Below are 50,875 nucleotides of genomic sequence, written 5' to 3'. Positions count from 1 at the left end.
CGCTGTGTTTTTCTTCAAAGGAACCTCGACCATCCGAAACCGGATGGACGGGGTATCAACATATCTGGCGTTGACTTTTGGCACGCTGTTGAGTTCTCAAGGAACGGACGCTTCCTTTGTACTCACCCTCTCGGGCTTTCCTCCGGGCTTCCCTTCGGTCTTGCGTTTCCGACTCTATCAGATCTTCCAGACCCGATTTCCTCGGTGCTTTCCAGGTTCACGCTTTCGCGCTTTTCCTTTCCGGCGGTTCCGACTTTATCAGAGGCTTCGGGGCGGACTGACCGGCCCTAGTTTTCCGATTTATCGGGAGGTGCTTCCGCGAAATCAACGTTTCGTCGAGAAGCGGAAGATGTTCACTGTAGCCTTCCGGGTTCAGACCCCGTCTCCAGGCAACTGTTCAAATCTACCTCCCCGCACATTCCGTGTCAACGGTCCCTGCGGGGCGAAGAGGAGACTAGCAGCTCAACGGACCGTTCCGCACATCAGGCGGCCGTGGGCACGTCGGCGCTGCGTTCCGACGCCTCGAGGTCACCCGTTCCGCCGGCGCGTGCTGCGCGTCCCCCCACGACATAGACGTAGACCAGGAAGGCCAGCTCGGCCACGACACCGATGGTGATGCGCGCCCAGGTGGGCAGGCCCGACGGGGTCACGAAGCCTTCGATGGCACCGGAGACGAAGAGGACCAGGGCGAGGCCGATCGCCATGGCGAGGGCCGCGCGGCCCTCTTCCGCGAGGGCCGTGCGCCGGGTGCGCGGGCCCGGGTCGATGACGGTCCAGCCGAGCCGGAGACCGGTCCCGGCGGCGACGAAGACGGCGGTGAGTTCCAGCAGGCCGTGCGGCAGCACGAGACCGAGGAAGGTGTCGAGCCGGCCGGCGGAGGACATCAGCCCGAAGCCGACACCGAGGTTGAGCATGTTCTGGAAGAGGATCCAGAGGACCGGCAGGCCCAGGAAGACCCCCAGGATCAGGCAGAGGGCCGCGGCCCAGGCGTTGTTCGTCCAGACCTGGGCGGCGAAGGACGCCGCGGGGTTGCTCGAGTAGTAGGTCTCGTACTGACCGCCGGGGCGGGTGAGCTCACGCAGCTCGCTGGGGGCCGCGATGGATGCCTGTACTTCGGGATGGGTGCTGATCCACCAGCCGAGCAGTGCCGCCACCGCTGTGGAGAGCAGTGCCGTGGGTACCCACCAGTGGCGTGCCCGGTAGACGGCGGCCGGGAAGCTGTGGGTCAGGAAGCGCGTGACGTCCCGCCAGGATGCCCGGCGTGCACCCGTCACCGCACTGCGCGCGCGTGCCACCAATTGGCTGAGCCTGCCGGTCAGCTGTGGATCGGGAGCGGCCGACTGGATCAGCGAGAGGTGGGTCGCCGTGCGCTGGTAGAGGAGGACGAGTTCGTCGGCCTCCGCGCCGGTGAGTCGGCGCTGGCGCCGGAGGAGGGCGTCGAGGCGGTCCCACTCCGCGCGGTGGGCGGAGACGAAGACGTCGAGGTCCATCGGTGTGCCTGCTCCTCGGCTGTGCGTCGACGGTCGGGTCATCAGCTTGGCAGACTGGCGGTGTTCGGGGCAGGCCAGGAAAGGGCGACGGACGTGAGTGAGCTGGTGACGGGCGAGGCGGTGGCGCTGGAGTTGCGCCCTGCGAGGCTTCCCAGCAGGGCGCTGGCGGTCCTGCTCGATCTGGCGGCCGCCGTGGCCGTGTACATCGCGGTGACCATCGGTCTTGTGGCCGCCACGGCCTCTCTGGACGAGGCGGCGCGGACGGCGATATCGATCTCCGCGTTCCTCCTGTTGTTGGTGGGCGGGCCGATCGCGGTGGAGACGCTCAGTCACGGGCGGTCGCTCGGGAAGATGGCGTGCGGGCTGCGGGTGGTGCGGGACGACGGGGGGCCGATCCGGTTCCGGCATGCGCTGGTGCGTGGCCTGATCGGTGTGATCGAGATCCTGATGACCCTCGGGGTGGTGGCCGTCGTCGCCTCGCTGGTCTCCGCGCGTGGCCGTCGGCTGGGGGATGTGTTCGCGGGGACCTTGGTGGTGCGGGAGCGGATACCGGCGGGGCACGCGGGTTTCGTGCCGCCGCCTCCGCCGTGGCTGGCGGGGCGTTTCTCCGGGCTCGATCTGTCGGCGGTGCCCGATGGTCTGTGGCTCGCCGTCCGTCAGTACCTGACACGGATGCGGCAGCTGGATCCGGCGGTCGGCTGGTCGATGGCGGAGCGGCTGGCGGCGGACCTGGCGGAGCGTACGGGGGCGCCGGTGCCGCCGGGGGTGCCGCCCGCGGCCTATCTGGCGGCGGTGCTGCAGGAGCGGCAGGTCCGCGAGGCGCGGCGGACGTTCGCGAACGGTGCCACGGCGGAGGGCGGCCAGGCCGGTACCGCCGGTCCGGCGGGGGTCGCGGGTGTCCATGCCCCGCCCGTGCAGCCCTCCGCGTCCCTCCCCGTGGCCGGGCCGCCGGGTGGGTGGCCCGGAGCCGGGTCCGGTGCGCGGCCCGTCGGAGGACCGCCGGCCGTTCCGCCGGTGGGCCAGGGGCCCGGGGTGACGCCGGACGGCGCGTCGGCCGATCGGCCCGCGACCGGGTTCGCACCGCCGGCGTAGACGCCTTCGGAGGTGCCGTCGGGCGGGTGCTGCCGTCAGGCGAGGGCCGACGGCGGTGATGCGAGCTCCTCGAGCTCGATGCCGGGAGCCGCGAGGACCACGTCGCCGGCGAGGTGCACGGTGTGCTGTTCGCCCGTGTCCAGAGCGGTGACCTGGTAGGCGTCCACGGTCAGGGGGCCACTGTCAGTGGCGTGTGTTTCTCTCTTCACCAACGCCCACGACTGGTCCAGGGTGCGCGGGGCGAGGACCGGGTCCGTGAGGGCGACGAGGCGTACGCGGGTGGCCGTGGAGGAGGGGGTGAGGCGCAGCAGACGGGCGGTGGCGACGAGGAACGCTGGGGACGAGCCGGTGAAGGCGTGGGCGCGCACGTTGCCTTCGGTGGCGTGGGCTCCGGTGGGGTCGGTGCGGACCCAGGTGACGCCGTCGATGGCGGCGCCGCGGACCTGCCAGCTCGCGGCGTGGAGTTCGAGGCGGATGGGGCGGCCGAGTTCGTCGAGGGCGAGGTCGACCGAGCCCAGGTGATCGCCGGAGGGGGTGGTGAGCCGGGAGACGTAGCGCCAGCCGGAAGGACCGGGGGCGCACTGGAAGTGCTCGTCCGCGAGGGGGGTGTGGTCGTGCGGATCGTGGAGCGCGTAGCGGCCGCGGGGCATGGGGGTCCTGGGTCGTGACGGGCTGGGCCGGTCTCCGGTCCGTCCATGGAGCAGGCCCCCGACACGGGGGTGCGGGGGCCTGCCTCGGTGGACCGGGTGCCGGGGAGCGCGTCCGTGCGCGGACGCGCTCCCCGCCGGGGTCCTCGGCTCAGTAGCGGTAGTGGTCCGACTTGTACGGGCCCTCGACCTCCACGCCGATGTACTCGGCCTGCTCGGGGCGGAGGGTGGTCAGCTTCACGCCGAGCGCGTCGAGGTGGAGGCGGGCGACCTTCTCGTCGAGGTGCTTGGGCAGCACGTAGACACCGGTCGGGTACTCGTCGGGCTTGGTGAACAGCTCGATCTGGGCCAGGGTCTGGTCCGCGAAGGAGTTGGACATCACGAACGACGGGTGGCCGGTCGCGTTGCCCAGGTTCAGCAGGCGGCCCTCGGAAAGGAGGATGATCTTCTTGCCGTCGGGGAAGGTCCAGGTGTGGACCTGCGGCTTGATCTCGTCCTTGACGATGCCGGGGACCTTGGCGAGGCCGGCCATGTCGATCTCGTTGTCGAAGTGGCCGATGTTGCCCACGATCGCCTGGTGCTTCATCTTGGCCATGTCCGAGGCCATGATGATGTCCTTGTTGCCGGTCGTGGTGACGAAGATGTCGGCCTGGCCGACGATCTCGTCGAGGGTCGTGACCTGGTACCCGTCCATCGCCGCCTGCAGGGCGCAGATCGGGTCGATCTCGGTGATGATCACGCGGGCGCCCTGGCCGCGCAGGGACTCCGCGCAGCCCTTGCCCACGTCGCCGTAGCCGAACACGACGGCGGTCTTGCCGCCGATCAGGGTGTCGGTGGCGCGGTTGATGCCGTCGATCAGGGAGTGGCGGCAGCCGTACTTGTTGTCGAACTTCGACTTGGTGACGGCGTCGTTCACGTTGATCGCCGGGAACAGGAGGATGCCGTCGCGCTGCATCTCGTACAGGCGGTGGACGCCGGTGGTGGTCTCCTCGGTGACACCGCGGATCTCGGAGGAGAGCTGGGTCCACTTCTGCGGGTTCTCGCCCAGGGTGCGGTTGAGCAGTTCGAGCACGACGCGGTGCTCGTCGGACTCGGCGGTGTCGGGCGAGGGGGCCTTGCCGTCCTTCTCGTACTCGACGCCCTTGTGCACGAGGAGGGTGGCGTCACCCCCGTCGTCGAGGATCATGTTGGGGCCGCCGGTGGGGCTGTCCGGCCAGGTCAGCGCCTGCTCGGTGCACCACCAGTACTCCTCGAGGGTCTCGCCCTTCCAGGCGAAGACGGGGATGCCCCGCGGGTCGTCGGGCGTGCCGTCCGGGCCGACGGCGATGGCGGCCGCGGCGTGGTCCTGGGTGGAGAAGATGTTGCAGGACGCCCAGCGGACCCGGGCGCCGAGGGCGACCAGGGTCTCGATGAGGACCGCGGTCTGCACGGTCATGTGGAGGGAGCCGGTGACCCGGGCGCCGGCCAGGGGCTGGGCCTCGGCGTACTCCTTGCGGATCGCCATCAGGCCGGGCATCTCGTGCTCGGCGAGGGTGATCTCCTTGCGGCCGAACTCGGCCAGGGAGAGGTCGGCGACCTTGAAGTCCTGTCGGTTGTCGACAGTCGTCATGAGGGGCTGCTCCTCGGGGTGTGGGTCGAGGTGGGTACGGCTGGTCTGCGCGGCGGCGGACACAGGGGTGCCCCGAAGAGGACACAGGCATGCCCGCGTGCGCGCAGCGCAGTCCGTCGGAGGCCCTCTCTCCCTCGGCCGGTCCCGGTGGGACCGCCCGACCGCCATCAGCAGCGACGTCTGGCTCCGTCCCAAGCTACACCGCCCGGCCCGGCGGCCCCCAGTCCGGCCGCGTACACATCCGGCCGATCTGGGGGCCGGCCGGACGCGTCGTGCGGAGGGCGGCCGGCCCGGCGCGCGTGATCAGTACCTCAGTGACCGGTCTCCGGCTGGGCGGGGCCGCCGGGGCTGGCCAGGGGGTCGGGGCCCTTGGAGGCTTCGGTCTCGCTGTAGATGTCCGGCTCCAGGTAGATCACCCGGGCGATCGGTACGGCCTGGCGGATGCGGGACTCGGCGGCGTCGATGGCGGAGGCCACCTCGGTGGCGGTGTTGTCGTGGCGGACGGCGATCTTCGCGGCGACCAGCAGTTCCTCCGGGCCGAGGTGGAGGGTGCGCATGTGGATGACGCGGGTGACGGTGTCACCGTCCACGGCGGCGGCCTCGATCTTCCGGGCCTCCTCGGGGCCCGCGGCCTCACCCAGCAGCAGGGACTTGGTCTCGACGGCGAGGATGAGGGCGATCAGGATGAGCAGGACGCCGATGCAGAGGGTGCCGATGCCGTCCCAGACGCTGTCGCCGGTGGCCAGGGCCATACCGACACCGCCGAGGGCGAGGACGAGACCGACGAGCGCGCCGAGGTCCTCCAGGAGGACGACCGGCAGCTCGGGCGCCTTGGAGTGGCGGACGAACTCCTTCCAGGAGCGGCCGCCGCGCACGGCGTTGGACTCCTGGATGGCGGTGCGGAAGGAGAAGCACTCCACGATGATCGCGAAGACGAGGACGCCGACCGGCCAGTACCAGTGCGTCAGCTCGTGCGGGTGCTTGATCTTCTCGTAGCCCTCGTAGAGGGCGAACATGCCACCGACGGAGAAGAGCACGATGGAGACGAGGAAGGCGTAGATGTAGCGCTCGCGGCCGTAGCCGAAGGGGTGCTGCGGGGTGGCCTGGCGCTGTGCCCTCTTGCCGCCGAGGAGCAGCAGGCCCTGGTTGCCGGAGTCGGCGAGCGAGTGCACGGACTCGGCGAGCATCGAAGAGGAACCACTGAAGACAAACGCCACGAACTTCGCTACCGCGATCGCGAGATTCGCGACGAGTGCCGCCACGATCGCCTTGGTGCCGCCTGACGCGCTCATGTGTTCGCGTTGTCCCTTCGTACGCCGTGTGGAGCCCTGGGCGGGCGTGTTCGTACGCCGTCGCCCGTGACTTGGCCCGCCTTGTGGCGGTGGGACATTGTTGCAGTCCGGTCCGGTGCCGGCGTGGCGGATCGTCGGCCGGGGGTGTTCAGACGACGACCGTGGCACGGAACAGCGTTCCGGTACCCGCCACTTCGGCCTTCTCACCTGCCGGGACGAACACGGAGGTGCCCGGGGACAGTTCGTGCTCGCCCACCCGGACGGAACCCGCGGTGCAGAGCAGGATCTGCGGGGTGGTGAGGGTGAGGTCGTGCGCGGTGCCGGCCTCGGGGAGGACGTAGCGGGAGAGGCGGAACTCGTCGACGGGGGTCTCGTAGACCTCCTCGCCGTCGGGGCCGGCCTCCGGGCGCAGGACGCCGGGGTCGCGGGCCTCGAAGCGGACGATGCGCAGGAGTTCGGGGACGTCGACGTGTTTGGGTGTCAGTCCGCAGCGCAGGACGTTGTCGGAGTTGGCCATGATCTCGACGGCGAGGCCGTCGAGGTAGGCGTGCGGGACTCCGGCGCCGAGGAAGAGCGCCTCACCCGGCTGCAGCCGGACGTGGTTGAGGAGCATCGCGGCGATGACCCCGGGGTCGCCCGGGTAGTGGTGGGCGATCCCGGCATACGGGGCGTAGTCGCCGCCGAGGCGGTCACAGGCGGCGGCGGTCTCGGCGACCGTCCGGGCCATCTCCTCGGGGTCGGCGGTGAGGATCGCGGTGAGGACCTCGCGCAGGGCGGCCTCTTCGGGGCGGGCGTGCAGCAGATCGGCGTACGGTTTGAGGGAGTCCACACCGAGGCCCTCAAGGAGCGCGGCGGCGCGCGACGGCTCGCGGAAACCGCACAGGCCGTCGAACTCGGTGAGGGCGCAGACCAGTTCCGGCTTGTGGTTGGCGTCCCGGTAGTTGCGGTGCGAGGCGGTCACGGGGACGCCGCGGCGCTCCTCGTCCGCGTAACCGTCCTTCGCCTGGGCCAGGTCGGGGTGGACCTGGAGGGAGAGCGGGGATCCGGCGGCGAGGAGTTTGAGGAGGAAGGGCAGCCGGGGGCCGAACCTGGCGACCGACTCGGGGCCGAGTTCCTTCTCCGGTGCCGCCTCGATGACCTCTGCGAGGGTGCCCCGGCCGGTGCGCGAGGGTGCGCCCTGGTGGGCGCCCATCCACATCTCCGCCTGCGGCTCACCGGTGGGCTCGGTGCCGAGCAGCCGCGGGATGGCGGTGGTGGAACCCCAGGCGTAGGGGCGGATGGTGTTGTCGAGGCGGTCCATGGGTTCTCCGCGTTCCTTCTGCCGGTTCTCGTGCGTGACGTCAGGGGTTCCCGGTCATGATCAGGCCTTCGAGGCGAGCGCCAGGTAAACGGCGGCGAAATCCGTGACGGCGATCAGTTCCGCGAGGGTCTCCAGTTCGCCTCCCGCCTGCGGTTCCAGCTCGCTGATCGGTGTGTCGTGGGTGAGGGCCAGTTCACGGGCGGCAGGAGCCGCGGTGAGGCCGCCGATGGGGCGGTCGCGGAGCAGCACCACGCGGGCGTGCAGGGCGGGCGCCTCCTCCACGCGGTCCCGGAAGAAGTCGTCCGGGTCCGCGCCGGCGGCGAGCCGTCCGGCGAGCAGGGCTTCGTGTGCGGCGAGCGCCTCGGGAAGTTCGGCCACGACGGCCGGCTTGCCGGACAGCTCGGCGAGCGCGGCGGTGAACCGGCGGCCGGCCGGACCGGCCGAGACTCCCTCGGTCCACACGACGGGCAGCGCGTCGGCCAGTTCCGCGGCCAGCGTCTTGGCGGGGTTGCTGTACGTCACGATGGCGGGCCCGCAGCGTTCGGCGATGCCGTCGAGACGGTCGGCGGTCTTCTGCAGCGCCTCGGGCGGGGCGGTGACCAGGCCGGTACGGTCCAGGAGCGCGAGCAGCGGGGTCAGCAGCGCCCACAGCACGCCGGAGGAGGCACCCGCGAGGGGTTCCTCGTGATCGTACGGAGCGGTGGCCATGGGGATGAACATGCCGTGGGAGCCGCTGACCGCTTCGGCGAGCGGGGAGCGTGCGGGGGCGACGGCGACGACGGTGCAGCCGCGGCGGTAGGCCTGCTCGGAGAGCAGGGCCAGGCCGGGTTCGGCGCCGTCCGGCGTGGCGATGAGCAGCAGATCGACGGAGCCGGCCCAGCCGGGCAGTTCCCAGCGCAGGGCGCCCGCGGCGGGTGCGACGCCGGTGGGGGCGAGCCGGGTGACGGGGCTGCCGGCGCCGGCCAGGGTGCCGAGGAGGTCGGCGGCCTGGGTGGCGGCGGCGCCGGGGCCGGCGATGAGCACCGCGCGGGGGCGGCCGTCGGGCTTGAGATCGTTGACGCCGGCTTCGGCGGCGTGCCGTACGGCGGTGCGGACGCGGGCGCCGGCTTCGGCGGCGCCGCGGAGCAGTGCGCGGCGGTCGGCCTCGGCGAGGCCCTCCGGTGAGTCGAGCAGCGATTCGTCGAGCATGTGCGACAGGCTCCGATCTCGGATCGGCGGGGCGCGGGTCCGCGGTTTCGCGCGGGTTTCCTTTGCGCGGGTTCCCTATGCGCGGGTTTCCTTTGCGCGGGTTCTCGGTTGTCCGGATACCCGGTTACCCGGGGCGGCGGGCCTCGTCGACGAGGAGTACGGGGATGCCGTCGCGGACCGGGTAGGCGAGGCCGCAGTCCTGGCCGGTGCAGGTCAGCTCGGTGTCCTGCTCCTCGAGGGGGGAGTGGCAGGCCGGGCAGGCGAGGATTTCCAGGAGGCCGGCTTCGAGTGGCATGAGGGTTCCTTCGCTGGGTGGATGTGCTGGTCAGGGTACCGCCGGTGGGGGGTGGATCGTGGGCTGGGTCGTGCGGTAGCCGGTGCCGGGGCTGGGCGGGGGTGGGTTGTTGCGTGGCCGGCGTGGGGTTCGGCGGGGGTGGGTTGCGCAGCCCGGCGCTTGCGGGGTGCCGTCGCGCCCACCCGTGCCGCCCAGCGGCACGACTGCCCGCGGGGAGCGCGGGCGCGGGAGCGCGAGGGCGGCATGACACGGCAGGACGCGGGAGCGGGGGCGCCAGCAGCCGCGGGAGCGGTACGACTGCCCGCGGGAGCGCGGGGCGCGGGCGCGGGGCTGTCGTCGGAGTGGTTGGGCGGGGCAGGGGGTTGGGCTAGGACCTGATGATTTTCAGGGCCTCGTCCCTGATTTTCGTCATCGTGGGTTCGTCGCGAGCCTCCGCGTTCAGGCGGAGGAGGGGTTCGGTGTTGGAGGGGCGGACGTTGAACCACCAGTCGGCGGAGGTGACGGTGAGGCCGTCCAGTTCGTCGAGGGTGATGCCCTCGCGGCCCTCGTAGGCGGCGCGGATCGCGGCGAGCCGGGCCGTCTGGTCGTCGACGGTGGAGTTGATCTCACCGGAGCCGGTGTACCGGTCGTACTGGGCGACCAGGCCGGAGAGCGGGCCCCCCTGCCCGCCGAGGGCGGCGAGGACGTGCAGGGCGGCCAGCATGCCCGTGTCGGCGTTCCAGAAGTCGCGGAAGTAGTAGTGCGCGGAGTGCTCCCCGCCGAAGATCGCGCCGGTTCTGGCCATCTCGGCCTTGATGAAGGAGTGGCCCACGCGGGTGCGTTCGGGGGTGCCGCCGTTCTCCCTCACGACCTCGGGGACCGACCAGGACGTGATCAGGTTGTGGATGATGCTGCCCTTGCCGCCGTTGCGGGCCAGCTCGCGGGCGGCGACCAGGGCGGTGATCGCGGACGGCGGGACCGGCTCACCCCGTTCGTCGACGACGAAGCAGCGGTCGGCGTCGCCGTCGAAGGCGAGGCCGATGTCGGCGTCCTCCTCGCGGACCCGCTTCCGCAGGTCGACGAGGTTGGCCGGGTCGAGGGGGTTGGCCTCGTGGTTGGGGAAGGTGCCGTCGAGCTGGAAGTACATCGGGACGAGCGTGAGCGGCAGACCGGCGAAGACCGTCGGCACGGTGTGCCCGCCCATGCCGTTGCCCGCGTCGACGACGACCTTCAGGGGGCGGATGGAGGTCAGCTCGACGAGTGAGCACAGGTATGCCGCGTAGTCGTCCAGCGTGTCGCGCCGGGTGATCTTCCCCGGGGTGCCCGCGGCCGGCGCCGGGGTGCCCGACTCGCTCCACCGCTCGACGAGCTCCCGGATCTCCGCCAGGCCCGTGTCCTGGCCGACCGGTGCGGCGCCCGCACGGCAGAGCTTGATGCCGTTGTAGCGCGCCGGGTTGTGCGAGGCGGTGAACATCGCGCCCGGGAGGTTCAGGCTGCCCGAGGCGTAGTAGAGCTGGTCGGTCGAGCAGAGGCCGATCTCGGTCACATCGACCCCGAGAGCCGCGGCACCCCGCGCGAACGCACCCGACAGGCCGGGCGACGACGCCCTCATGTCGTGGCCGGTGACGATGGCCGTCGCGCCGGTCACCCGGGCGAAGGCGGCACCGAAAAGCTCGGCGAGCGTCTCGTCCCACTGGTCGGGGACGACCCCGCGCACGTCGTACGCCTTCACGATCTGCGAGAGATCAGCAGCCACGGCCAGCCTTTCCGGAGGTTCTGTCGGTCATACAAACTACCCGCAGGGCGTGACGGCCCGGTCGCGGCCGCCCGACGTCCGTGCGCGTCCGGGGCAGCGTCCGGCCGGGTACCGCGCCATGCCCTGCCCCACCACGACGGCCGCACGGACGGCGGTATCCCTGGCTACGGGTGCTACGGACAGCAGGCGGACAGGGATCGCGCCCCGGTCAGTTGTCCGGTGAGCGCAGGACACGCAGGTGGCCGCGGCGTGCGACCTCCATGGGGTCGGCCCTGCGGGCGCCGGCGGCGCCTCCCGCCGCGCGCTCCTGGGGCCGGGCGGCCTCGCGCACCGCGTTCGCCAGCGCTTCCAGGTCGTCCCCGCTGGGCTGGGCCGGGGCCGAGCCGTCGAGCAGGCGGACGACTTCCCAGCCGCGCGGCGCGGTGAGACGCTCGGAGTGCTCGGCGCACAGGTCGTAGCAGTGCGGCTCGGCATAGGTGGCGAGGGGGCCGAGGACCGCGGTCGAGTCGGCGTAGACGTACGTCAGCGTCGCGACGGCGGGACGGCCGCAGGCGGTGCGCGAACAGCGACGTACAGGGCTCACGATGTTGGACGGTACCGCACTCTTGAGCGGGCCGCGACGACTCCCCACCCGGTCACTCCTCCGTGTCGTGGTGCGCAACGTCCGGCGTATCCCTTTGGCCATGCCTTGCTGACCTGGGTCGACGTACAGGGCCGGAACGCCGGACGGTACTGATTCCGGTCACCAGTTGGTGCAAACACTGCCAATCAGCTTGAGACCAACGGTCTTGGGGGGTGCAAAATCGAGCCCAACCTTGGCTGGAATGGTCATGTTGTGACATGACACGCGGGTCGGCCCGAACGCGTGCGGGCCTCGGGCAACGCGGCCGGGTGACGACTACTCTTCGCAGTGATGGACAGCCCTGTGACTCCCCGTTCCACCGGCCCCGGGCCCCGACGCCGTGATCGCCACGGCCGGGGCATGCGCGGTCCCGTCGCTCCACCCCAGGTTCCGCTCGCCGCCAGCCGTGCGGAGACCTTCGCGGATCTGGTGCAGGACTCGGTGGAGCGGCTGGAGCGGCGCTGGCCACAGCTCACCGACATCGATTTCCTGGTGCTGGACGTACCGCGGCTGGACGGAGCGGGCGCGGGGTGGAGCGACGGGACGGTGCCGCTGGGCGGGACCGTGGCCGCCCGTGAGGGAAGGCCGGCGCGGGTGGTGGTCTACCGGCGGCCGGTCGAGATCCGGACCAAGGGACGCGACGACCGGGCGGCCCTGGTCCACGAGGTCGTGGTGGAACAGGTGGCCGACCTGCTGGGCCTCACACCCGAGACAGTGGATCCCCGGTACGGGGAGGAGTGAGCGGATCACCCCGGTCACCGGGGACGGGCGAACCCGCCCCGGCACACACCGCCGCTTCCATCACCTCTGCAGGACCGACAGGTCCTCGCGCGCCTCCGGTACCGCCACCGTCCCCCGGTCGTCCACAAGTGGCTGGACGGTGAAGAACGGGACGCCGCTCTCCGTCGCCGTGAGGGTGCGGGACGCGTAGACGGGCGTGCCGGCCTCCGGTTCGACCGTGAGCGCGTAGGTGCCCTTCACGCCCGTCGGCGCGGGCACGTCGATGTGCTGGGTCGTACCGGACTTGATCGTGTACGTCTTGGACGCCTGCGTGCCGCCCTTCGTGCCCGCCGAGGCGGTCACCTCGACCTTGGCGGTGCCCTCGGGCGCGGTCACCGCGAGAGTCGTGCCCTTCGCGGTGTTGTCCACGGCCGTCGAGCGGTCGCCGACCGGCCGGGCGGCCGGGATGAACGCCGACTCCTGCTTCTCGCCCTTGCCGCGCAGCACCCGTACCGCCGCCACGACCGGCACGGAGCCGTCCGGCGCCGTCAGCACCAGGGAGCCCGGCTCACCGCGGGTGATGTCGCCCAGGTCGACGGCGGCCGTCATGCCGCCCTTGACGTGCAGCGTCTCCTGACCGGCCGGACTGATCAGACCGGAGGGGGAGGCGAGGCGCACCGTCAGGTCGACATCGGCGTCGCGCGGGGTGAAAGCGACCAGCCGCACGGCCGTGGCGTCCTCGGGGATGCCGGGCAGGACCAGGCTGCCCGAGGGGTCGGCCGACGCGGGCAGCCAGTCGCCGCCCAGCTTGTCGTCCAGCGCCTGCACGGCCGCGCCCACCCGGCCGCTGCGGACGACGACGTGCACGGTCACGTCCGTCTGCTGCTCCTCGGTGAGCGTGGACAGCAGCACCGGCTCGGCGGAGTGCGGCCGGACCGTGATGCCCTCCCCCACCGTCGTCTTCAGGGCACCGTCCTTGCCGTAGAGCTCGATGTCCACCACGGCCGCCGCGTCGTCGGGGTTGGTCAGGTGGAGGTAGTCGGTACGGTCCTCGCCGGTGCTCGCACCCGGGAACCAGAATTCGGTGTCGGCGGGCGTGCAGGTGACTCCGTGCAGGCCCCGGCCGGTGCCCACGGTCACCTCGGTGGTCTGCTGCACGGTCCAGCCGGGCGCGAAGCTGCCCTCGGCGGTGCCGATGAGGGCCGGGGCCTCGCCTCCGGAGACGTCCCCGGTGACCGGCGTGCCGGGCTTCCCGGGCCTCAGGACCTCCTTGCCGCCGCCCCCGTCCTTCTCGTCCTTCTCGTCGTTCTCGTCCGTCGCGTCGTTCTCGTCCGTCGCGTCCTTCTCGCCCTCGTCGCCGCCCTCGTCGCCGCCCTCGTCCTCCTCGCCCTTGCCGTCGGGCTCGGGTGCCTGGGTGGCCGGGCGGAGCTGGGCCCTGCCCTCACCCTTCGCGCCCTCCGTGACCGGGGTGAAGGACGTGTAGGCCGTCTCGGCGAGGTCGGAGGAGCTCGGCTGCGGGCAGAGCAGGCTCGTGCGTTCCACCGGGAGGTGGGCCGCCGCCCTGGCCGGCTCGTCCGTCGCCCCGGCGTCGGGTGTGGACATCGCGGCGAAGCCGGTGACGGCGGCGAGCGCGGTCACGCCCGCGATCAGGGACAGGGTGGTGCGGTTCACTGCTGGCTCCCGTCGGGACGCTCGCCGCCCGTGCCATTGGGGTCGTACGGAGTGTCGTAGCCCTGCGGGTAGTTCGGGTCGTAGCCGCCCTGGTGGTACGTCGGGTCGTACGGCTGCTGCCGGCTGCCGTACGCGTACGGATCGTACTGGCCGCCCTGCTGGTAGGGGTCGGGCTGGACGGGGTGGCCGTAGGCGTCCGTCGCGTACTGCTGGTACTGGTCGGCCGGGTAGGCGGTGTCGTCCTGGCCGGCGTCGGTGTACCGCGCCGCGTCCCAGTCGCCGTAGTCGGGCTGTTGCGGGACGGGAGCGGAGGGCTGCTCCGGCGGGGCGGGCAGGTCCTCGCCGGCGACCGGTCCGCCGGGAGCGGCCTCCGCCTCCGCCTCCGCCTGGGCGCGCAGGCGGCGGGCCCGGCGGCCCTCTCCGGCGATGGCCTCGGCGGGCACGGACGGTTCCTCGGGCAGGTCGTCGTCGACGTCCCGGCGGCGGCCGGGCAGGGCCATGACGATGAGGACCAGGGCGAGCAGCCCCTGAGCCCACAGCCAGGCGGTGTGGGTGACCGGCTCGTCGTAGGTGACGTCCAGCGTGCCGCCGGAGGAGGGAAGTTCGAAACCCTGGGCCCAGTCGTCGACCGTGGTGCGCGTCAGCGGCCTGCCGTCCAGGGTGGCGGTCCAGCCCTCGGCGGTGACGTCGGCGAGGCGCAGGACACGGCCCTCGGCGCCGTCCGGGATGTCGGTGTGGATCTCGACCGGGCCGGCGGGCACGGGCACGGGCTCACCGCCGCCGTCCTTGCCGGGGACGATGCTCGCGCGGGCGACCTGCCGGTCGAGGCGCCACAGCGCGCCGCCCGCCTGCTGGCTGAGCCGGCTCAGTCCGGGCGTGGCGTCCAGGACCCGGGTGACCTCGCGCGGAGCCCCCTGGTGGACCAGAACGTAACGGACGGCGAAGCCGCCGAGCTCGTCGGCCTGGTCGGCGCCGGATCCCGCGACCAGGTTGGCGACGACCTTGTCGAGCCGCGTGTTCGCGCCGTCCACCGCGGCGGTCTCGGCGTCACCCATGCGGGCACCCGAGCCGCGGACCAGCACATAGCCGATCCGGTCGGCGGAGCCGCTGCTGAGGACGAGGGTGCGGGCCTGGTCGCTGGTGCCGCTCTCCTCGGCGACGAAGGCGGGCACCTGGACCGGGTCGCGCCGCTGCACGGGTCCGTCGGCACCGCGGATCATCCAGCCGGCCGCCAGGACCAGCGGGCCGACGGCGCAGGCGAGGGCGATCAGGGCGGCGACGGGCTGGCGCCAGCCGAAGCTCTGCTCGGCGACCCTCGAGCGTGCCCCGTCGGCGCCGAGCGCGGCGGCGGCGAGGAGGGCGATGCCGTAGACGAGGGTGGCGGGGCCCGCCCAGGCCGAGTTGTTGGACAGGACCGCGAAGACGAGCCCCACCAGGGCGGTCGCCCAGGCGGTGAGGATCGCCGTCCGGCGCTCGGAGCGGAGCAGGGCCGCGAGGGCGGCCAGCACCAGGCCGATGAGCAGCACGCCGTCGGCCGTTCCGGGGCCGCCCGGGCTCACGCCGAGCAGATCCAGGGCGGAGGCCGCCGAGGGGCCGTACTCCAGCCCGGCCTCCCGGAAGAAGCCGAACGGGAGCAGGGAGAGCGACCAGGGGGCGAGGACCAGGAGCGGAGTGCCCAGCTGGGCCAGGAAACGGAGCCCGTAGGCCGGGAGGTCGGTTCTGCGCAGGGCCAGAACGCCGATGCCGAGGACCAGGGCGATGGGCCACACGATCGGGGTGAACGCGGTCGTGACCGTGAGCACCAGTGCGTACGCCCAGGTGGCGCGCCAGCTTCCGCGGGTGCCGTCGGCGCTGGTGAGGCCGCTCGCGGCGATGCCCGCGCGGGCGGCGAGCGGCAGCAGGACGACGAGTACGGCGGTGCCGATGCGGCCCCCGGCCAGGGCGCCGGTCGCGGCGGGCAGGAAGGCGTAGGCGACGGCCGCCCACGCGCGCAGCAGCCGGGACGGGACGAGCGGGCGGGAGACGAAGTAGGCGGTGAGGCCGGCCAGCGGTACCGAGCAGACCAGGAGGATCGTGACGGCGAGGCCGGTGGAGCCGAACAGGAGCGAGGCGAAGGCCGCCACCACGGCGAGGTAGGGCGGTGCGGATCCGGTGCCGCCGGCTCCCACGGTGTGCCAGGCGTCGGTGTAGCGCGCCCACAGGTCGCCCGCGTCGGCGGGCGCGGGGAGCAGGGCGCCGCCCGCGAGCGCGCCGCCGCCGAGAAGCTGACGGCAGGCCGCGAGGGAGACCAGCAGCAGCACCAGGAAGAGCACCGGGCCCGGTTTGCGGGCGACGCGCTTGAGGCGGGCGAACTGCTCGATCTCCAGGAATTCGGCGTCGTCGCCGCCGGGCCCGGACTCGACGGCGCTGCCGTGCCGTCCCGCGCCGGAGACGGCTTCCGGATCGGAGCGGCCGACGAGGTCGCCCGCGACCTGCTCCACGGTGACGCGCACGGTCGCACCGGGTGGCGGGAACAGCGGCCGCATCTCGTCCTTGTCGGTCCCCGGGGCGCCGCGGTGGCGGCGTCCGGCGAGGATCCGCTCCGGGCGGAGCAGGGTGCCCATGAGGCCGCGGATCTCGTCGACGGCCTGCCCGGGGACCTTGCCCACGAGGTAGGCGAGGGTGCGCAGCATGCTGCCGAGGAGGACCCGGAACAGCACCCAGGGCAGCGCGGCGGTCCGGGAGTTGACGAGCAGGGTGTAGACCGCGCCCGCCTTGTCCACCTTGTGCGGGGAGGCGGAGGTGCGGCCCACGCAGTCGACGGTACGGCGCTCCCGGGAGGCGGCCTCCGCGTGCCGGACGGTGGCCTCGGGGGCGACGAGAACCCGGTGGCCGGCCGCGTGGGCGCGCCAGCACAGGTCGACGTCGTCGCGCATGAGGGGCAGGTGGCGGTCGAACCCGCCGAGCCGGTCGAAGACGTCGCGGCGGACCAGCATGCCGGCGGTGGACACCGACAGCACGGGCCGTACGTGGTCGTGCTGGCCCTGATCCTGTTCGCGGCGGTCCAGGCCGGTCCAGCGGCGCCCGGAGGCGGCGATGGAGACGCCGACCTCGAGGAGCTGCCTGCGGTCGTACCAGCCGCGGAGTTTGGGGCCGACCACGGCGACGTCGTCGCGGCCGAGCTCGTACTCGTTCTCCACCACGCGCAGCAGCTGGGCCAGCGCGTCGGGTTCGGGGGCGCAGTCGTCGTGCAGCAGCCACAGCCACTGCACCGGTTCGCCGTGCGGCAGTTCGGGCAGGTCGTAGGCGTCGTCGCGCCAGCTTCGGGTGACCGGGTCCCAGCCGCTCGGCCGCTTCAGATACGGCAGGTCGTCCGGTGTCAGGTGCGGGGCGCTGCGGTTGCACTCCTCGACCGCCTGGCCGAAGCCGGTGCGCCGGGCGAGGTGCAGCACATGGTCGTCGCCGAGGGCTTCCGCGACCAGCTGGGCGGAGTCGTCCGCGCTGCCGGTGTCGGCGCCCATGGCGAACTGGACGGGGCGCTCCTGGCCGAGCAGCCCGGCGAGCGCGTCGGGCAGCCAGCGGGCGCCGTCGTGGGAGACGAGGACCGCGGTCACCACGTGACGCGGGAACTCAGGAGTGGCAGCGAGGTCTTGCCGGGCTGCCATGTGGCTGTGCACGGACATCGAGGTACGGGCCCCGGTTCGGTGGACTGTGGGGGACGCCCGTGCCCGGTGGGGGCGGCGGGGCGTCTCGGACGAGCGACCACACTATCGGCTGGGCACCACAGCGGCCCGCCGCCTGTGGACAAGCCATCTGCGACGGGCCTTAAGCGACGTATGTACGAAGTGACGTGTGTGCGGGGAAGACACGCGCCGGCCGGCGTACGGCCTGGATGCCGGCATCCGGAAGGGCGTGCCGCCGTACGACGGTGCCGCGCCGTGCCGTGCCGTACGACGGTGCCGTGCCGTGCGTCAGACGGCCGCCTTCTTCAGCCGGCGCCGCTCCCGCTCGGACAGACCGCCCCAGATACCGAAGCGCTCGTCGTTGGCGAGGGCGTACTCGAGGCATTCGGAGCGGACCTCGCAGGCGAGACAGACCTTCTTGGCCTCCCGGGTCGAGCCGCCCTTCTCGGGGAAGAAGGACTCGGGGTCGGTCTGGGCGCACAGCGCGCGCTCCTGCCAGCCGAGCTCCTCGTCCGCGTCGTCGACCAGCAGTTGCTGCACCAGCTCGGTCATGTGCGCCCCTCGTCCGTCTTTCGCGTCCCCGTGATCCAGCCGTTACCGATCCCGGCTGAACGACACGAGTGAAATTACAAGTGTGCTGCTCCGGGCGAGTCAAGCCGAGATCTGCTATTGGGCCCCTTATTCACTCTGCGGAACCAAGGCCGAGCGGAAAGTGTTCAAATCACCTTAAACCTTGACACCTAGAGGGGATCCGCGGGGTTCCACTCCCCCACACAGAGCCTCTGTGGGTAAGACGCCCAGGAGATCGATCCCGTTGCGACGCCCGCGACGAAGCGAACCGGATCACAGTCGGATCACGGAATCGCAACGGCGCGCGCGGTGCTCGGCCGTGCGCACCTTGTGTCCCGGGGAACGAATGAGCAAACCTTTCGCCTGCGAAATGAACCGGATGAGGTGAACCACGTCCCACACAACGGGCGTCGAGTTGACAGTGAAGGAGTGAACCGCTGTCCTAGGGGGCATGCTCGCGAATCCGGCACTCACCCCGACCCGCTCCGCCGGGTTCCCCGGTGCTGCCCACGCTCGCTGTAGCTGTCGCTGTTCCGGCTGTTGAGCCACCGCGCTCCCGCCACCGCCGGGTCCATCCGACCCGGCCGCTGATTCCTTCGCTCCCACCCGGGGCACCCCTCGCCGCTCTGCCCGCGACCCGGGCGCACGCGCCGTGAGACCCGCACCCCCACCGCTTCTCCGCCAAGGAACCCCGCACCCATGAACAGCGACAGCGACCTCCAGATCGCCGGCGACATCCTCGAGGTCCCGCACCTGCTCCAGCCCCCGCGCGAGCACCCGGCCACCGTCGCCGAGTTCGCCGGCCTCGCCCGCTCCCTCGCCGCCGACCGCTCCCAGTGGGAGCACCTCGTCGAGTACGACGCCACCAGCCGCTGGTACCACCGGCTGCGCACCGGACCGGGCTACGAGGTGTGGCTGCTGTCCTGGGTCCCCGGCCAGGGCAGCGGGACGCACGACCACGGCCGCTCCTCCGGCGTGCTCACCGTCCTGGACGGCGCCCTCACCGAGCGCACGGGGCGCGCCGTGCGCGCGCTGACGGCGGGAGCCCAGCGCGTGTTCGCGCCCGGTTACGTCCACGAGGTCGTCAACGACACACTGGAACCCGCGGTCAGCCTGCACGTCTACTACCCCGGCCTGACCGAGATGCCCATGCTCCCCGGGTCCCGGCCGCGCCACGGCGGGACCTCCATCGCCGCCCGATGCCAGGCCGCACCGCTCCCGGCCCGGTGACTGCCTGACGCGATGCCGTAGCGGCCTGCAAGGATGGGTCCATGCGCATTGTGGTTCTGGCAGGCGGCATCGGCGGTGCCCGTTTCCTGCGCGGTCTGAAGCAGGCCGCGCCCGACGCGGACATCACCGTCATCGGCAACACCGGGGACGACATCCACCTCTTCGGGCTGAAGGTCTGCCCGGACCTCGACACGGTGATGTACACACTCGGCGGCGGTATCAACGAGGAACAGGGCTGGGGGCGGACCGACGAGACGTTCCGCCTCAAGGAGGAGCTCGCCGCGTACGGCGTCGGTCCGGAGTGGTTCGGGCTCGGCGACCGGGATTTCGCCACGCACATCGTGCGGACGCAGATGCTGAGCGCCGGGTATCCGCTCAGCGCGGTGACCGAGGCGCTGTGCGACCGCTGGAAGCCCGGGGTGCGGCTGATCCCGATGACCGACGACCGGGTGGAGACGCATGTCGCGGTGACGTTGCCCGACGACGGCTCGGCCACGGGGTCCGGCGAGCGCAAGGTGATCCACTTCCAGGAGTACTGGGTGCGGCTGCGGGCCTCGGTGGCGGCCGAGGCCGTCGTCCCCGTCGGCGCGGAGCAGGCGAAGCCGGCCCCCGGTGTCCTGGAGGCGATCGCCGGCGCCGATGTGATCCTCTTCCCGCCGTCCAACCCCGTGGTCTCCGTGGGCACCATCCTGGCCGTGCCCGGCATCCGGGAGGCGATCGCCGACGCGGGCGTGCCGGTGGTCGGCCTGTCGCCGATCGTCGGGGACGCGCCCGTGCGCGGCATGGCCGACAAGGTGCTCGCGGCCGTCGGTGTGGAGGCCACGGCCCCGGCGGTGGCCGAGCACTACGGCTCGGGCCTGCTGGACGGCTGGCTGGTCGACACCGTCGACGCCTCCTGCGTGGAGCGCGTCGAGGCGGCGGGGATCCGCTGCCGGGCCGTCCCGCTGATGATGACCGACGCCGGGGCGACCGCGCGGATGGCGCGGGAGGCGCTGACGCTGGCCGGGGAGGTGCGGGCGGTATGAGCGGCACCCACCCGGCACCCGACGGCTTCCAGGTCCGGGCCCTGCCGGGCCTGCCCGAGATCCGCGAGGGCGACGACCTGGCCAAGCTGATCGCGACCGCCGCACCGGACCTGTCCGACGGTGACGTCCTCCTGGTCACCTCGAAGATCGTCTCCAAGGCGGAGGGCCGGATCGTCGAGGCGGCGGACCGCGAGGCCGCCATCGACGCGGAGACGGTCCGCGTGGTGGCCCGGCGCGGCCCCCTGCGCATCGTGGAGAACCGGCAGGGTCTGGTCATGGCCGCGGCGGGCGTCGACGCCTCCAACACCCCCGCCGGCACGGTCCTGCTGCTGCCCGAGGACCCGGACGCCTCCGCGCGGACGATCCGCGAGGGGCTGCGCGACACCCTCGGCGTCGAGGTCGGCGTGATCGTCACCGACACCTTCGGCCGCCCGTGGCGCGCGGGACTGACGGACGTGGCGATCGGCGCGGCGGGCGTCCGTGTCCTGGACGATCTGCGCGGCGGCACCGACGCGTACGGCAATCCGCTCGGCGCCACGGTCGTCGCCACGGCCGACGAGCTCGCGGCGGCCGGCGACCTGGTCAAGGGCAAGGCCTCCGGTCTGCCGGTGGCCGTCGTCCGCGGTCTGCCGCACCTGGTGGCGGCCGACGACGGTGACGGCGCGCGGGCGATGGTGCGCGGCGCGCGCGACGACATGTTCCGGCTGGGCACCTCCGAGGCGGTACGCCAGGCGGTGACCCAGCGCCGTACGGTCCGGTCCTTCACCGACGAGCCGGTCGACCCGGACGCGGTGCGCCGCGCGGTGGCGGCCGCGGTGACCGCCCCGGCCCCGCACCACACCACTCCGTGGCGTTTCGTCCTGCTGGAGTCACCCGGGTCCCGCACCCGCCTCCTGGACGCCATGCGCGACGCGTGGATCGCGGACCTGCGCCGGGACGGCAAGACGGAGGAGTCCATCGCCAAGCGCGTCCGGCGCGGGGACGTACTGCGGAACGCGCCGTACCTGGTCGTGCCCTGCCTGGTCATGGACGGCTCGCACACCTACGGGGACGCGCGGCGGGACGGGGCCGAGCGGGAGATGTTCGTGGTCGCCACGGGCGCCGGTGTGCAGAACTTCCTGGTCGCGCTGGCCGGGGAGCGGCTGGGCTCGGCGTGGGTGTCGTCGACGATGTTCTGCCGTGACGTGGTCCGCGAGGTCCTCGAACTGCCCGCGGGCTGGGACCCGATGGGCGCGGTCGCGGTGGGCCACCCGGCCGGGGACCCTCGTCCGCGGCCCGAGCGGGAGGCGGGCGCCTTCATCGAGGTGCGGTGACCCGGGCGCGCGGACGCCTACCCTCGTAGAGGCCCCCGCTCTCATCTCCACCCCTGGGACTCCCGTGGCAGGACGTTTCACACCCCGCCCGACCCGCACGACCGTGCGCGGCGGCCATGTCGCCGTACCCGCGGGAGTCCCCCGCCAGGCGCCGGCCCCGGCGCGCGTGAGGATCTGGGCGCCGGACGGCCCGCTGGAGCTCGGCCTGGTGCTCGGACCGCTGCGGCGCGGGCCCGGGGACCCGACGTTCCACACGACGCCGGACGGCTCCGTGTGGCGGGCCAGCCTGACTCCGGCGGGCCCCGGGACGCTGCGGGTGACGCAGCGGTCCGGTGAGGTCCGGGGCGAGGCGTGGGGGCCGGGCGCGGACTGGCTGCTGGAGATGCTGCCGGAGATGCTCGGGGCACTGGACGATCCGTCCGCCTTCGTGCCCCGGCACAAGCTGCTGGCGCTGACGCGGCACCGCCGGCCGGGGCTGCGGCTGACCCGGACCGGGCTGGTGCTGGAGTCGTTGATCCCGTCGGTCCTGGAGCAGAAGGTCACGACCGGTGAGGCGTACCGGGCGTGGCGGCTGCTGGTACGGAAGTACGGCGAACCGGCGCCGGGTCCCGCCCCGGAGCGGATGTCGGTGATGCCGGCGCCTCGTACCTGGGCGCTGATTCCCTCCTGGGAGTGGCACCGGGCCGGGGTCGACGACAAGCGGGCCTCGACGGTGCTGCGGGCGGTGCGGGTCGCTGCGCGGCTGGAAGAGGCGGTGAGGATGTCCCCGGAGGCGGCACAGAAGCGGTTGGAGCTGGTGTCGGGGATCGGGCCGTGGACGTCGGCGGAGACGGTGCAGCGCAGCCATGGGGCGGTGGACGCGGTGACCGTGGGGGATCTGCATCTGCCGGGCATCGTGGGGTGGGCGCTGGCGGGGGACCGGGACGCGGATGACGCGGTGATGCTGTCGCTGCTGGAGCCGTATGCCGGACAGCGGCACCGGGCCGCGCGGTTGATTCTGCTCAGCGGGAGGGTGCCGGGGCGGCGGGCGCCGCGGATGCCGTACGGGGACATCGGGCGGTTGTGAGGCCGTGGGCTGTGCGGTCCGGTGCCCGGCGTGGGTGTGCGGTGGGCCGGGCAGCCCCGGTGCTTCGTGGGTCACCCGGCGTGGGGGCTGGGCGGGAGTACCGCGCAGCCCGGCGCGAACGGGGTGCCGGCGCACGACCCGCACCCCCGCCGGACGGCTGCCCCGCCGGACAGCCACCGCGCCACAGGTCTACTGGTCCGAGGAGAAGCGGAGGGCGCCCGCCGGGATGGTGGCGTCGCACCAGACTCTGACGCCCTCGCGGAGTTCGTTGTGTGCCCCGACGGTCGCGCCGTCGCCTATGACGGTGCCGGTGAGGACCGACCGTTCGCCGACCCTCGCCCGGATTCCGACCAGCGAGTCGGTGACGACCGCGCCCGGTTCGATGACCGCCCCCGGCAGGATCGTGCTGCCGAAGACGCGCGCGCCCTCCGCCACGAACGCGCCCTCGCCGACCACCGTCCCGCCCGCGAGTTTCGCGTCGGGTGCCACGGTCGCCGTGGGCAGCACCAGCCGGTCGCCGCAGCGGCCGGGCACCGCGGGCGAGGGCGCGCGGCCCAGTACGAGGTCCGCCGAGCCCCGTACGAACGCCGCCGGCGTGCCCAGGTCGAGCCAGTACGTGGAGTCGACCATGCCCTGGAGGTGGGCCCCCGCCGCGAGCAGTCCCGGGAACGTCTCACGCTCCACCGACACCACCCGCCCGGCCGGGATCGTGTCGATCACCGACCGCCGGAAGACGTACGCCCCCGCGTTGATCTGGTCGGTGACGATCTCCTCGGGTGCCTGCGGCTTCTCCAGGAAGGCGAGCACCCGGCCCGTGTCGTCCGTCGGGACCAGCCCGTACGCCCGGGGGTCCGTCACCTGCGTGAGGTGCAGCGAGACGTCCGCCCCCGTCGCCCCGTGCGTCCGCACCAGCGCGCGGATGTCCAGCCCCGTGAGGATGTCCCCGTTGAACACCAGAACCGGTTCGTCCGGCCCCGAGTGCAGCCGGGACGCGACGTTCCGGATGGCGCCGCCCGTACCGAGCGGTTCCTCCTCCGTCACGTACTCGATGTGCAGCCCCAGCGCCGACCCGTCACCGAAGTACGGCTCGAAGACCTCGGCCAGATAGGACGTGGCCAGGACGATGTGCTCGACGCCCGCCGCTCTCGCTCGCGCCAGCTGGTGCGTGAGGAAGGGCACCCCGGCAGCGGGGACCATGGGTTTGGGCGTGCGCACCGTGAGCGGTCGCAGTCGCGTGCCTCTGCCGCCGACCAGGAGGATCGCTTCTGTCACCTGTCGTCTCTGCTTCCTGCCGGGACCGGCCGAACTGTCTTTCGGCCGGCCAGTGTATGCAGACCGTCCCCCGGCAGGAGGAGACGCCCGGCCGGCCTCAGCGGCCCTGGTAGCGGGCCGCCGTGGAGCGCGTGGTGCCGAGCTTCTTGTACAGCTTTCCCCCTGGGCACGAGGTGTTGAACCCGTCCCGGTGACCGGAGATCACGTTCAGTCGTACCTTCTTGCCTTTGGCGTAGAGGTTGCCACCGCCGGACGTCAGATAGGTCTTGGCCTTCGGATTCATCCCGTGCAGGCCGAGTTTCCAGGCGGTGAGCCGGGAGACCGCCTTCACGGCGGACTTCGACGGCTTCTTGGACCCGTAGGAACCGATCACCGCGATGCCCGTGGACTTGCTGTTGAACCCCATGGTGTGGGCGCCCTTCACCGGCTTCGCCACTCCCCCGGCCCGGCCCTCGTAGATCCTCCCGCACTTGTCGATGAGGAAGTTGTAGCCGATGTCCCGCCACCCCAGGCTGCCGACGTGGTAGCGGTAGAAGCCGCGGATGAGCGAAGGCGCCTGCGAGCACGTGTAGTTGTTGCCGGAGGCGGTGTGGTGCACGAAGGCGGCCTTGACCTTGCTGGTGTACGTGAAGTTCTTCTCCCGCAGTTTCTCGTCCGCTCCCCAGCCCCGCCGGGTCACGATGGCGGGCCGCGGTCCGATGTACGGCTTGGCGCGCTGCTCCTCCGTCAGTTCGGGGCCGCGCAGGGTGAGGAGGTTCTCCCGGGTCCGCTCGGCGTCCAGCGCCGGGATCTCGGTGGCACCGAGCGAGGCCAGCCCGGCGTTGGCCGCCGAGGCGGCGGTCGCCTCGGCGCTCAGTGGGGCGGTACGGCCGTCGGCGGCGTCGGCCGGAGGCGGAGCGGCGGCATCGGCGGGAGGCGGCACGGCGGCGTCGGCGGGAGGCGGAGCGGCGGCATCGGCCGGAGGCGGCACGGCGCCCTCCGCGTCCCCGGGGTCGATGAGCTCGAGCCGCATCCCGGGCGGCAGCGCCTGGGGCGCACCGGCCTCGGCGCCAGCACCCGAGCCCCCCTCGGATCCCGCGGGTTCCCCCGGCTCCCCAGGTTCCCCAGGTTCCCCAGGTTCCCCCGGCTCCCCCGGCTCCCCCGGCTCCGGCTGCACCCGTACCTCCACGCCGTCCGCCTCCCCCACCCACAGCGGTGCGGTGGCCCCCCGTACCCGGCCCGAGGCCGCTTCCGGGGAGCCGGGATCGGCCGCGTGGTCGCTGTAATGGGTCTCGACGTCCTGCCAGTCGGACCAGCCGCCGGTGGTGGCCGCCCGGGTGCGGACCTGGACGCGGCCGTGGATCTCGTCGGCGGGATCCTCCCAGATGACGCCGAGGAGAGAGAAGTGCCGCACGGTGCGCGGCGCGAGGCCGATGACGGCGGCGCCGGAGGCACGGTCGTGGGTGAGGGGTCCCAGGGGCAGCGACTGGGTGCTGCCGGGGACGTCGGACGGGGACGTCACCGCTGCGCGCGTGGCCGCTTCCGCCGTCGGCGCCGGTCTCGTGTCCGCCGCGAGGGCGGGCGGAGCGAGCGGGAGGGCGAGGGCGGCGGCGCAGGTGACACCGATTGAGGAAGCAAGAATTCCACGCATACCCCTGAGCTTGGCCATAGTCAGACAAATCTGTCTATCGGGGAATTGACGGACTGTCGGAGCCGGTTCCCCCGAACCGGTGCACCGCGCGGGCGGTGCGACGGAGGGGGCCGCGTACCCTTGCGCGGGTGAACGCCACCGACCGCACCCCTGCCGACCTGCTGGGTTCCGCGCTGGCCGCGGACCCGGTACGCCCCCTGGTGACCTTCTACGACGACGCCACGGGCGAACGTGTCGAATTGTCCGTGGCCACCTTCGCCAATTGGGTGGCCAAGACGGCGAACCTCCTCCAGGACGAACTGTCCGTCGAACCCGGCGACCGGGTGGCGCTGCTGCTGCCGGCGCACTGGCAGACGGCGGTCTGGCTGCTGGCGTGCGCGTCGGTGGGCGTGGTCGCGGACATGGCCGGGGACCCGGCGGCGGCGGACGTGGCGGTGAGCGGGCCGGAGCCGGAGTCGCTGGAGGCGGCGCGGGCCTGTCCGGGCTCCCGGATCGCGCTGGCGCTCAGGCCGCTCGGAGGACGTTTCCCGCAGCCGCCGGAGGGCTTCGCCGACTACGCCGTCGAGGTGCCGGGGCAGGGCGACCGGTTCACGCCGTACGCGCCGGTCGACCCGGAGGGGCCGGCGCTGATCGTGGCGGGCCGGGAGTTCACCGGGGCGGAGGTGGTCGAGCGGGCACGGGCCGAGGCGCCGGACCTCGGTCTGACCGGGCCGGCCTCGCGGGTCCTGTCGGGGCTGTCGTTCGACACCTGGGAGGGCCTGAGCGCGGGGCTGTACGCACCGCTGGCGACCGGCGGTTCCGTGGTCCTGTGCCGGAACCTGGACCGCCTCGGGGGCGACGCCCTGGACAAGCGGGTGGAGAGTGAGCGGGTGACGGTCATCGCCCGCTGACGCCCGGTCCGGCGGACCGCCTCCGTCCCCCGTTCGGCCCACCACCACCCCCCACGCCCCGCGCCCCCGGGTCATCGTCGTTGACAGCGGCACGCACCACACCCGTACGCCGTCAGGCCCGGTACGAGTCGAGGGGTGGACCCGGCCATGAGCGACACCGCAGGCACGCCCTCCGAACAGCCGGGCGCCGGGCGGCCCGCCCCGGTCCCGGGTACCGGCTCCTCACCCACCGGCCTGGGCCGGATCCGGCGCCGCCGGCGCTGGGCGCTCGGCACCGCGCTCACGGTCACCGTCGTACTCGTCGCGGCCGCGGCCGCCGGGTGGGCGGTGTACATGAAGCTGAACGGGAACATCACCCCGGACGAGGCGGCGGCGGCCGAACTCGAGCGGTTCGAGAAGGACCGGCCCACCGCACTCGTCAAGGGTGCCCGGAACATCCTGGTGATCGGCTCCGACTCGCGCGCCGGGGACGAGAACGGCCGCTACGGGCGGGACCCGGGGACCGAGCGCTCGGACACCGCGATCCTGCTGCATCTCTCCGCGGGCCGGCGCAGCGCCACCGCGGTGTCGATACCCAGGGACCTGATGGTGCACGTACCGGACTGCCGGCGTCCCGACGGCGCCCGGTCCGAACCGGTGTTCGCCCCGTTCAACTCCGCTTTCGAGGTGGGCGGCTCCGCCTGCACCATCCGTACCGTCGAGAGACTCACGGACATCCGCGTGGACCACCACGTGGTCGTCGACTTCGACGGTTTCAAGGACATGGTGGACGCCGTCGACGGCGTGGAGGTGTGCCTGCGCGAGCCGATAGACGACAAGGACGCGAAGCTGACCCTTCCGGCGGGCCGGGTGACGCTGACCGGCGAGCAGGCGCTCGGCTATGTCCGTGCCCGCAAGACCCTCGGCGACGGCAGCGACACCAGCCGGATGGAACGGCAGCAGCGGTTCCTCGGCGCACTGGTCAACAAGGTGCTCGGCAACGGCGTCCTGCTGAATCCGGTGAAGCTGTATCCCGTTCTGGACGCGGCCACCTCGTCCCTCACCACCGATCCGGGGCTGGCCAGCCTGCGGGGCCTGTACGACCTCGTGCGCGGACTGCGCGAGATCCCCCGGGAGGACGTGCAGTTCCTCACCGTGCCCCGGGAGCCGTACACCGGGAACGTCAACCGTGACCAGCTCGCCCAGCCCGCGGCGGAGGAGCTGTTCGAGCGGCTGCGCACGGACGGGCCGGTGAAGGTCCATACGGAGCGTGACGACACGGCCACGGACAAGGCGTCCGGAGAGCCGTCCGCGGAGCCCTCCGAGGACCCCTCTCCGGCCCCCACGTTCTCGGGGAACACCGCCGCCGAGGACACCTGTGCGTAAAGGCTCGGCCAAGCCAACTCCAGCGCCGCGAACCTTTGTCCACGGAAATGGGTGGATTGGCCCCTTGTGAAGACGTGCAATTCGTCACCGGCGTCGCCTTGGGACGATCAGGGCCGTTAGTGTGAGCGCTCCGGTGCGTCCGCTCCTTCAGGTCCGTCCTGAGATCACGCACTGTGTGACCAGACTCGAGCGCCTGGGAGGGGAAAGGCGCCGCGTGGCACCGACGGAGGATTCGAGCAACCGTGGACGCGCACAGCCGTGGGCGGGGAGAGAACATCGACCCCGCGGACCAGTGGGTACTCAATCCGGATACCGGCGAATACGAACTGCGACTGAGCCCTTCCGCACCGCAGTCACCGATTCCGGGCCCGCGGGGTCCGCGCCGTCCCGGCGGCGGGAATCCCGGCGGGGGAAACCTCGCCCCCGGATCCCCTCGCGGCCGTTCGGCGGCACCGGACCGTGCGGCGGACGAGAGCCGTTCGGCCGAGCAGTCCGGCCGTGCGGCGCCGGGCCGCAAGACGCCGGAGCGCGAGACGCCCGGCCGGGAGGTGCCGCCGCAGCGCAGGCGCCGGGGCGCGCCGGAGGAGCCGCCGCCCGGGCGGCGCGGGCGCCGGCCGGTGAAGAAGAAGTCGAAGGCGAAGAAGGTCCTGCTGTGGACCGGCGGCACGATGGCGTTCGTGGTGCTCGCCGCCGGCGTGGGCGGCTACCTGTATCTGGAGCACCTGAACGACAACATCACGTCCGTCTCCGACGACGGGGCCGGCACCGGTGGGTTCAGCAAGGACAAGGCGATCAACATCCTGCTGATCGGCACCGACAAGCGCACCGGTTCGGGCAACGAGGGCTACGGCGACAAAGGCAGCGAGGGGCACGCCGACACCACGATCCTGCTGCACGTGTCCAAGGACCGCTCCAACGCGACCGCGCTGAGCATCCCGCGTGACCTGATAGTCGACATCCCGGACTGCCCGACCCAGCAGGAGGACGGCAGCGAGAAGGTGATCCCGGGCACCCCCGGCGTCCGCTTCAACACCAGCCTCGGCCAGAGCGGCCGGACGCCCAGCTGCACCATGCGGACCGTGACCGAGCTGACCGGGGTCAAGCCGGACAACTTCATGGTGGCGGACTTCAACGCGGTCAAGACGCTGACGTCGGCGGTCGGCGGTGTCGAGGTGTGTCTGGCCAAGGACATCGACGACCCGGACTCGCATCTGCAGCTGCCCAAGGGCACGCACACCATCGAGGGCGAGGACGCGCTGGCGTTCGTGCGCACCCGGCACTCGGTCGGCCTGGGCGGCGACCTGAGCCGGATCGGACTGCAGCAGCAGTTCCTGAGCGCGCTGATGCGCAAGCTGAAGTCGAACGACACGCTCACCAGCCCCTCGAAGATGATCAAGCTGGCCGAGGCGGGCACCGAGGCGCTCACCGTCGACTCCACGCTGGGCGACATCAACAAGCTCAAGGACCTGGGCCTGGAGCTGGGCAAACTCAACGTCAAGAACCTGACCTTCACGACCGTGCCGGTGGTCGACAACCCGGCGGAGAAGGTGAAGGCGACCGTCGTCCTCAACGACGCGAAGGCGCCCGAGGTCTTCGACCTGATCCGTAACGACGTGTCGTTCACCGAGGTCAAGCAGCAGAAGAAGAAGGAGAAGGCGGCGGTCGCCGCCCGGCTGAAGGGCGAGAAGGCGGCTGCGTCCGAGGTCCGGGTCCGGATCCTCAACGGCGGAGCCGTCGCCGGCAGCGCGCAGTCGACCCTCAGCTGGCTCCAGGTCGAACAGGGCGTCACCAAGTCGGAGAACGCGGGCAACGCCCCGGCGGAGCTGGCGAGGACGACCCTCGAGTACGCCCCCGACCAGGCCGCCCAGGCACGTCGGCTGGCCGCCATCATGGGGCTGTCGGGATCGGCGATGAAGCCCGGGGAGAGTGTCACCAACTCCCAGGGTGTGGCCGCGATGACGCTGACCCTCGGCAAGGACTTCAAGGGCGCGGGTGTCTCACTCACCCCGCCGGACAAGGCGCCGGACGACATCGAGAAGTCCACGGCGGACAAGGTGGAGTGCGCCAAGTAGCGATCCGACGGGCCCGCCCCCTTTCTGTGCCGGGGCGGGGCGACGTGACGGCCTCCGCGCGGAAGAAGCCGGAGCCGGGGGCCCGTCCGCGCCGGACGGCGAGACCGGGGCTCTGGTGCAGAAACGCCGTCCGCTCCGCGACGCCCGACCCGGTGGGCGGCCGGGCCGGTTGCCGGCACTGGGTGCCGGACACTGGGTGCCGGGCTCCGGAATTCGTTGAAGTCATGGCGTATTCCGGGGCAACTGACGGGCCCCTCGTGCGTCTAACAGAAGGCAGGACGAGCCTGTTCGTCGAAGTGAGGACTTCGCAGGGGTGGGGAAGGGCTGGGGCGGTGACGCAGAACGCCACGCGGGAGACACTCCGTGACGAGGCGCACGAGGAGGGCCCGGACGAGGGTCCGCCCGCCGGTGGCAGCAGCCCCCGCCCGCGACGCGTACGCCGGCTGCTCAGGTGGTCGGCCGCGGTGCTCGCCCTGCTGATAATCGGCGCTGCCGGAGCGGGCTACGTCTACTACCGGCAGCTGAACGCCAACATCAAGAAGGACGCCCTCAACCTGGGCGACAACAAGGTCGCCCAGCCGACGCCGAACGCGGCCGGGCAGACCCCGCTGAACATCCTGCTCATCGGCAGCGACGCCCGGGACAGCAAGGAGAACCAGCAACTCGGCGGAGCCCGGGAGACATTCGGCTCCACCCCGCTCGCCGACGTGCAGATGCTGGTCCATCTCTCCGCCGACCGCACCAATATGTCCGTGATCAGCATGCCGCGCGACACCCTGGTCGAGATCCCCAAGTGCACCGACCCGGACGACGGAACGGTCTACCCGGCGAGCAACGGGCGGACGATGACCAACCAGAGCCTCGGACACGGCGGTCCGGGCTGCACCGTGGCCACCTGGCAGGAGCTCACCGGCATCCACATCGACCACTTCGTCATGGTCGACTTCGCGGGCGTGGTGGCCATGGCCGACGCGGTCGGCGGCGTTCCGGTGTGCGTCGACGCCAACATCCACTCGCGCGACAGCCAGGGACACGGCTCCGGGCTGAAACTGGAGAAGGGCACCCACCCCGTCAAGGGCGAGCAGGCCCTGCAGTGGCTGCGTACCCGCTACGGCTTCGAGGACGGCAGCGACCTCGCCCGCGCCGAGGCACAGCACATGTACATGAACTCGCTGGTCCGCGAACTGCGGGAGAACGCCACCCTGAGCAACCCCAACAAGCTGCGCAGACTGGCCGAACAGGCCACCGAGGCACTCACCGTCGATCCCGGTCTCGACACCGTGAAGAAGCTCTACGACCTCAGCGGGGAACTGCGCACGGTGAAGCCGGAGCGCATCACCATGACCACGATGCCCAACCGGTATGTGGGCGCCCGCGTGGAGCCGACCGAGGACGCCGAGCAGCTGTTCCGTCTGGTGCGTGAGGACATCGCGCTGGACGGCAAGGACGCGAAGCCGGAGAAGACGGAGGAGAAGGCGCCGGCCGACCTCGCCGCCGCCGACGCCGACATCGCCGTACAGGTCAGCAACGGCACCCGCACCGACAGCCTGGTGGCCGCCCCCGGCCGGGCCGGGACGGTTTCCGGGCTGCTGAGGGAGAAGGGGTTCACCGGCTCCACCGCCGACACCGTCGGCGCCGTCAGCGAGAAGCGGACGGTGGTGCGCTATCCGAGCGCCGACCTGGAGGGCGACGCCCGGCGCGTCGCCCAGGCGCTCGGTATCCCCGTGGGCCAGGTGAAACGGTCCACCGACGTGTCCGGAGTCACTCTCGTCGTGGGCGCCGACTGGCGGGAGGGCACGCGGTACGACGCTCCCGAGAAGGACGACACCACCCCCGACTCGGCGAAACCGCTCAACGGGGCCGACGACACGGCCTGTATGCACGTCGACCCCGCCTACACCTGGTGAACGCGAGGGCCCCTTCCCGGCCGGGAAGGGGCCCTCGCTCCACGGTGCGTCAGGAGGCCGGCGCGTCCGCGTGGACGGCGGGACGCCGGGAGGCGATGACCTTCTTCGCCAGCGAGCGCGGGCTGGTCAGGAAGCCCCATCCCCAGGACATGTGCATGGTGGCCAGCGCCACCGGAATCCACAGCCGCGCCTTGAGCGGCAGCCCCTTGCCGGCCGGTATGGACCCGGCAACGATCGCCGCGAGGTACCCACCGGGCACCAGCAGCCCCCACGGCGTGAGCACCGCGCCCACCAGGATTCCGGCCGCGATCGCGCACACCGCGGCCGGCGGGGCGAGATAGCGCAGGTTGATGGAACCGGAGTGGTAGCGGGCCACCACGTGCCGCCACCGGCCGTAGTCCTTGTACTGCTTGGCCAGCGCCCGGACGCTCGGACGGGGCCGGTAGGACACCTTCAGCTCCGGCGAGAACCAGATCAGCCCGCCGGCCTCCCGGATGCGGAAGTTCAGCTCCCAGTCCTGGGCGCGGATGAACTCCACGTTGTATCCGCCCTGCCGCTCCAGCGCCTCGCGGCGGAAGACCCCGAGGAAGACGGTCTCGGCGGGGCCGGCCGCGCCGCCGGTGTGGAAGGCGGCGTTGCCCACACCGATCCTCGACGTCATCGCGGCGGCGACGGCGTGCTCCCAGTCGTTCTCCCCCTCGGCGTGCATGATGCCGCCGACGTTCTGCGCGCCGGTCTCCTCCAGGAGCCGCACGGCGGTGGCGATGTAGTTCGGGGAGAGCATCCCGTGCCCGTCGACGCGGACCACGACCGGATGGCGCGAGGCCTCGATCGCCGCGTTGAGGGCGGCCGGGGTGCGGCCGGTCGGATTGGGCACGGTGTGCACGCGCGGGTCCTCGGCCACCAGTTCGGCGGCGATCTCGTCCGTGCGGTCCGTGGACGGACCGAGGGCGATCACGACCTCCATCTCGCCGGAGTACTCCTGGGCGAGGATCGCGCGGACCGAGCCACGCAGATGCCGCTCCTCGTCGAGGACGGGCATGATCACGGAAACGGCGGGGAGCCGCACGTCGGGATTGGCGTTCATAGGAGCCTCACGTTACCGCGAACGGGGGACACCGGTGCGCGCGCCGGGGGGCTGTGCACGGGGCCGCAGATCGTATCGGCCTACGGTGCTCACGATTCCCCGCACGGCCGTCGTCCGGAGGTGCCCCCTTGCCCACGCCGCCGCGGTCTCCCCGGCCCCGCCCCGCGCCCCAGCGCCCCTCGCGGCAGTCACGCCCGGGCGCGCGCCCTTCCGCGCCCCCTCGCCGCAAGCCGCGCTGGTTCCTGCGCACGGTCACCACCCTGTCGGTCGTGGTGCTCGCCTGCGCCGGGATCGGGCACGCCGTGCTCAGCGGTCTCGACGAGGACATCGCCCGGGTCGACCCGTTCCGCGACATGAAGAACCGCCCCGAGGCCGGTCACGGCATGAACATCCTGCTCGTCGGCACGGACGGCCGCGAGAAGATCGGCAAGGAGGAGCAGGAGAAGTACCGGCTCGGCGGGACACCCTGCCACTGCACCGACACGATCATGATCGTGCACATCTCGGAGGACCGGGACCGCGCCAGCGTGGTCAGCCTGCCCCGCGACTCCTACGCCGAGACACCCCCGCACACCGACCGGCTGAGCGGGCGGCAGCACGAGGGGCACCCGGTCAAGCTCAACGCCGCGTACGCGGAGGGCGGGCCGCAGCTGACCGTGCGTACCGTCGAGAAGATGACCCGGGTGAAGATCGACCACTACCTCGAGGTCGACTTCACCAGCTTCATGAAGACCGTCGACGTGGTCGGCGGCGTCGAGATCTGCACCGACCGGCGGCTGAGGGACAGCCGGACCGGCCTCGACCTGGCGGCCGGACGGCACACCCTGGAGGGCGGCGAGGCCCTGCGGTACGTCCGCGCCCGGCATGTGGACGGCGCCTCCGACCTGAGCCGGATGAAACGCCAGCAGCACTTCATGGCGGCGCTGGTGGAACGCGCCACCTCCTCCGGCATCCTGCTGAACCCGATGAAATTCCGGGACGTGACCCGTGCGGTGCTCGGCTCGGTCCGCGCCGACAAGGGCTTCGGCACCGGCGAACTGCTGGACCTCGGCCGGGCGATGCGCAACTTCTCGCCGTCCTCCTCCGAGTTCACCACCGTGCCGATCGCGAAGATGGGCCACCTGGTGAAGGATGTCGGCTCGACCCTGAAGTGGGACGCCGAGAAGTCCGAGCGCGTCTTCGACGCGCTCCGCCGGGACCAGCCGCTCTCCGGGCACCGGTCACCCGGCGCGGCGCAGCGGGTGCCGGTGGATCCCCGGCAGATCCGGGTGCAGGTCGAGAACGGCACCGGCGCCGCGGGACTCGGCCGGCGGGTGGACGCGGCGCTGGCGGCCACCGGCTTCGATACGACCCGGGTGCCGGTCAACGCGGCCGAGCGGGACGTGGAACGCACGGTCGTCGCCTATGACCCCCGCTGGGACCGCTCCGCGAAGTCGCTGGCGGCGGCGCTGCCGGGCAGCGAGCTGCGGGCGGTGAAGGGGCAGGGGGCCGTGTTGAAGGTGATCGCGGGGGGTGATTTCGAGAAGGTGCGGAAGGTTCGTGCCGAGGATCCGGGTCAGGGGGAGCTCGGGGTGGTGCGGGGCGATGAGGTGAGCTGTTCCTGAGGGACTGTCCCGGGGCGGTGCGGCTCCGTCGCGGCCGGGGCCGGTGTCCCGCCGGCGGCGGGTGCGATGTGGGGATCCCGGCCCCCGCCGCCCCTTGCCTCCCCCGCTCTCGGCTTCTCCCCCAGGAGCGGGCATGAGCGGGGGGATCCCCGTCGCCCCTGGGGGCCGCTCCCCCCAGGGACGACTTGCGCAGGTCCCCGCGCCCCTGCCGCCCCCGGGTCAGTCGTCGAAGCCTTCGGCGGCTCGTTTCTCTCTCAGGTCCATGATGGCGCGGCGGCGGGAGAGCCGGTGGGTGCGGCGGATCTGGGCCTCCTGGTAGCGGCGCTTGTCCTGCTCGGTCTCCGGTATCACCGGTGGCACCCGGCGCGGCTTGCCGTCGGCGTCGACGGCCGCGAACACCAGGTACGCGGAGCCGACCTGGGTGGCCGGAGTGGACTCGTTCCAGCGCTCGGCCAGCACCCGCACCCCGACCTCCATCGAGGTCCGGCCGGTCCAGTTGACCTGGGCCTTCACATGGACCAGGTCACCCACGCGAACCGGCTCGAGGAAGGCCATCTCGTCCATGGAGGCGGTGACGGCCGGCCCTCCCGAGTGCCGGCCGGCGACGGCACCCGCGGCGTCGTCCACCAACTTCATGATCACTCCGCCGTGCACCGTACCGAGGAGGTTGGTGTCGCTGTGCGTCATGATGTGGCTGAGGGTCGTACGGGACGCCGCGATGGACTTGCCCGGTATGTCCGGACGCTCCGCTGCCGCGGCTGGGGCCTGGTCTGTCATGGACTCCACCTTATGCCGAGGTGGGGTCCGCCCCGGTTTGTGCCGGCTTCGCAACAGCACTGCTCTGATTTTCCGACGACTCTTGCATGGCGCACCGCCCGGACCTGCACACTGTCTCCCATGAATGATTGGCCCGAGGCACGGTCCGACAACAACCGCGGCAGTCGCTACGGACGCGGGAGCGGGAGCGCACAGCCCGAGAGCGCCCGTGTCATGCGGCAGGTGCGCCGCGGTCAGGCGGCCCCTGCCGGGCAGGCCGGGTACGGCGGAGTTCCGCAGCAGCCCTCGTACGTGGACGGCAGCGGCCACGGCGGCTTCGACAGCGGCTACAACACCGGCCAGGTCTACGGCTCGCCCGCCGGTGGCGGCCCCGGTGGCGGCGGTCCCGGTGGCGGTGAAGGCGCCTACGGCCCGCAGCGGCCCGCGCCCGACTGGCGGCGCCGTATCAAGTGGACGGCGATCACGGTCGTGACCGTGCTGGTCGTGACGACCGTCGGCACGTACTTCTGGGCCGACTCCAAGCTCAACCGCGAGGTCGACCTGTCGAAGGTGATCGAGCGGCCCGAGAAGGGCGAGGGCACCAACTACCTGATCGTCGGCTCCGACAGCCGTGAGGGCCTGTCCGACGAGGACAAGAAGAAGCTGCGCACCGGCTCCGCCGAGGGCAAGCGCACGGACTCGGTGATGATCCTGCACACCGGGGACAACGGCCCGACCCTGATATCGCTGCCCCGTGACTCGAACGTCGAGATCCCCTCCTTCAAGGGGTCCGAGTCGGGCAAGACCTACCCCGGGACCGGCCGGCAGGTGAAGCTCAACGCCGCGTATGCCGAGGACGGGCCCGAACTGCTGGTCCGTACGGTCGAGTTCAACACCGGACTGCACATCGACCACTACGTGGAGATCGGCTTCGCCGGCTTCGCGAACATCGTGGACGCGGTCGGCGGGGTGGAGATGGACATCCCGCGGGACATCAAGGACACCAAGTCCGGCGCCGACTTCAGGAAGGGCAAGCAGACCCTGAACGGCGAGGAGGCCCTCGCCTTCGTGCGCACCCGGTACGCGCTGCCCGGCTCCGACCTGGACCGCACGAAGAACCAGCAGAAGTTCCTCTCGGCCCTCGCCGGCCAGGTGGCCACCCCGGGCACGGTCCTCAACCCCTTCAAGCTGTACCCGACCATGGGTGCCGGCCTGGACTCCCTGATCGTCGACGAGGACATGGGCCTGTTCGACCTGGCCGACATGTTCTGGTCGATGAAGGGCGTCACCGGAGGCGAGGGCACCTCCATGAACATGCCGCTCGCGGGCAGCACCGGCGGCAACCTGCTGTGGGACAAGGCGAAGGTGAAGCAGCTGGTGAGCCAGCTGAACAAGGACGAGAAGGTCACCGTCAAGGGCAACTGACGACGGACACCCGGACACGGTCACATCGTGCTGCCGGCCATGGCACGGCACATCTCGGAGCAGCGGCGGCAGGACTCCGCGCAGCGCATCATCCGGTCGTCGTCCGGCATGGACATGCACGCCTCGGCGCACAGGTCGCAGGCCTGCGCGCACATCATGCACATCTCGTCCGCCAGCGGTGAGCGGCGCATCATCATGTCGGCGCACATGCGGGTCATCTCCGAACAGTCCATGAGCGCCCGCAGGATCGGCATCCGGGCCTGGCCGCCCGTCTGCAGACAGGAGCTCATGGTCTCCTCGCACACACCGTGGCAGGACATGCAGGCCTGGACGCAGTCCTGCATCTCCCTGCTCATCGGTTCCATCGTCGTGGGCTGCTGCTGGGTCATGGTTCCTCCCGGGGGGCGGCGGGCACCGACGGTCGGCCCCGCACCTCCGTCCTACGCCCCTCGCCCCATGACCACCACAGGACGCCAGCCGCCCCCGGCCCTCCCCCTCCGCGTGCCGCGCCTCCCTGCTTGAAAGCACCGGCAACGGCAACAAGAGAGAGGGCCCACGGGCCCGACCGGCGACGCCGTCGGGACCCGACGAGCACCACAGGGGAGAGGACGCATGACACCACAGGCGGAGAGAAAACGGCTGCGCAGACGGCTGGAACGGCTCCTCGGCATCGCCGCGACCGAGGGCAACGAACTCGTGCCGCTGCGCAACGGCGACCGGATCTTCCCCGAGATGCTGGCGGCGGTCCGCGCGGCGGAACACACCGTCGACATGATGACCTTCGTGTACTGGCGGGGCGACATCGCGCGGGAGTTCGCCGGCGCGCTGGCCGACCGGGCGCGCGCGGGAGTGCGCGTACGACTGCTGCTGGACGGATTCGGCGCCAAGGAGATCGAGCCGGATCTGCTGGACGCCATGGCGGAGGCCGGCGTCCAGGTGGCCTGGTTCCGCAAGCCGACGCGGCTGTCACCGATGCGGCAGAACCACCGCTGTCACCGCAAGGTGCTGGTCACCGACGAGCACACCGCGTTCACCGGGGGCGTCGGTATCGCCGAGGAGTGGTGCGGCGACGCCCGGAACCCGGGCGAGTGGCGCGACACCCATGTGCGGGTCAGGGGGCCCGCCGTGGACGGCATAGCCGCGGCCTTCGCCCAGAACTGGGCGGAGTGTCATGAGGACCTGTACGACGACCACGACCGCTTCACCCCCCAGGAGCAGCCCGGGACCGCCACGGTCCAGGTGGTGCGGGGCTCGGCGAGCTTCGGCTGGCAGGACATGCAGACGCTGCTGCGCGTGGTGATCACCTCCGCGCGGGAGCGCTTCCGGCTCTCCACGGCCTACTTCGCGCCCGACGCGTACTTCATCGGCCTGCTGGCCGACGCCGCCCGCCGGGGGGTGCGGGTGGAGATCCTGCTGCCCGGACCGCACACCGACCAGCGGGCCTGTCTGCTGGCCGGGCGGCAGTACTACCAGGCCCTGGCCGAAGCGGGCGTCGAGGTGCGGGAGTACCAGCCGACCATGCTCCACACGAAGATCATCACGGTGGACGGCGTCTGTTCCCTCATCGGCTCCAGCAACTTCAACCGCCGCTCGATGGAGCACGACGAGGAGGTCATGCTGGCCGTCCTCGACGAGGACTTCACCGCGTCGCTGGACGCCGACTTCGATGCCGACCGCGCGCTGAGCGAGCCCGTCGATCCGGCCCGCTGGAAGCGCCGCCCGCTGCCCGAGCGCCTCGCCGAAGCGGCGGTCACCCCGGTCCGGCGCTTCCTGTGAGCTGCTCCCGGCCCGGAGCCGGCCCGGAAGACCGTCCGTGACCTCCTCGTCCAGGAGCCTCGCCGGCCTCTTCGGCACGGAGAGCGCGAGGCACGCGGCCCGGCCCTGTGACGAGTCCTGCGGCCGGCGTGCCGCTTCCTTGCGCTACCTGTTCTTCCCGCCCTCCGCGGCGAGGGAAGCGCGTACCTGGTCCATGTCGAGGTCGCGGGCCTGGGCGAGAAGTCCGTCGAGGGCGGCTTCGGGCAGGGCGCCGGGCCGGCGGAAGACGGCGATCCTCTCGCGCACGATCATCAGGGTGGGGATGGACGTGATCTGGAAGGCCTGGGCGAGGTCGCGTTGTGAGGCGGTGTCGACCTTGCCGAAGACGATGTCCTCGTGTCTGGCGGAGACCGTTTCGAAGACCGGGCCGAACGTGCGGCAGGGACCGCACCATTCGGCCCAGAAATCGATCACCACGAAGTCGTTGTCGGAGATGACCTCGTCAAAGGATCGCGCGGTCAGTTCGATCGTGCTCATCTGCTGGTCCTCTTCCGGTTCGGAGGATCGACGGGGCCGTGGGGCCGGGGCCGGACAGCGCCGTGCCGGGCCCCGGAACCTCTTGTGACGGGTGCGCCCGCCGCTCCGGGTCAGCGGGCGGGGACGGCCTCGGCCTCGACGGCTTCCGCCTCGGTGGCCGGGGCGGGCGTGGCGTTCTTCGGTCCGCGCAGGGCGATGTAGACGAACAGGATGCCCATGACGGCCACGCCTGCCCACATGGCCTGCTGCCAGCCGTCGACGAAGGACTGCCGTGCGGCGTGCACGAGGTCCTGGGCATGGGAGCCCGCGCCGCCCGATGTCTCGAGGGCATGGGCGATGCCTTGGCGTGCGGTGTGCGCGCTGCCGGCCGGTACACCGTCGAGCCTGTCGTCGATGGCGTTGCGGTAGCCGGCCGAGACCAGGGCGCCGAGCAGGGCGACGCCGAGCGCGGTGCCGAACTCGCGGGTGACGTCGTTGAGCGCGGAGGCGACGCCCTGCTTCTCGCGCGGCAGCGACATGGTGATGGCCTCGGTGGACGGTGTCATCGCCAGGCCCATGCCGATACCCATGGCGAGCATGCCGGGCAGAATCGTCAGGTAGCCGCCGTCGGCGGAGACGAACAGGGCCATCAGCGCCAGACCGGCCGCGCCCAGGGCGATACCGGTGGCCATGGTCGGGCGGGAGCCGACGCGGGCGGCCATCCTGGGGGCCACGCCGGACATCACCATCATCATGACGGCCATGGGCATCAGCGCCAGGGTGGACAGCAGCCCGGACCAGCCCAGCACGGCCTGGAAGAACGGGAAGAGGACCACGGCGATACCGGCCTGGACGCCGAAGACCACGAGCAGTGTGAGGGAGCCGCCGGCCAGACCGCGCTCGCGGAACAGGCGCACGTCCAGGAGCGAGGCGTCGCGGCGGTGCAACTGCCAGGCGACGAAGGCCACGGTGGCGACGAGCCCGACGGCAAGGCTGACGAGCGTCACGGCGTCGGTCCAGCCGCGCTCGGGGCCTTCCTGCAGGACGAAGATGAGCCCGACCACGGCGACGACGGAGATCAGCGCGCCGACGGTGTCGAAGGAATGCGCGGAGCGCTCGCGGGAGTTGGGCACCGACTTCAGCGTCATCGCCAGCGCGCCGGCGGCCAGGACCACGGGCAGGACGAACATCCACCGCCAGTCCGCCACATCGATGAGCAGGGCGGACAGGAACATGCCGAGGATGCCGCCGCCACCGGCGACACCGGTCCACACGCCGATCGCCTTGCCTCGCTCCTCCTCCGGGAAGGTGGAGGTGATCACGGCCAGTGTGATCGGCATGATCACGGCCGCTCCGATGCCGGCGACCACACGTGAGGCCAGCATCACTTCGGCGTTCGGGGCGAAGCCGGCCACCGTGTTCGCGATGCCGAAGACGACGAGTCCGGTGATCAGCATGGGCTTGCGGCCCAGGCGATCACCGATCGCGCCGAGCGGCAGCAGCAGCGCCGCCAGGGTCAGGGTGTAGATGTTGATGATCCACAGAACGGTGCTCTGCGAGGCGTCGAACTCGACCGCGAGGTGGGTCTGCGCGACGTTCAGCCCGGTCACGGAGGCGATCACGGCCATCAGGGCGATGGAGACGGTGACCAGGATGCCGCGCAGCTGACGCGCGTCCGGCGCGCCTCCGCCTTCCTCGGCCGTCGCCTGGGGTGGGTGGTGCGTACTCATGGGTTCCTCTCGAAAGGGGCATGCGGACGGGGCGCCGGAACGGGGCCGGCCGCTCGGGTGGGACGGAGTGGACGACGGGCCCCGCGTGCCGGAGGCCCGGCCCGGCCTGACGTTCAGGCGGTCCTGGCGCCCTGGCCGGCGGCGAGGGCGGCGTCGGTGTCCGCCGTGGCCGGCGAAGCGTTGAGGTGCGAGCCGGCCAGGGCGGAGGCGCCTGGCCGCGTACGGGCGGTCGCGGTAGCCATGACGCGGTCCTTTCGTTCGTGCCGGCCCGCCGGTTCCGGGGCCTTCGCGTCCGAAACTAACCGCGGATTGCAAGAAGGGCATACAATGTTGCCCATGACGCAAGACAATGGTGATGTGGACAGCCTGGTACGCAAACGGATCCGCGCCCTGCGGGTGGCACAGGGATGGTCGCTCGAGGAACTGGCCAACCGGGCCAAGATCAGTCAGTCCTCACTGAGCCGCATCGAGAACGGCCAGCGCCGTCTGGCCCTCGACCAACTGGTCACCCTCGCCCGCGCCCTGGACACATCGCTGGACCAGCTCGTGGAGACGGCGTCCGACGATGTCGTCACCAGCCCGATGATCGACGGCGCCCACGGGCTCATGCGCTGGCCCGTCAAGGGAGACCCGGGCGTGAGCGTCGTGCGGCAGCGGATGACCGAGCCGCCGCCGGACAATCCCGCCCGGATGCGCGCCCACCCGGGACACGAATGGCTGGTCGTCCTCTCCGGCACCGCGGTCCTCATGCTGGGACACCGCCGCTTCCGCATCGAGACCAACCAGGCCGCGGAGTTCCCGACCATGCTGCCCCATGCCATCGGCGCCGAGGGCGGACCGTGCGAGATCCTGGGCATCTTCGACCGAGACGCCCGTCGCGGCCACCAGCGCGACGGCAAGGGCGAGCGCACCGGTGACGGCGACGGCGGCGTCTCCTGCGCGTGACCGACATCGATCCGGACGTACGGGTTTGCGTATCCGGCACGCCATGCGCCGACCTCTTTGCCTAGACCGGGATAGCGCACGCGATACGCGCATGCCGGTCCTACCGTGAGGTCATGAACCACGCGCCTCACCGCCCTCACCCCCAGCACGACACCGACGGCCAGGCGGACATCCTCGACCTGGACGCGGAAGTCCTGGCCGGGCACATGGCCGCCCTCACCCAGTGGCTGCCCGTCCGGACGCCCCCACGCGAGATCGTCGACCTCGGCTGCGGTACGGGTGCGGGCACCTTCGCCCTGCTCGACCGGTTCCCCGGCGCGCGGATACGGGCGGTCGACGCCTCTGCCGGCCACCTGCGGCGCTTGCGGGAGAAGAGCCGCGCCCTGGGCGTGGACGATCGGGTGCGCACGCTCCTGGCCGATCTGGACGAGAGCGACTGGCCGGACCTCGGCAGCCCGGACCTCGTGTGGGCGTCCGCATCGATGCACCACATGGCCGACCCGGACCAGGCGCTGCGCACCGTGCACGGCCTGCTCGCGCCGGGAGGGCTGTTCGCCGTCGTGGAACTGGCCGGCCCTCCGCGCTTCCTGCCCGCGGACGCCCCGAGGGAGCGGCCCGGCCTGGAGGAGCGCTGCCACGCCGCCGCCCAGCAGTTCCACGCCCACCACGTGCCCCACCGCGGGGCCGACTGGGGGCCCAAGCTGACTGCCGCCGGTTTCTCGCTCGACGGCGAACGCACCGTCACCGTCGACATCGCGGGGGCCGGCGACCCGGCGGTCGGCGCCTACGCCCTCGGCACCCTCCAGCGCCTGCGTCACAGAGCCGTCGACGCCCTGTCGACGTACGACGTCGCCGCCCTCGACCGGCTGCTCGACACCGACAGCCCGCACAGCATCCTGCGTCGCGACGACCTCACGGTGCGCACCGAGCGCACCGTCTGGGCCGCGCGTCGTCACGACTGACCGACTGGTCCCGGCCCCCGCAGACGCGTCACGGCCGAGACGAACACCGACCCAGTCGCGGCGGTACCGCCGCCGGCCGGGTCCAGCACAGGCCACATCATCCGCGGCCGCCCCGGGCCGGATGACCGGCCCCCTCCGCCCCCCACACACAGCCCCCAGCACACACAGCCCCCTGTGACGCACCGCTCTCGTCGTCGGGCTGCTTTCTCCTGCCCGTTTCGCACACGACCTGACCGGAGCACGTTCACATGGCCCTCTTCCTCTACAAGCTGGGACAGTTCGCCTTCAGGCGACGACGCCTCGTCGCCCTGCTGTGGGTGGCACTGTTCGCCCTCGCCGGGTTCGGCGCGGCCTCCGCGCCCCCCGCCGCTCCCAGCACCTTCTCCGTACCGGGTACGGAGGCGCAGCAGGCCTTCGACCTGCTCGACGAGCGCTTCCCCGGCGCCGGCGCCGACGGAGGCACCGCCCGCGTCGTCTTCAAGGCTCCCGAAGGCCAGAAGGTCACCGACCCGGCCAACAGGACGGCCATCGCCGACACCATCAAGGACCTGGGCACCGGCTCGAGCCAGGTCGCGTCCGTCGCCGACCCGTTCACGCCCCGCTCCGGCGCCGTCAGCACGGACGGCACGACCGCGTACGCCCAAGTGTCCTACGAGGTCAGCGCCATGGAGCTGACCGACCGCACCAAGGAGGCCCTGACACAGGCCGGCGAACACGCCCGGGCCGGCGGGCTCACGGTCGAGATCGGCGGAGACGCGCTCCAGGCCGAGCCCGAGCAGGGCATCGGCGAGGTCATCGGCATCGCCATCGCGGCCGTCGTCCTGGTCATCACATTCGGCTCCCTGATCGCCGCCGGCCTGCCGCTGCTCACCGCGGTCATCGGCGTCGGTACCGGCGTCTCGTCGATCACCGCCCTGGCCGGCGTGCTCGACCTGGGGACCAGCGCCTCGACCCTGGCCCTCATGATCGGCCTCGCGGTCGGCATCGACTACGCCCTGTTCATCGTCTCCCGCTACCGGGCGGAACTGGCCCAGGGGCGCCCACGGGAGGAAGCCGCCGGGCGCGCGGCCGGCACCGCGGGTTCGGCCGTCGTCTTCGCCGGGCTGACCGTCGTGATCGCTCTCGCGGGACTGGCGATCGTCAACATCCCCGTCCTGACCAAGATGGGCTTCGCGGCGGCCGGCACCGTGGTGATCGCCGTCCTGATCGCCCTGACCCTGGTGCCGGCACTCCTCGGCTTCGCCGGCGAGCGTGTCCTCGGACGCAGGGCGCGCAAGGCCGCCGCCCCGGACCGGAACGCGAACGTCACGGTGCCGGCCGCGGGGAGGGAGAACCTGGGCACCCGCTGGGCACGCTTCGTGCTGCGCCGCCCGGTCTGGGTCCTGCTCGTCGGCGTCATCGGCCTCGGTGCGACCGCTCTGCCCGCCTCCAGCCTGGAACTGGGTTTGCCCGACGACGGCTCCCAGCCCACCTCGACCACCCAGCGCCGCGCCTACGATCTGCTCTCCGACGGCTTCGGTCCCGGTTTCAACGGCCCGCTGCTCGTCGTCGTCGACGGGGACAAGGGCGCGGCAGACCGCACCATCGACGAGATCAGGGGCATGGAGGGGGTCGCCGCCGTCTCCGCCGCGCGGTCCGACAGGACCGGTGACACCTCGATGATCACCGTGGTGCCGAAGGACCGCCCGTCCTCGGTGGAGACCGAGGAACTGGTCCATGGGATCAGGCACGCGGGCGACGCCGTCAGGGCGGACACCGGCAGCCAGGTCCTGGTCACCGGCGCCACCGCCATGAACGTCGACTTCTCCCAAAAGATGAACGATGCCCTGCTGCCGTACCTGGCGCTCGTCGTCGGCCTCGCCTTCCTCCTCCTGACCGTGGTCTTCCGCTCCCTTCTGGTCCCGCTGAAGGCCGCTCTGGGCTTCCTGCTCTCCGTGGTCGCCGCGCTGGGTGCGGTCGTCGCCGTGTTCCAGTGGGGCCGGCTCGGCTCGCTCCTCGGCGTGGAACAGACCGGCCCGATCATGTCGATGATGCCGATCTTCATGATCGGCGTGGTCTTCGGCCTCGCCATGGACTACGAGGTCTTTCTCGTCACCCGCATGAGGGAGGCATACGTGCACGGCGAAGGCCCCGGACAGGCGATCCTCACGGGCTTCCGGCATGGCGCCCGCGTGGTCACCGCCGCCGCGGTGATCATGATCGCGGTGTTCTCCGGCTTCATCGGCTCCGGTGAACAGCTGGTCAAGATGATCGGCTTCGGACTGGCGATCGCCGTCTTCTTCGACGCGTTCGTCGTCCGGATGGCGATCGTGCCGGCCGTCCTCGCCCTGCTCGGCGGGAACGCATGGTGGCTTCCGGCGTGGCTGGACCGGCTCCTGCCCTCTGTCGACGTCGAGGGTGAACGGCTGAACACCGGGCCCGCCACCGAGGACCCGGACAAGGGCCGCGAGCTGATCAGGGCCTGAGCACCACCCCGGCCCCGGGTGAGCCGTCCGGTAGCGAGGCGGCCGACACCCGGCCCGCGCCGGCCACCGTGGGGACGGACCGGTGCGCGGAGTCAGGGCTCCGGCCACAGCGGCAACGCTGCGGCCGGAGCCCTCGGCCCATCTCGCACCGCATCTCGTACCGCACCGCACCACGCCATGCCACACCGCGCCACACCGCGCACACCGGGAAGCCCGCCGTGTCCGATCGCGCCGCGAGGTTCCCCGGACACGCGGGACCGGGGACGGGCCGGGTTCTGCACGGCTTGCGCCGGGGGCAGCCCACCCCTCACCCTCCTTGCTTTGTACGCAAGTAATGATGCCTTCTGGGCATTGCTGCTTTTGGATGGACCTCATAGCCGCACATAGCCGCACACCCCCACGTGCGGCACGGCCGCCTCGGGCGCAGACCCGCTGTGAGGCGTTCGGCGGCGGAGAGGAAAGGATCACTCATGACCGCACACCAGTCACCGTCCGGCCGGCGGACCACGACGGGCGACGGCACCACAAGCGGCGCACCGGCCGAGTACGAGGCGTGGCGCAAGGGCCGGTGGGAAGAGGTCGCGGGTCCGAACGGCAAGGCCAAGGTCGTCGCCAACGGAAAGATCACAGGCCGCGGCACCCATGTGCTCCCCGGTGTGCCCGGCACGTGGAGCACCGACGAGGCCGGTGAACTCACCGTGACGGCGCGGGCCGCCGACGGCGTCACCGTCGACGGGACCGCGGTCGACGGGACGGCGGTGGTGCCGCCCGGCTGCGCACTCGCGTTTCCCGGCGACCGCGTCGGCTTCGCGGGTGGCGCCGACGGCTCCTACGGACTGGTCGTCATGGACAACGGAGCCGTCGAACGCTCCGGTCTCAGCGGCATCGACACCTTCCCCTACGACCCCTCGTGGGTCCTGGAGGGCCGGTACCGAGCCGCCCCGGAGGGCCGCCGCATCGAGGTGGGACGACTCACCACCCCGCGCAGCACCGAGGCCATCCTGGCCCCGGTCGACCTGGTCGTCACCATCGACGGGACCACCTACGTGCTGGCCGTCCTCCAGGACTTCCCCGGCCAGCGTCTGGTGGTCTTCACCGACGAGACCAACGGCAGCGACACCCCCCGGATCGGCCGCTGGCTCGTCCTCCCCCTCCTGGACCCCGGCAGCACGCTACGAGTCGACTTCAACCAGGCCACGCTCTCCCATCACCACCTCAACCCGGACGTCTTCGTCTGCCCCCTCTCGCCCCCCGGCAACCACCTGCGGATGCGCGTCGAAGCAGGAGAACGCTCGCTGATCCACGCTCCGGAAACCCCGCGCTGACCCGCGCCTTCACCGACTTCCGCCCCGACGAGAGGAAACAGCACCATGAGCCAGGACCTGAAGAACAAGGCCGCCGCGTACCTCCGCGCGCTGGAGACGGCCGACTGGGACACCGCGCGCTCGATGTGCGCGGACACCGCGACCGTCTGGCACAACGACGGGAAGGGTGAGCAGAGCATCGAGGAGAACGTCGAGGGGATGGAGGGGCAGATACACACCATCGAGTCGATGAGCTACGACATCACCCGGCAATTCGCTCAGCCGGGCGAGGTCCTCCAGCAGCACGTGGTGCACGTGGCCACGAAGAACGGCATGAGGGGCGAGGTCCACGCCGCGGTGTACTTCCGCTTCGACGCTGCCGGCCTGATCACCCGCATCGAGGAGTACGCCAACTTCGTCCCCGCGGGGCAGGGAACCTGACCGGTGTCCGCCCCTCGGCCGAACCCGTAGGCCGCCCCATTCTGGCCTCCGACGACGACGGTCCTCGCGACTCCCACAGATCGCGGGTGTCGCGAGGACCGTCAGGACCCGGGCACCGTGCCGGGGACCGCGTCGTGTGCGCAGGCCGGCAGGATGCCGCTACGGCAGGTTGCGGGCCATCACGATCCGCTGGACCTGGTTCGTGCCTTCATAGATCTGCGTGATCTTCGCGTCGCGCATCATCCGCTCGACCGGGTAGTCGCGGGTGTAGCCGTAGCCGCCGAGGAGCTGGACGGCGTCCGTGGTGACCTCCATGGCGACGTCGGAGGCGAAGCACTTGGCGGCGGCGCCCTGGAAGGTGAGGTCGGCGTCGCCGCGCTCGGACTTGGCCGCGGCGGCGTAGGTCAGCTGGCGGGCGGCCTCGATCTTCATGGCCATGTCGGCCAGCATGAACTGTATGCCCTGGAAGTCGGCGATCGGCTTGCCGAACTGCTTGCGCTCCTTGACGTAGCCCTTGGCGTAGTCGAGGGCGCCCTGGGCGATGCCGAGGGCCTGGGCGGCGATGGTGATGCGGGTGTGGTCCAGCGTCTTCATCGCGGTGGCGAAGCCGGTGCCCTCCTCGCCGATCATGCGGTCGGCGGGGATGCGGACGTTGTCCAGATAGACCTCGCGGGTCGGGGAGCCCTTGATGCCGAGCTTCTTCTCCGGGGCGCCGAAGGAGACGCCCTCGTCGGACTTCTCGACGACGAAGGCCGAGATGCCCCTGGAGCGCTTGGCGGGGTCGGTGACGGCCATCACCGTGTAGTACTCGGACTCGCCGGCGTTGGTGATCCAGCGCTTCACGCCGTTGAGAACGTAGGTGTCGCCGTCGCGGACCGCCTTGGTCTTCATGCCCGCGGCGTCGGAGCCCGCGTCCGGCTCGGAGAGGCAGTACGAGAACATCCCGTCGCCCTTGGCGAGCGGGGTCATGTACTTCTTCTTCAGCGCGTCGGAGCCGGAGAGGATGACCGGCAGCGAGCCCAGCTTGTTCACGGCGGGGATGAGGGAGGAGGACGCGCAGACGCGGGCCACCTCCTCGATCACGATGACCGTCGCGAGCGCGTCGGCGCCGGCGCCGCCGAACTCCTCGGGCACGTGGACGGCGTGCAGGTCGTTCGCGACGAGCGCGTCGAGCGCCTCGCGGGGGAAACGGGCATCCTCGTCCACCGCTGCGGCGTACGGCGCGATCTTCGCCTCGGCCAGTGCGCGGACGGCGTCCCGGAGCATGTCGTGCTCCTCGGACGGGCGGTACAGGTCGAAGTCAGCCGATCCGGCCAAGGTCTCTCACGCTCCAGAACACTGCGATGTCGATCACGCTAACTACCGTTAAGTAACTCCGATTTTAGGCCTTCATCCGCGGTCGTGGATAGGTGAGCTTGACGACAGCCGGGCGGTACCCGTTTCGGCCCCCCGGATATGCTCGGGCGCGCACTGCCTGCCGTATACCCCCTGGAGCACCCATGGCCCTGAAGATCACCGTGATCGGCACCGGTTATCTCGGCGCGACCCACGCGGCGGCCATGGCGGAGCTGGGGTTCGAGGTGCTCGGCCTGGATGTCGTACCGGAGAAGATCGACAAGCTCCGGCGCGGTGAGGTCCCGATGTACGAGCCGGGGCTCGACGAGCTGCTGCGCCGGCATGTCGCCGGGATCGAGGGCTCGAGCGGCCGGCTGCGGTTCACCATGGACTGGGCCGAGGTGGGCGAGTTCGGCGATGTGCACTTCGTCTGTGTGAACACCCCGCAGCGGCACGGCGAGTACGCCTGCGACATGTCGTACGTCGACGCGGCGATCGCCTCGCTCGCGCCGCACCTCAAGGGCCCCGCCCTGGTCGTCGGCAAGTCGACGGTTCCGGTCGGTTCGGCCGACCGGCTGGCCGCCTATCTGGCGGAGCACGCCCCGGCCGGCGAGGACGCGGAGCTGGCGTGGAACCCGGAGTTCCTGCGTGAGGGCTTCGCCGTCCAGGACACCCTGCACCCGGACCGGATCGTGGTCGGTGTGCGCGGCGAGCGGGCGGAGAAGCTGCTGCGCGAGGTGTACGCCACCCCGGTCGGGGAGGGCACGCCGTTCGTGGTGACGGACTTCCCGACGGCGGAGCTGGTGAAGACGTCCGCGAACTCCTTCCTGGCCACCAAGATCTCCTTCATCAACGCGATGGCGGAACTGTGCGAGGCCACGGGCGGCGACGTGGCCCGGCTGGCGGAGGCCATCGGCTACGACGACCGGATCGGGAAGAAGTTCCTGCGGGCCGGGATCGGGTTCGGTGGCGGCTGTCTGCCCAAGGACATCCGGGCGTTCATGGCGCGCGCCGGCGAGCTGGGCGCGGACCAGGCCCTGACGTTCCTGCGGGAGATCGACTCCATCAACATGCGCCAGCGCGGCCGGATGGTGGAGCTGACCCGGCAGGTCCTGGGCGGCGGTTCCTTCCTGGGCAAGCGGGTGGCGGTGCTCGGTGCCACCTTCAAGCCGGACTCGGACGACGTGCGGGACTCGCCGGCGCTGAACGTGGCGGGGCAGATCCATCTGCAGGGCGGCCAGGTCACGGTGTACGACCCGAAGGGCATGGAGAACGCCCGCGGCATCTTCCCGACCCTGGGGTACGCCGACTCGGCGCTGGAAGCGGTGCGGGGCGCCGATGTCGTCCTGCATCTGACGGAGTGGCGGGAGTTCCGTGAGCTGGACCCGGCGGAGCTGGGCGAGGTCGCGGGCGAGCGGCTGATCCTGGACGGGCGCAACGCGCTCGACGCGGAGGTGTGGCGCAAGGCCGGATGGCAGTTCCGCGCGATGGGACGTCCCACCGCCTAGCTGGTCGCGAGGTGACAGGGGACGCCGGTTCGGCCGAGGCTCAGTCGGCCGAACCGGCGTCCTTCTGCATTCTGCCCCACCAGGCGGCGGCGCGGCGCGGCTACGGCCCCTTCGCCCGGTACCGGCGCATCTTGGCGCGGGCCCCGCACACCTGCATGGAGCACCAGCGGCCGCGCCCCGCGGGGCTGCGGTCGTAGTACGCCCAGTGGCAGGTGGTGGCCTCACAGGCCTTCAGCCGGTTCCAGGTACCCGCGGTGACCGCTTCGGCGACGGCGGCGGCGACGCGGGAGAGCAGCGGCCCACCGTCGACGGGCGCGAGGGCGGCCGAGCCGTCGGCGGTCTCGACGGTGACCACCAGGGGTGCCCGCGCGAGCAGTTCGCCGAGCGGGGTGACCTCACGGTGCGGGGGGTGGCCGGCGTGGGCGAGGAGGGTCGCACGGAGGGACTCGCGCAGTTCGCGGGCGGAGTCGGCCTCACCCTCGGTGATCCCGAAGGGCTCACGGCCGGCCGCGGTGTCCAGCGCGTCGGCGCCCGTCTCGACATCCAGCGTGTTGACCAGGTCCTGGACCAGGGCCGGCCCGCCCGGCGGGGCAGCTCGCTCACTCATGCCTGGACCGTACCTCCCGGTTCCCTCTGGTCCGCCGGCCGCTTGTCCGCTTGCGGCGTTACTCCCTATGGTGCAGCATGCAGTAACTGTTACTGGTTACCCGCACATAGGGGTAACTCCCGAGACTTCGACCCGAGGAGGAAGTCATGTCCGTTGCCAAGGTGGGCGCCGTCGTCCTGGACTGCCCCGATCCGCGTGCGCTCGCGGGGTTCTACGCCGCGATCGTGGGCGGCACGGTGGAGGGGGAGGGCGACTGGGTGGACCTCTCGGTGCCGGGCGGTCCGGTCCTCGCCTTCCAGGCCGCCCCGGGGCACGTGCCGCCGCGGTGGCCGGCCGCGGACCGCTCGCAGCAGTTCCACCTGGACCTGACCGTCGAGGACCTGGACGCGGCCGAGGAGAAGGTACTGGCGCTCGGCGCGAAGCCCCTGGAGACGGAGGACCGCTCACGGACCTTCCGGGTTTACGCGGACCCGGCGGGGCACCCGTTCTGCCTCTGCGCCTGCTGACACCTGGAGGAACGCATGGCCGCCGTGGCCCGCCTGCGCACTGTCGTCCTCGACTGCCCGGATCCGCGGGAGCTGGCCGTCTTCTACGCGGCCGTCGGCGGCGGCACTCCCGTCGAGGAGGACGCCGACTGGGTGGTGCTCCAGATCCCCGCCGGGCCACGGCTGGCCTTCCAGCGCGCGCGGGGGTACGCCCCGCCCGACTGGCCGCACCACGGCTCCCAGCAGTTCCATCTCGACTTCGACGCCGGGGGCACCTGGGAGGAGGT

Annotated in this window: 43 protein-coding genes (1 of these 43 only partly in view); 21 read left to right on the top strand and 22 right to left on the bottom strand. The window is 71.8% G+C overall.

Annotated elements, in window-relative coordinates; translation table 11 throughout:
• Positions 1-482 precede the first annotated feature (482 nt).
• Complete coding sequence (locus tag HTV45_RS21025; RefSeq protein WP_215207370.1) at positions 483-1,490, bottom strand: stage II sporulation protein M; 1,008 nt, start codon at positions 1,488-1,490, stop codon at positions 483-485.
• A 93-nt stretch (positions 1,491-1,583) separates the two neighbouring features.
• Between HTV45_RS21025 and HTV45_RS21020 the strand changes: the two genes are divergently transcribed.
• Entirely contained in the window at positions 1,584-2,582 is a 999-nt protein-coding gene (locus HTV45_RS21020; protein WP_215207369.1) for an RDD family protein, read from the top strand.
• Between the two features lie 35 nt (positions 2,583-2,617).
• Here HTV45_RS21020 and HTV45_RS21015 read toward each other — a convergent pair whose 3' ends face one another.
• The 8 genes from HTV45_RS21015 to HTV45_RS20980 all read right to left on the bottom strand — a co-directional run bounded on the left by HTV45_RS21015 (position 2,618) and on the right by HTV45_RS20980 (position 11,279).
• Positions 2,618-3,232, bottom strand: coding sequence for a hypothetical protein (locus HTV45_RS21015; protein WP_215207368.1), 615 nt, complete (start codon positions 3,230-3,232; stop codon positions 2,618-2,620).
• Between the two features lie 148 nt (positions 3,233-3,380).
• Positions 3,381-4,838: an adenosylhomocysteinase gene (gene ahcY / locus HTV45_RS21010; protein WP_215207367.1), complete on the bottom strand. Its 1,458-nt coding sequence runs from the start codon at positions 4,836-4,838 to the stop codon at positions 3,381-3,383.
• A gap of 311 nt (positions 4,839-5,149) precedes the next feature.
• Complete coding sequence (locus HTV45_RS21005; RefSeq protein WP_215207366.1) at positions 5,150-6,130, bottom strand: cation diffusion facilitator family transporter; 981 nt, start codon at positions 6,128-6,130, stop codon at positions 5,150-5,152.
• Positions 6,131-6,278: 148 nt separating this feature from the next.
• Positions 6,279-7,430 (bottom strand): mannose-6-phosphate isomerase, class I, encoded by a 1,152-nt coding sequence (manA, locus tag HTV45_RS21000; RefSeq protein ID WP_215207365.1) that lies wholly within the window; start codon positions 7,428-7,430, stop codon positions 6,279-6,281.
• A gap of 60 nt (positions 7,431-7,490) precedes the next feature.
• Positions 7,491-8,618, bottom strand: a complete 1,128-nt coding sequence (locus HTV45_RS20995) for an SIS domain-containing protein (protein WP_215207364.1) — start codon at positions 8,616-8,618, stop codon at positions 7,491-7,493.
• 124 nt (positions 8,619-8,742) lie between these two features.
• Positions 8,743-8,913 carry a Trm112 family protein gene (locus HTV45_RS20990; protein ID WP_215207363.1) on the bottom strand — a complete coding sequence of 57 codons (171 nt, stop codon included), beginning with the start codon at positions 8,911-8,913 and terminating at the stop codon, positions 8,743-8,745.
• Between the two features lie 367 nt (positions 8,914-9,280).
• Positions 9,281-10,648, bottom strand: coding sequence for a phosphomannomutase/phosphoglucomutase (locus HTV45_RS20985; RefSeq protein ID WP_215207362.1), 1,368 nt, complete (start codon positions 10,646-10,648; stop codon positions 9,281-9,283).
• Positions 10,649-10,856: 208 nt separating this feature from the next.
• The gene (locus HTV45_RS20980) at positions 10,857-11,279 is read right to left on the bottom strand and encodes a DUF3499 domain-containing protein (protein ID WP_215207361.1); all 423 of its coding nucleotides are present in this window, start codon (positions 11,277-11,279) and stop codon (positions 10,857-10,859) included.
• A gap of 282 nt (positions 11,280-11,561) precedes the next feature.
• On the opposite strand from HTV45_RS20980, the gene HTV45_RS20975 reads away from it, so the two are divergent.
• Positions 11,562-12,011: a metallopeptidase family protein gene (locus HTV45_RS20975; protein WP_215207360.1), complete on the top strand. Its 450-nt coding sequence runs from the start codon at positions 11,562-11,564 to the stop codon at positions 12,009-12,011.
• A 60-nt stretch (positions 12,012-12,071) separates the two neighbouring features.
• Here HTV45_RS20975 and HTV45_RS20970 read toward each other — a convergent pair whose 3' ends face one another.
• The 3 genes from HTV45_RS20970 to HTV45_RS20960 all read right to left on the bottom strand — a co-directional run bounded on the left by HTV45_RS20970 (position 12,072) and on the right by HTV45_RS20960 (position 17,875).
• A complete protein-coding gene (locus HTV45_RS20970) occupies positions 12,072-13,661 on the bottom strand; it encodes a DUF5719 family protein (RefSeq protein WP_215207359.1) in 1,590 nt (529 codons plus the stop codon).
• Positions 13,658-17,305 (bottom strand): glycosyltransferase, encoded by a 3,648-nt coding sequence (locus HTV45_RS20965; protein WP_251692471.1) that lies wholly within the window; start codon positions 17,303-17,305, stop codon positions 13,658-13,660. Before HTV45_RS20965 ends, HTV45_RS20970 begins: the two co-directional genes overlap by 4 nt.
• Positions 17,306-17,611: 306 nt before the next feature.
• The gene (locus tag HTV45_RS20960) at positions 17,612-17,875 is read right to left on the bottom strand and encodes a WhiB family transcriptional regulator (RefSeq protein ID WP_003975777.1); all 264 of its coding nucleotides are present in this window, start codon (positions 17,873-17,875) and stop codon (positions 17,612-17,614) included.
• Positions 17,876-18,592: 717 nt separating this feature from the next.
• On the opposite strand from HTV45_RS20960, the gene HTV45_RS20955 reads away from it, so the two are divergent.
• The 4 genes from HTV45_RS20955 to HTV45_RS20940 all read left to right on the top strand — a co-directional run bounded on the left by HTV45_RS20955 (position 18,593) and on the right by HTV45_RS20940 (position 22,527).
• On the top strand, positions 18,593-19,123 hold the full coding sequence (locus HTV45_RS20955; protein ID WP_215207357.1) for a cysteine dioxygenase family protein: 531 nt from the start codon (positions 18,593-18,595) through the stop codon (positions 19,121-19,123).
• Positions 19,124-19,164: 41 nt separating this feature from the next.
• The gene (gene cofD / locus HTV45_RS20950; protein ID WP_215207356.1) at positions 19,165-20,148 is read left to right on the top strand and encodes a 2-phospho-L-lactate transferase; all 984 of its coding nucleotides are present in this window, start codon (positions 19,165-19,167) and stop codon (positions 20,146-20,148) included.
• Positions 20,145-21,461: a coenzyme F420-0:L-glutamate ligase gene (locus tag HTV45_RS20945; RefSeq protein ID WP_215207355.1), complete on the top strand. Its 1,317-nt coding sequence runs from the start codon at positions 20,145-20,147 to the stop codon at positions 21,459-21,461. The genes cofD and HTV45_RS20945 overlap by 4 nt, the downstream gene beginning before the upstream one ends.
• A 64-nt stretch (positions 21,462-21,525) precedes the next feature.
• The gene (locus HTV45_RS20940) at positions 21,526-22,527 is read left to right on the top strand and encodes a DNA-3-methyladenine glycosylase (RefSeq protein ID WP_215207354.1); all 1,002 of its coding nucleotides are present in this window, start codon (positions 21,526-21,528) and stop codon (positions 22,525-22,527) included.
• 189 nt (positions 22,528-22,716) lie between these two features.
• On the opposite strand, the gene HTV45_RS20935 is transcribed toward HTV45_RS20940, so the two are convergent.
• Both HTV45_RS20935 and HTV45_RS20930 read right to left on the bottom strand, forming a co-directional pair.
• The gene (locus HTV45_RS20935; protein WP_215207353.1) at positions 22,717-23,799 is read right to left on the bottom strand and encodes a sugar phosphate nucleotidyltransferase; all 1,083 of its coding nucleotides are present in this window, start codon (positions 23,797-23,799) and stop codon (positions 22,717-22,719) included.
• Positions 23,800-23,896: 97 nt separating this feature from the next.
• Complete coding sequence (locus HTV45_RS20930) at positions 23,897-25,429, bottom strand: peptidoglycan recognition protein (protein WP_215207352.1); 1,533 nt, start codon at positions 25,427-25,429, stop codon at positions 23,897-23,899.
• A 128-nt stretch (positions 25,430-25,557) separates the two neighbouring features.
• Between HTV45_RS20930 and HTV45_RS20925 the strand changes: the two genes are divergently transcribed.
• The 4 genes from HTV45_RS20925 to HTV45_RS20910 all read left to right on the top strand — a co-directional run bounded on the left by HTV45_RS20925 (position 25,558) and on the right by HTV45_RS20910 (position 31,663).
• The gene (locus HTV45_RS20925) at positions 25,558-26,319 is read left to right on the top strand and encodes a TIGR03089 family protein (protein WP_215207351.1); all 762 of its coding nucleotides are present in this window, start codon (positions 25,558-25,560) and stop codon (positions 26,317-26,319) included.
• A 147-nt stretch (positions 26,320-26,466) separates the two neighbouring features.
• Positions 26,467-27,684 carry an LCP family protein gene (locus tag HTV45_RS20920; RefSeq protein ID WP_215207350.1) on the top strand — a complete coding sequence of 406 codons (1,218 nt, stop codon included), beginning with the start codon at positions 26,467-26,469 and terminating at the stop codon, positions 27,682-27,684.
• 242 nt (positions 27,685-27,926) lie between these two features.
• Positions 27,927-29,756 (top strand): LCP family protein, encoded by a 1,830-nt coding sequence (locus tag HTV45_RS20915; protein WP_215207349.1) that lies wholly within the window; start codon positions 27,927-27,929, stop codon positions 29,754-29,756.
• A 332-nt stretch (positions 29,757-30,088) separates the two neighbouring features.
• Positions 30,089-31,663, top strand: a complete 1,575-nt coding sequence (locus HTV45_RS20910) for an LCP family protein (protein WP_215207348.1) — start codon at positions 30,089-30,091, stop codon at positions 31,661-31,663.
• Positions 31,664-31,712: 49 nt separating this feature from the next.
• On the opposite strand, the gene HTV45_RS20905 is transcribed toward HTV45_RS20910, so the two are convergent.
• Positions 31,713-32,750: a glycosyltransferase family 2 protein gene (locus HTV45_RS20905; RefSeq protein ID WP_215207347.1), complete on the bottom strand. Its 1,038-nt coding sequence runs from the start codon at positions 32,748-32,750 to the stop codon at positions 31,713-31,715.
• Between the two features lie 242 nt (positions 32,751-32,992).
• Here HTV45_RS20905 and HTV45_RS20900 point away from each other — a divergent pair, with 242 nt between their 5' ends.
• Positions 32,993-34,354 (top strand): LCP family protein, encoded by a 1,362-nt coding sequence (locus HTV45_RS20900; RefSeq protein ID WP_251692484.1) that lies wholly within the window; start codon positions 32,993-32,995, stop codon positions 34,352-34,354.
• A 219-nt stretch (positions 34,355-34,573) separates the two neighbouring features.
• Here HTV45_RS20900 and HTV45_RS20895 read toward each other — a convergent pair whose 3' ends face one another.
• The gene (locus tag HTV45_RS20895) at positions 34,574-35,131 is read right to left on the bottom strand and encodes an acyl-CoA thioesterase (protein ID WP_215207345.1); all 558 of its coding nucleotides are present in this window, start codon (positions 35,129-35,131) and stop codon (positions 34,574-34,576) included.
• Between the two features lie 120 nt (positions 35,132-35,251).
• On the opposite strand from HTV45_RS20895, the gene HTV45_RS20890 reads away from it, so the two are divergent.
• On the top strand, positions 35,252-36,535 hold the full coding sequence (locus tag HTV45_RS20890; protein ID WP_215207344.1) for an LCP family protein: 1,284 nt from the start codon (positions 35,252-35,254) through the stop codon (positions 36,533-36,535).
• A gap of 20 nt (positions 36,536-36,555) precedes the next feature.
• Here the strand turns inward: HTV45_RS20890 and HTV45_RS20885 are convergent, their stop codons facing one another.
• Complete coding sequence (locus HTV45_RS20885; protein ID WP_215207343.1) at positions 36,556-36,924, bottom strand: four-helix bundle copper-binding protein; 369 nt, start codon at positions 36,922-36,924, stop codon at positions 36,556-36,558.
• A gap of 223 nt (positions 36,925-37,147) precedes the next feature.
• Here HTV45_RS20885 and HTV45_RS20880 point away from each other — a divergent pair, with 223 nt between their 5' ends.
• Positions 37,148-38,311 (top strand): phosphatidylserine/phosphatidylglycerophosphate/cardiolipin synthase family protein, encoded by a 1,164-nt coding sequence (locus HTV45_RS20880; RefSeq protein WP_215207342.1) that lies wholly within the window; start codon positions 37,148-37,150, stop codon positions 38,309-38,311.
• A 144-nt stretch (positions 38,312-38,455) separates the two neighbouring features.
• On the opposite strand, the gene trxA is transcribed toward HTV45_RS20880, so the two are convergent.
• The 3 genes from trxA to HTV45_RS34865 form a co-directional block, all read right to left on the bottom strand.
• Positions 38,456-38,827, bottom strand: a complete 372-nt coding sequence (gene trxA / locus HTV45_RS20875) for a thioredoxin (protein WP_215207341.1) — start codon at positions 38,825-38,827, stop codon at positions 38,456-38,458.
• 110 nt (positions 38,828-38,937) lie between these two features.
• Positions 38,938-40,536 carry an MFS transporter gene (locus HTV45_RS20870; protein WP_215207340.1) on the bottom strand — a complete coding sequence of 533 codons (1,599 nt, stop codon included), beginning with the start codon at positions 40,534-40,536 and terminating at the stop codon, positions 38,938-38,940.
• Positions 40,537-40,649: 113 nt separating this feature from the next.
• A complete protein-coding gene (locus tag HTV45_RS34865) occupies positions 40,650-40,778 on the bottom strand; it encodes a hypothetical protein (protein ID WP_285899668.1) in 129 nt (42 codons plus the stop codon).
• A gap of 85 nt (positions 40,779-40,863) precedes the next feature.
• Here HTV45_RS34865 and HTV45_RS20865 point away from each other — a divergent pair, with 85 nt between their 5' ends.
• The 5 genes from HTV45_RS20865 to HTV45_RS20845 all read left to right on the top strand — a co-directional run bounded on the left by HTV45_RS20865 (position 40,864) and on the right by HTV45_RS20845 (position 46,653).
• On the top strand, positions 40,864-41,481 hold the full coding sequence (locus tag HTV45_RS20865; RefSeq protein WP_215207339.1) for a helix-turn-helix domain-containing protein: 618 nt from the start codon (positions 40,864-40,866) through the stop codon (positions 41,479-41,481).
• A gap of 113 nt (positions 41,482-41,594) precedes the next feature.
• Positions 41,595-42,443: a trans-aconitate 2-methyltransferase gene (locus tag HTV45_RS20860; protein ID WP_215207338.1), complete on the top strand. Its 849-nt coding sequence runs from the start codon at positions 41,595-41,597 to the stop codon at positions 42,441-42,443.
• A 248-nt stretch (positions 42,444-42,691) separates the two neighbouring features.
• Entirely contained in the window at positions 42,692-44,908 is a 2,217-nt protein-coding gene (locus HTV45_RS20855) for an MMPL family transporter (protein ID WP_215207337.1), read from the top strand.
• 470 nt (positions 44,909-45,378) lie between these two features.
• Positions 45,379-46,233: a DUF1684 domain-containing protein gene (locus HTV45_RS20850; protein WP_215207336.1), complete on the top strand. Its 855-nt coding sequence runs from the start codon at positions 45,379-45,381 to the stop codon at positions 46,231-46,233.
• A gap of 45 nt (positions 46,234-46,278) precedes the next feature.
• Positions 46,279-46,653 carry a nuclear transport factor 2 family protein gene (locus HTV45_RS20845; RefSeq protein ID WP_215207335.1) on the top strand — a complete coding sequence of 125 codons (375 nt, stop codon included), beginning with the start codon at positions 46,279-46,281 and terminating at the stop codon, positions 46,651-46,653.
• Between the two features lie 159 nt (positions 46,654-46,812).
• Here the strand turns inward: HTV45_RS20845 and HTV45_RS20840 are convergent, their stop codons facing one another.
• Entirely contained in the window at positions 46,813-47,970 is a 1,158-nt protein-coding gene (locus HTV45_RS20840) for an acyl-CoA dehydrogenase (protein ID WP_285899667.1), read from the bottom strand.
• 182 nt (positions 47,971-48,152) lie between these two features.
• Between HTV45_RS20840 and HTV45_RS20835 the strand changes: the two genes are divergently transcribed.
• Positions 48,153-49,496, top strand: a complete 1,344-nt coding sequence (locus HTV45_RS20835) for a UDP-glucose/GDP-mannose dehydrogenase family protein (protein WP_215207334.1) — start codon at positions 48,153-48,155, stop codon at positions 49,494-49,496.
• 100 nt (positions 49,497-49,596) lie between these two features.
• Here the strand turns inward: HTV45_RS20835 and HTV45_RS20830 are convergent, their stop codons facing one another.
• Entirely contained in the window at positions 49,597-50,103 is a 507-nt protein-coding gene (locus tag HTV45_RS20830; protein WP_215207333.1) for a CGNR zinc finger domain-containing protein, read from the bottom strand.
• A 146-nt stretch (positions 50,104-50,249) separates the two neighbouring features.
• Here HTV45_RS20830 and HTV45_RS20825 point away from each other — a divergent pair, with 146 nt between their 5' ends.
• Together HTV45_RS20825 and HTV45_RS20820 are read left to right on the top strand one after the other, a co-directional pair.
• A complete protein-coding gene (locus tag HTV45_RS20825; RefSeq protein WP_215207332.1) occupies positions 50,250-50,609 on the top strand; it encodes a VOC family protein in 360 nt (119 codons plus the stop codon).
• Between the two features lie 15 nt (positions 50,610-50,624).
• Positions 50,625-50,875, top strand: partial view of a VOC family protein gene (locus HTV45_RS20820; protein WP_215207331.1) — the 5' portion only. It continues 136 nt past the right edge of the window; 251 of the gene's 387 nt are visible here — the first part of the coding sequence; its start codon is at positions 50,625-50,627; its stop codon lies off the right edge, out of view.

The organism is Streptomyces sp. CHD11 (assembly GCF_018638295.1).
In the GTDB taxonomy this organism is placed as follows: domain Bacteria; phylum Actinomycetota; class Actinomycetes; order Streptomycetales; family Streptomycetaceae; genus Streptomyces.
Note: the sequence above shows the minus strand (reverse complement) of the source record. Positions and strands in the feature narration are given on the sequence as shown.

What these genes read in the sequence shown, in the direction of transcription:
- HTV45_RS21015 (WP_215207368.1), bottom strand. Translation starts at nt 3,232, where the DNA reads ATGCCCCGCGGCCGCTACGCGCTCCACGATCCGCACGACCACACCCCC.
- HTV45_RS20845 (WP_215207335.1), top strand. Translation starts at nt 46,279, where the DNA reads ATGAGCCAGGACCTGAAGAACAAGGCCGCCGCGTACCTCCGCGCGCTG.
- ahcY (WP_215207367.1), bottom strand. Translation starts at nt 4,838, where the DNA reads ATGACGACTGTCGACAACCGACAGGACTTCAAGGTCGCCGACCTCTCC.
- HTV45_RS20965 (WP_251692471.1), bottom strand. Translation starts at nt 17,305, where the DNA reads ATGGCAGCCCGGCAAGACCTCGCTGCCACTCCTGAGTTCCCGCGTCAC.
- HTV45_RS20880 (WP_215207342.1), top strand. Translation starts at nt 37,148, where the DNA reads ATGACACCACAGGCGGAGAGAAAACGGCTGCGCAGACGGCTGGAACGG.
- cofD (WP_215207356.1), top strand. Translation starts at nt 19,165, where the DNA reads ATGCGCATTGTGGTTCTGGCAGGCGGCATCGGCGGTGCCCGTTTCCTG.
- HTV45_RS20855 (WP_215207337.1), top strand. Translation starts at nt 42,692, where the DNA reads ATGGCCCTCTTCCTCTACAAGCTGGGACAGTTCGCCTTCAGGCGACGA.
- HTV45_RS20945 (WP_215207355.1), top strand. Translation starts at nt 20,145, where the DNA reads ATGAGCGGCACCCACCCGGCACCCGACGGCTTCCAGGTCCGGGCCCTG.
- HTV45_RS20885 (WP_215207343.1), bottom strand. Translation starts at nt 36,924, where the DNA reads ATGACCCAGCAGCAGCCCACGACGATGGAACCGATGAGCAGGGAGATG.
- HTV45_RS20920 (WP_215207350.1), top strand. Translation starts at nt 26,467, where the DNA reads ATGAGCGACACCGCAGGCACGCCCTCCGAACAGCCGGGCGCCGGGCGG.
- HTV45_RS20830 (WP_215207333.1), bottom strand. Translation starts at nt 50,103, where the DNA reads ATGAGTGAGCGAGCTGCCCCGCCGGGCGGGCCGGCCCTGGTCCAGGAC.
- HTV45_RS20995 (WP_215207364.1), bottom strand. Translation starts at nt 8,618, where the DNA reads ATGCTCGACGAATCGCTGCTCGACTCACCGGAGGGCCTCGCCGAGGCC.
- HTV45_RS20990 (WP_215207363.1), bottom strand. Translation starts at nt 8,913, where the DNA reads ATGCCACTCGAAGCCGGCCTCCTGGAAATCCTCGCCTGCCCGGCCTGC.
- HTV45_RS21025 (WP_215207370.1), bottom strand. Translation starts at nt 1,490, where the DNA reads ATGGACCTCGACGTCTTCGTCTCCGCCCACCGCGCGGAGTGGGACCGC.
- HTV45_RS20870 (WP_215207340.1), bottom strand. Translation starts at nt 40,536, where the DNA reads ATGAGTACGCACCACCCACCCCAGGCGACGGCCGAGGAAGGCGGAGGC.
- HTV45_RS20825 (WP_215207332.1), top strand. Translation starts at nt 50,250, where the DNA reads ATGTCCGTTGCCAAGGTGGGCGCCGTCGTCCTGGACTGCCCCGATCCG.
- HTV45_RS20955 (WP_215207357.1), top strand. Translation starts at nt 18,593, where the DNA reads ATGAACAGCGACAGCGACCTCCAGATCGCCGGCGACATCCTCGAGGTC.
- HTV45_RS20905 (WP_215207347.1), bottom strand. Translation starts at nt 32,750, where the DNA reads ATGAACGCCAATCCCGACGTGCGGCTCCCCGCCGTTTCCGTGATCATG.
- HTV45_RS20850 (WP_215207336.1), top strand. Translation starts at nt 45,379, where the DNA reads ATGACCGCACACCAGTCACCGTCCGGCCGGCGGACCACGACGGGCGAC.
- HTV45_RS20975 (WP_215207360.1), top strand. Translation starts at nt 11,562, where the DNA reads ATGGACAGCCCTGTGACTCCCCGTTCCACCGGCCCCGGGCCCCGACGC.
- HTV45_RS20895 (WP_215207345.1), bottom strand. Translation starts at nt 35,131, where the DNA reads ATGACAGACCAGGCCCCAGCCGCGGCAGCGGAGCGTCCGGACATACCG.
- HTV45_RS34865 (WP_285899668.1), bottom strand. Translation starts at nt 40,778, where the DNA reads ATGGCTACCGCGACCGCCCGTACGCGGCCAGGCGCCTCCGCCCTGGCC.
- HTV45_RS20930 (WP_215207352.1), bottom strand. Translation starts at nt 25,429, where the DNA reads ATGCGTGGAATTCTTGCTTCCTCAATCGGTGTCACCTGCGCCGCCGCC.
- HTV45_RS20835 (WP_215207334.1), top strand. Translation starts at nt 48,153, where the DNA reads ATGGCCCTGAAGATCACCGTGATCGGCACCGGTTATCTCGGCGCGACC.
- HTV45_RS20860 (WP_215207338.1), top strand. Translation starts at nt 41,595, where the DNA reads ATGAACCACGCGCCTCACCGCCCTCACCCCCAGCACGACACCGACGGC.
- HTV45_RS20960 (WP_003975777.1), bottom strand. Translation starts at nt 17,875, where the DNA reads ATGACCGAGCTGGTGCAGCAACTGCTGGTCGACGACGCGGACGAGGAG.
- HTV45_RS20890 (WP_215207344.1), top strand. Translation starts at nt 35,252, where the DNA reads ATGAATGATTGGCCCGAGGCACGGTCCGACAACAACCGCGGCAGTCGC.
- HTV45_RS21005 (WP_215207366.1), bottom strand. Translation starts at nt 6,130, where the DNA reads ATGAGCGCGTCAGGCGGCACCAAGGCGATCGTGGCGGCACTCGTCGCG.
- manA (WP_215207365.1), bottom strand. Translation starts at nt 7,430, where the DNA reads ATGGACCGCCTCGACAACACCATCCGCCCCTACGCCTGGGGTTCCACC.
- trxA (WP_215207341.1), bottom strand. Translation starts at nt 38,827, where the DNA reads ATGAGCACGATCGAACTGACCGCGCGATCCTTTGACGAGGTCATCTCC.
- HTV45_RS20865 (WP_215207339.1), top strand. Translation starts at nt 40,864, where the DNA reads ATGTTGCCCATGACGCAAGACAATGGTGATGTGGACAGCCTGGTACGC.